The organism is Nocardioides sp. QY071, assembly GCF_029961765.1.
Classification (GTDB): Bacteria; Actinomycetota; Actinomycetes; order Propionibacteriales; family Nocardioidaceae; genus Nocardioides.
On the sequence record NZ_CP124681.1, the window covers coordinates 2,152,525 to 2,209,248 of the forward strand.

The window sequence follows — 56,724 nt, forward strand, 5'->3', positions numbered from 1 at the left end:
AAGGTGCCGGCGACGCCACCGGAGGCGCACAGCGTCATGTTGGCCACGGCCAGCTCGAGCAGGCCCTGCCCGCCGCCGCCGTACTCCTCGGGGACACACAGCCCGAACCAGCCGCCGTTGCCGAGGTCGTCGAAGACCTCCTGCGGGAAGCGGTGCTCCTCCTCGCAGCGCGACCAGTACGCGTGGTCGTAGCGCGCGGCGACGGCGGCGACGCCCTCGCGGACGGCGAGGGCGCTCTCGGGCAGGTCGAAGTCCATCGGTGCTCCCTGGGTGTGATCGGTCAGACGAGGGGGCGGTGGAACCGGCGGCGCAGTCGCATGTCGGCGAGCCACAGGTTGAACGGGAAGTTCCGCAGCACGCGAGGCATCCGGCGCTCGACGGTGCCCAGGGTGCGCAGCAGGCGGTCGAAGCGGCGCTGCTGGCGCGCGGTCCACGGCAGCCCCATCGCGTCGCGGAACAGCGGGGGCAGGAAGCCGGTCGTCACGAACAGCACGAACGGCGCGAGCAGGTGGAACGGCTTCGGGAAGTTCCGCAGCCGGGTCAGCGAGAGGAGGTACGCCGCCACGGCGGGGTCGATGTCGACCTCGGCCTCGGCCTCCTCCCAATAGCGCCGGAAGGCAGCGCGGTCGGCCGGCCAAGCGTCGGCCGGCATCTGCAGGGTGGTGCCGAACCGCGCGCAGTGGGCGTAGAGCGCGTCGGCCTCGGCGTCGGGGAGCGGACCGTGCATCTTCTCGATCATGTCGACGGTGCCGTAGTAGAGGCAGGCCGCGACCCAGGTCTGCAGCCGGGGGTCCATGGCGCGGTACTGCACCTTCTCGCCCGGCCGCGACACGACCTGCGCGTGCTGCCGGTTGACCTCCTTGCGGAAGGCGGTGCGGTCCTCGTCGTTGCCGAGCAGGGCGACGGCGAGGTAGGTGAAGGTGGTCCGGCCGCGCTTGAAGGGCCGCTTGGTGGCGGCGCCGTCGTGGACCCGGCTGTTCATCACGCCGTAGCCGACACCCGGCCAGCTCAACTGCATGATCACGTTGGCCGGCCCGGCGAGGTGCGCGCCGATGCCGGAGACGTGGTCACGCATGTCGAAGCCCATGGGCACGGGCAGGTCGCGGACCCTCGGGGACGGTGTGCTGGTCGCCATGGCGGCCACGCTAGCCTTTTATTGGCAGGCTGCCAATAGTAGGTTGGGTCCATGACCGAGACGGCCCGACGCCAGCGCCTCGCCCCGGACGAGCGACGCGAGCAGATCCTGGTGGCCGCCGAGCGGCTGTTCGCCGCGCAGTCCTATGCCGAGGTGTCGACCACGCGGATCGCCCACGAAGCGGGCGTCGCGAGGGGTCTGCTCAACCACTACTTCGGCGACAAGCGGACCCTCTACCTGGAGGTCGTACGACGCGCCTCGCTGCTCCCCACCCTCGAGGACGTCCCGCTCCCGTCGGGCTCACTGGCCGCTCGCGTCGACGCCGCCGTGCGCTGGTTCCTCGGCTCGATCACGCCCGAGCGGGCGACGTACCTCACCGTCCGGGCGGCCGAGGGCGTGGGGGAGGACGCCGAGGTGCGCGCGATCCTCGACGAGGCGCACGACCTCGCGGCCGGCCGGGTGCTGGAGATGGTGGGCGGCGACCCGGCCGATCCGGCGGCGCGGGCGGTGGTGCGCTCGTTCGGCGAGCTCGCCCGGGGTGCGATCCGGGAGTGGTCGCGCGAGGAGACGCTCAGCCGCGAGCAGGCGCACCTGCTGCTGCGCGAGGCCCTCCTGGCCATCGTGCGGCGCGTGCTCCCCGGTCTCTGAAGGCGCGGTTCACCCCGCGCGCAGGGCGTACGGCGCGGCCGCGGTCCGGTTGCGACCGGCGCGCTTGGCCTCGTACATGGCGCGATCCGCGGCCGCCAGCAGCGAGCGGGGCGTGCTCAACCGGTCCGAGACGGCGGTGCCGACACTCGCGGTGATGCGGTCGAAAGGGGCGTCGGCCGCGACGCCGTAGGGTCGGGCCACTGCCTCGCGGATCCGCTCGGCGCACTGGTGCAGCTCGTCGTGGTGTGCCAGGCCGGGGCACAGGACGACGAACTCGTCCCCGCCCAGCCGGACCACGGTGTCTCGCCGTCGCACGGCAGCACGCAGTCGCGTCGCCATCTCGACCAGCAGGAGATCTCCCTCGCTGTGGCCCCAGGCGTCGTTGACGGCCTTGAATCCGTCGAGGTCGAGCACGATCACCCCGACCGCGCCCGGCTGTTGCTCGTCGAGCTCGCGCTCCAGGCGGGTCATGAGGAGGGACCGGTTCGCCAGCCCGGTGAGCGGGTCGTGCAGTGCCAGCTGGCGCAGCTCCTCGATCAGCTCGTTGCGGGAGTCGCGGAACAGGGCCAGGCTGAGCACGACGATCGTCAGCGTGCCGACCAGGCCTTGGGCCAGGAGCGCCTGCTGCGGCGGGTCCACCTCGCTGAGCGCCCCTCGGCCGAGGAGGGTCGCCCAGACGATCGAGACACCGGACGCCGCGAGGAACACGGTGCTCGTCGTCGTGGCGTAGCGCAACGAGACCCACATGGCGGGCAACATGACGCCGAACGCGTTCGGGTGTCCGGGGTTGAGCCAGAAGACCCGGATGAAGACGATCGACGTGACGACGAGAAGGGCCGCGGTCTCGGCCATCCGGGCAGGTGAGGGCCGATGGCGCCGCCACTGCGCCTCACCGAGTCGCAGCGCCACGGCCACCCCGGTGAGAGCCGTGACCCCGTTGCGGATGGCGAAGAGGGCGAAGGTGCGGACCAGGTCGTCCTGGCCCTCGTGCGCGAACCACGCCACGGCCAGCGTGGCCGAGACCAGTGTGCCCGCGACGATCGCCCCGACCAGCCGGCCGAGGTCGGCCGGCTCCCGCAGGCGGGCCGGACGGTCGCCGTACCGCAGGACGATGGTGGTGACCGCCGCAAGTGACACGTTGACCAGCACGAACCAGGCCGACAGGCCGACGGGGGCGTCGGTGGCCAGGTTGATGGCGAAGGTCAGCACCGCGAGGCCGGTCCAGTGGAGGGCTGCCTGCACGCGCGGGAGGTCGTGTGCATGCAGCCCCCACAGGACGGCGACCGCGGCCGCGGGCCACACGAGCGACACCTCACTGCCCTCGACCCGGGTCGCCCTGCCGAGCAGGATGGCCAGCGCGTACGCCACCGCGAACCCGGCCCCGGGCAGCACAGCTCGACAGACGCGTCGTGCCACGGCTCGCGCTCCCCTCTCCTCGACGGCCTCACAGGGCACATCGGCAGCGGGTACGCCGACCGAAGCAGTCAGCACTCGATCACGTTGACGGCCAGGCCGCCCCGTGAGGTCTCCTTGTACTTGGTCTTCATGTCGCGACCGGTCTCCCGCATCGTCTTGAGCGCCTTGTCGAGGCTGACCTTGTGCGACCCGGTGCCGTGGATGGCGAGCCGGGCGGCGTTGATCGCCTTCACCGAGGCGATCGCGTTGCGCTCGATGCAGGGGATCTGGACCAGTCCGCCCACCGGGTCGCAGGTCAGGCCGAGGTTGTGCTCGATGCCGATCTCGGCGGCGTTCTCGACCTGCTCCGGGGAGCCGCCGAGGACCTCGCACAGGGCGCCGGCCGCCATCGCGCAGGCCGAGCCGACCTCGCCCTGGCAGCCGACCTCCGCTCCCGAGATGGAGGCGTTCATCTTGGCCAGGATGCCGATCGCCGCGCCGGTGAGCAGGAACCGGACGATGCCGTCGTCGACCTGCTCCTGGGGCTGGTCCTTGGCCTGGAAGCGCACCCAGTAGTGCAGCACCGCCGGCACGATGCCGGCCGCGCCGTTGGTGGGCGCGGTGACGATCCGGCCGCCGGACGCGTTCTGCTCGTTGACGGCCAGGGCGAACAGGTTGACCCAGTCGATGACGTCGAGCGGGTCGTCGCTCCCGGCCGCCCGCAGCGTGGCGTAGAGCTCGGGCGCGCGCCGCGGCACCTTGAGCCCGCCGGGCAGGACGCCCTCGCGGTGGCAGCCCTCCTCGACGCACGCGGCCATCACGCGCCAGATCTCGAGCAGGCCGGCCCGGACCTCGGCCTCGGTGCGCCAGGTCAGCTCGTTGGCCAGCATCACGTCGGAGACGCTCATCCCGGCGTCGTGGCACGCGGCGAGCAGCTCGCCGCCGGTGGAGAACGGGTGCGGCAGCACCGTGTCGTCCACCACCACCCGGTCGGCGCCGACCTGGGTCTCGTCGACCACGAAGCCGCCGCCCACCGAGTAGTAGGTGCGTGCCCGCAGCTCGGCGCCCTCGGTGTCGTAGGCCGTGAACACCATGCCGTTGGGGTGGGCCGGCAGCGACTGGCGCCGGTGCATGACCACGTCGTCGGCCTCGAAGTGGATGACCTGTTCGCCGGCCAGCCGGAGCTGCTGGTGCTCGAGGATCCCCGCCACGCGGGCGTCGTAGGTCGCCGTGTCGGTCGTCGCCGGGTCGTCGCCCTCGAGCCCGAGGATGACGGCCTTGACCGAGCCGTGGCCGTGCCCGGTGGCACCGAGCGAGCCGAACAGCTCGGCGCGCACCCGCGCGACACGCGGCAGCTCGCCGTCGGCCGCGAGGCCGGCAGCGAAGGTGTGCGCCGCCCGCATCGGGCCGACCGTGTGCGAGGACGACGGCCCGATGCCGATGGAGTAGAGGTCGAAGACGCTCAGCGCCATCACTGGCTCCTGAGTTCCATGGCTCGACGGTACAACCGTCCTGCCCGGTACGACGACCGCACGAGCGGTCCCGAGAGCACTCCGCTGAAGCCGATCTCCTCGGCTTCGGTGGCGAGCTCGACGAACTCCTCGGGCTTGACCCAGCGCTCGACGGGGTGGTGCCGGAGGCTGGGGCGCAGGTACTGGGTGATGGTGACCAGCTCGCAACCGGCGTCGTGCAGGTCCTGGAGCGCGTCCGAGACCTCGTCGCGGGTCTCGCCCATGCCGAGGATCAGGTTGGACTTGGTGACGAGCCCGAACGCGCGGGCCTGGGTGAGCACGTCGAGGGAGCGTTCGTAGCGGAAGCCGGGGCGGATCCGCTTGAAGATCCGGGGGACGGTCTCGACGTTGTGGGCGAGGACCTCGGGGCGGGACTCGAAGACCTCGGCGAGCAGTGTGGGGTCGCCGTTGAAGTCGGGGATGAGGTTCTCCACGCCTGTGGCGCCCTGCTCGTTGGTGGCGGTGAGGTCGTGGATGGCGCGGACGGTCTCGGCGTAGAGCCAGGCGCCGCCGTCGGGCAGGTCGTCGCGGGCGACGCCGGTGATGGTGGCGTACTTGAGGCCCATGGTCTGGACCGATTCGGCGACGCGGCGGGGTTCGTCGCGGTCGAGGGGTTGGGGTTTGCCGGTGTCGATCTGGCAGAAGTCGCAGCGTCGGGTGCACTGGTCGCCGCCGATGAGGAAGGTGGCTTCCTTGTCCTCCCAGCATTCGAAGATGTTGGGGCAGCCGGCTTCCTCGCACACGGTGTGGAGGCCTTCGGACTTCACCAGGCTCTTCAGGGACCGGTATTCGGGGCCCATCGTGGCCTTGGTGCGGATCCAGGACGGCTTGCGCTCGATCGGGGTCTCCGCGTTGCGGACCTCCAGCCGGAGGAGCTTGCGCCCCTCCGGCACGACGGCGGTCATGCCCCGGCGATCAGCGCGTCGTACGCCGCGGCGTCCAGCACCTCGCCGGTCGCCGTCACCTTGACGACGAACAGCCAGCCCGTGCCGAACGGATCGCTGTTGACCAGGCTCGGGTCGGCGTCGACGGCGTCGTTGACCTCGACCACCTCACCGGTCACCGGCGCGTAGAGGTCGCTGACCGACTTGGTCGACTCGAGCTCGCCGCAGGGCTCGCCCGCGGTGACGGTGTCGCCGACGGTGGGCAGGTCGACGTAGACGACGTCGCCGAGGGCGTCGGCGGCGTACGCCGTGACGCCGACCCTGGCGTTGTCGCCGTCGACGGCGATCCACTCGTGCTCGGCGGTGTACTGGAGGTTCGTGGGGTTGCTCATGGTGGTCTCCTGAGGTCTCAGCGGTTGCGGTTGTAGAAGGGGAGCTCGACGACGTCGGCGTCCTCGAGGGTGCCGCGCAGCGACACCTGGAGCCGGGTGCCCGGGGCGGCGAGCGCCGGCGGGACGTAGGCCATCGCGATCGGCTTCTCCAGCGTGGGGGAGGGCGAGCCGCTCGTGACGACGCCGACCTCGGCGCCCGTGGCCGGGTCGAGGACCGGGTAGCCCGCGCGCGGCGAGCGGCGACCGGTGGAGACCAGGCCGACGAGGACCCGCTGCGGGCCCTCCTCCTTGCGCCGGGCGAGCGCCGCCTGGCCGACGAAGCCCTCGGGCTTGTCGAGTACGACGACCCGGCCGAGGTTGGCCTCGAAGGGCGTGGTGGCGCGGTCCAGCTCGTGGCCGTAGAGCGGCATCCCGGCCTCCAGGCGCAGGGTGTCGCGGCAGGCGAGGCCCGCGGGGACCAGGCCGTGTGACTCACCGGCCCTGCTCAGCGCGTCCCAGACGGCAGCCGCGTCGGCGGGGCGGCAGTAGACCTCGAAGCCGTCCTCGCCGGTGTAGCCGGTGCGGGCGAGCAGCACGTCGACGCCGGCGACCGTGCCGGCATCGATGGCGTAGTACCTCAGCGACGGGACGTCGAGCTCGGTGAGGCCGGTGAGGATCTGCGCCGAAGCGGGGCCCTGGACCGCCAGCAGTGCCCAGTCGGCCGACGTGTCGGTGACGCTGACGTCGTACCCCTCGGCACGGGCGACCAGCTCGGGCGCCACGACGGCGACGTTGCTGGCGTTCGCGACGACGAGGTAGTGCTCCTCGGCGAGGCGGTAGACGACGAGGTCGTCGATGATCCCGCCGTCCTCGGCGCAGATCATCGAGTAGCGCGCGCGGCCGACGCCGATCGCGGACGGGCGGCCGACCAGGGCGTGGTCGAGCGCGGCGCCGGCACCGGGACCGACCAGCTCGATCTCGCCCATGTGGGTCAGGTCGAACAGCCCGGCCGTCGTCCGCACCGCGCGGTGCTCGGCGGTCTCCGAGCCGTAGCGCACCGGCATCTGCCAGCCGGCGAAGTCGGTGAACGACGCGCCGAGAGCGGCATGGACGTCGTGCAGCGGCGTGAGCCGCGGGGTCGCTGAAGGTGTGCTCATCGGGAGGCTTCCTCGTGAAGAGCGCAGCGGTGTGCCGCGCTCGTGGCTGGGTTGCCTCCCCGCTCTGTCATCGCTACCTGAGAGCTTCACCGCCCGGCCGGGCGGCTTGCACCGTGGGTGCGGACCGGTGGATCCGGTCCGTCTTTCCAGAGTTCGCCTCGTCCCGGCGGTCAGGGGGCCTGAGAGATTCTTGGGGAGATTTGCTCCTTCGGCGCCCGTCCTCGTGGGACCGGGGCTCTCCCGCCGGGGTTCGAACGGCGCGATGTTGAGTTGTGACGCGCATCATGGCGCAGGGCGAGCATACGGCATCCGGCAGCGGGTCCCCGTACCATCGGGCGGTGCCTCGCCCCGACTCCGACGAGCAGCTGACCCGGATCGACCCGGACGAGCTCGCGATCACCCTCAAGGTCCTCCGTCAGGTCCCGCTCCTCGACCCCGAGCACGACGACGTGCGCACGATGAAGCGCGCCGCGTCGTACATGTACAAGCTGATCAAGAAGCAGCGGCGGGCCGAGATCCGCATGGAGCGGCAGCGGCACGACCAGGACATCATCGAGAGGACCGCGACCGGCTCGCGGATGCGGATCGACGACGAGACCGCCGGCATCCCGCTGGTCTCCACCGCGCAGGGCGCCTTCGCCGGTGAGCTGCTCACCGCGCGCGGCTGCTACATCTGCAAGGAGGACTTCACCCTCGTCGACGCGTTCTACCACTGGCTGTGTCCGCGTTGCGCGGCGATGAGCCACGCCAAGCGGGACCAGCGCACCGATCTCACCGGCAAGCGCGCGCTGCTGACCGGCGGCCGCGCCAAGATCGGCATGTACATCGCGCTGCGCCTGCTCCGCGACGGTGCGCACACGACGATCACGACCCGGTTCCCGAAGGACGCCGTACGCCGGTTCGCCGCGATGGAGGACTCCGTCGACTGGCTGCACCGGCTCAAGGTCGTCGGCATCGACCTGCGCGACCCCACCCAGGTCATCGCGCTCACCGACGACGTCGCCGCCGACGGCCCGCTCGACATCATCATCAACAACGCCTGCCAGACCGTACGACGGCTGCCGGGCGCCTACACGCACCTCACCGAGGGCGAGCTGGCGCCGCTGCCGACGGCCGAGTCGCTCGGGATCGAGGAGCTGCCCGAGATGGTGGCGTTCGACCGGATCTCCGAGGCGCACCCGGCGGCGATCGCCGGTGCCCTCGCGGACCACGCGGTCGCCCACCACGAGGGGGAGTCCGCCGAGGCGGCGCTCGCCGCCCACAATGCCGCCTCGATGACCGCGCTCGCGCTCAAGGCGGGCGGTGCCTCGCTCGAGCAGCACCTGGCCGGCACCGCGATCGACGCCGGTGGCCTGATCCCCGACATCCAGGACAACAACTCCTGGACCCAGGTGCTCGACGAGGTCGACCCGCTGGAGCTGCTCGAGGTGCAGTTCTGCAACTCGATCGCGCCCTTCCTCATCAACTCCCGGCTGCGCCCGGCGCTGCGCGCCGCCGTGCAGAACGGTGCCCGTCGCGCGTACATCGTCAACGTCTCGGCGATGGAGGGACAGTTCTCCCGCCGCTACAAGGGCGCCGGTCACCCCCACACCAACATGGCCAAGGCCGCGCTCAACATGATGACCCGCACCTCGTCGGGCGAGATGTTCGAGACCGACAAGATCCTGATGACGGCCGTCGACACCGGCTGGATCACCGACGAGCGACCGCACCACGAGAAGCTGCGGATCGCCGCCGAGGGCTGGCACGCGCCGCTCGATCTCGTCGACGGCGCCGCGCGCGTCTACGACCCGATCGTGCGCGGCGAGGCGGGCGAGGACCTGTACGGATGCTTCGTGAAGGACTACGAGCCCTCACCCTGGTGAGTCATCGGAGCACGACCGATCGGTCATGTCATCACCTTTTTGGGGTACGAACGTGCATGTGGTGTCCCTTTGGCCGAAGGTGGAGACATGCGTCGCCTGCTGTCGTTGATGACCGTCCTCGCCGTCGCGCTCGGCGTGCTGTCCGCCCTGTCGCCGGCGAGCGCCGCGGCCCACCCCGGTGCCCCATGGGTGTCCGCCCAGGTGGTGACACGCGGCACCGTCACCGTGAGTCTCGACTGGGACTTCGCCGGTCCGGGCAGCTACGAGGTCCTGGTGTCCACCGCCGGGCCGGACGTGTACCCCGGTGATGCAGTCCAGATGAGGGTGCCGGCCAGCGCCACCCACGCCGACGTCCAGGGACTCGTGCCCGGGACCACCTACTGCTACGCGGTGACGCTCGACAAGAACGGCGGCGAGCGCAGCTGCAAGGTCACCCCGCCGGCCTCGAGGGCCGTCGTACCGACCGCGACGCCCACCACCGCCGCCACCTTCAACCTGCGCTGTGGCTCGAAGTCGAAGTGCAACAGCGGCTGGAAGTGGAAGAAGCGGCAGAGGCAGGTCGTCGCCGACATCGACCGGATGAACGCCGACATCATGGTGTTCGTCGAGGGCCACGTCGCCCACAAGTACGGCAAGAAGAAGCGCTGGATCGGAAAGGCCATGGCCAAGCGCGGCTACACGCTGGCCTGCCTGACCCAGAAGAGCAAGAAGCGCAGGCTCTACAGCCAGACCCTCTACGTGCGCACCAGCGTGTACGACGTGGTCGACGCCAAGCACAACAGCAAGGGCAGCCGCTTCAAGAGGTTCGGCGACCGCGACCACGGGTTCTGCCAGGCGCTCCTCTCGCACCGGGCGAGCGGCAAGCAGGTCGCGGTGGCCGCGATCCACCTGCGCGACGGGAAGGCCGACGGCGTCCGCCAGCAGGAGACGGCCTACGTCCTCAACCGGGTCACCTCGGCCTTCCCCGGCCGGCCCACGGTCGTGCTCGGCGACTTCAACTCCCACCGAGGGCTCGACCGACGCGGCCAGACCGACACGCCGCGCGTGGTCATGGAGGCCGCCGGCTTCGCCGACGCCAGCGACATCGCCGCCCACCTGACCTACCCGCACCTCAACTCCGCGCACGCCTTCAAGACCGACCCGCCGCGTTCGTCGACCTGGCCGACCCACGTCGACCGGATCTTCGTCTCACCCGGCATCACCGTGCCGAACTGGGACAACATCGCGGTGCTGTCGGGCGGGCGGTACGCCACCCCCATGGCCTCCGACCACAACCCGATCCGGGCGACCCTGTACATCCCCTGACCTGCCTTCCTAGGCTCGGGGGCATGGCCGAGGAGACCCCCGCGATCGCGACCGACGTCCCGCCGAGCGGACCGGGCTGTGCCGAGTGCACCGCTGCCGAGGGCTGGTGGGTCCACCTGCGGCGGTGCGCCGCCTGCGGGCACGTCGGGTGCTGCGACAGCTCGCCCGCCCAGCACGCCTCCGCGCACTTCCGCGACAGCGGGCACCCGATCGTGCAGTCGTACGAGCCGGGGGAGGACTGGTTCTGGGACTACGCCAGCGAGGACTACTACGCCGGCCCCGAGCTCGCCGCCCCCACCAGCCACCCCGAGGACCAGGCCGCCCCCGGGCCGCGGGGCCGGGTGCCGGTGAACTGGCGCGACCTCGTGCACTGACCGCGCCGCGCCCCGCTCACCCGGCCGCGGCCCTGAGCGTCGCCGCGACGACGGTGCGGGTCTCGGCGGGGTCGATCACGTCGTCGATCTCGAAGACCCGTGCGGCGTTGAGGGCGCTGGCGTGGGTGCGCAGCTCGGCGGTGTGCCGGGCGACCGTCGCCTCGCGCTCGTCCTCGGGCAGCGCGGCGAGCTCGCGCGCCATCGCCAGGCGTACGGCGCCCTCCAGCCCCATCGGCCCGAGGTGGGCGTCGGGCCAGGCCACGGTGAGCAGCGGCCGGTGGGTGCTGCCGCCGAGCATCGCCTGCGCGCCCAGGCCGTAGCCGCGGCGCAGCACCACGCCGACCAGCGGCACGGTGAGCCGGGCTCCGGCGGTGACCATCCGCGATGCGTGCCGCACCAGGCCGGTCCGCTCGGCCTCCGGGCCGACCATGAACCCGGGGGTGTCGACCAGCGAGACCACCGGCAGTCCCCAGCGCTCGCACAGGGCCAGGAAGTCGGCGGCCTTGGCCGACGCGTCGGCGGTCAGCGCGCCGGCGAGGTGGGTGGACTGGTTGGCGACGACGCCGAGCGGGATGCCCTCGACCCGCGCGAACGCGGTCACCAGCTCGGGTGCCCACGCCTCGCGCAGCCAGGTGACGCTGCCGACGTCGGCCAGGGCCTCCACGACCGGGCGCACGTCGAACGCCTCCCGGTCGTTGGCCGGCAGCATGGTGCGCAGCGCGGCCGGGTCGTCGGCCTCGCCGGAGCCGGACGGGCCGTCGAGGTAGGCCAGCAGTCGTCGTACGACGGCCACCGCGTCCTCCTCGTCGTCGACCACGACGTCGATCACCCCGTTGGCGGCCTGCTCCCCGACCGGTCCGATCTCCTCGGCGGCGTAGTGCCCCAGCCCGCCGCCCGCGATCATCGCCGGCCCGGCCATGCCGAGGTTCGCGTCCGGTGTCGCGACCCGCAGGTCGGCGCACCCGGCGAGGACCGCGTTGCCGGCGAAGCAACGCCCGGACACGACCGCGATCCGCGGCACGACGCCCTCCAGCTCGCCCCACAGCGCGAAGGAGCCGACGTCGAGCGCGGACACGATCGGCAGGTCGACGTCGCCGGGCCGGCCGCCGCCACCCTCGGTGAAGAAGACCGTCGGCAGGCCCATCCGGCCGATCAGCTCGATCAACCGGTCCGACTTGCGGTGACCGCGCATGCCCTGGGTGCCGGCCATGACCAGGTAGTCGTAGGACAGCACCGCGGCGGGCCGGCCGCCGATGGTCGCCGTACCGCCGATGATGCCGTCGGCGGGGGCCTCGACGACGAGCTCGGCCAGCGGCCGGCGCTGCTCCTGGGCCGCGGTGATGAAGCGGCCGTACTCCACGAACGAGCCGGCGTCGACGAGGTCGGCGATGTTCTCACGAGCGGTACGACGACCGCGGGCGTGCCAGCGGGCGACCTTCTCGGTCCGGGCCTCGTCGGTGGTGAGGAAGCGGCGGGCGAGCAGCTCGGTGAGGCCCTGCGCCGGAGCGTCGGCGGGCGCGTCCAGGGGTGCGTCGGTCACCGGGTCATCATGCCGGGTCCTTGGTCCCGTCACGGCGGGTGCATCGGCCCTGTGCGTGCGGGTGCGGGGGCGAGAGGCTCGTGGCGTCAACCGGACGACGTGGAGGGAGCAGGCGATGACCGACCGGTCGGTGCTCATGGAGATGGAGACCGCGGAGTGCGAGCGGCTGCTGCGGGCCGGGGTCTACGGTCGCCTGGTCCTGGTCGCGGAGGGCCGGATCGAGGTCATCCCGGTCAACTACACGACCCACGACGACGCCGTGTGGGTGCGGACCGCCCCGGGCTCGCTGCTCGACAGGTACGCCGACGGCGCGCCGCTGGTGCTCGAGGTCGACCACGTCGACCATCCGCGCTCCCACGGCTGGTCGGTCCTGGCCCGCGGCCACGGCGAGCGGGTGCTCGACGCGGCCCGCACCGCCGCCGAGCGCCGGCTGCACGGGCCGCCGCGCTGGGTGCGTCGCGACGACGAGGTGTGGGTCCAGCTGCGCTGGGAGGAGCTGACCGGGCGCCGTACCGGCGCCGGGTGGGATCCCGCCGCCGGGTTGCCCGTGTGGAGCATCAGGCCCGCGGGACCGACGCCGGGTCTCCGGTGAGGACCCGCAGCGCGAGCGTCGTGGTCGACTCCATGTCGAGGTGGCCGACCACCCGCTCGACGCGGGCGATGTCGAGGGGGAGCAGGCCGGGGGTGCCCGGGACGTCGGGTGTGAGGCCGAGGTCGAGGTCGGTGCGCCCGGCCATCATCCGCAGGTTGAACTCGTAGGTGTCCCGTGCGCCCGGTGCCGAGAGCCGCTTGAGCACGGTCGCGCCGGTACGACGCGCGCCCGTCTCCTCCGCCCACGCGTCCAGCGCCGCGACGACCGAGCGGCCCTCGTCGTGCTCGATGTCGGCCCAGATCTCGCGCATCGAGCCGATGTGGGACAGCAGGTAGGCGGCGGTCTTCTCGCCGATCCCGGCCACCCCGGGCAGGTTGTCGCTGGCATCGCCCCGCACGGCCGCGAACTCGAGGTAGCGCTCCGCCGGCACGCCGTACATCGAGCGCAGGTGGGCCGAGGTCAGCAGGGGAGAGCCGTTGATGCCGCCGTTGATCAGCCGCAGCACGCGGGTGTGCTCGCTGATGTGGGCGAACGAGTCGCGGTCGGAGGTGATGATCACGCAGTCCCACCCGTTCTCGCCGGCCCAGGTCGCCGCCGACGCGTTGACGTCGTCGGCCTCCAGCCCGGGCGGGGTGAGGGTGGCCATGCCGAGCGCGTCGAGCAGCGCGCCGGCCCGGTCCAGCTGGTCGACGAGGTCGGCGTCCTTCTCGGCCCGGCCCGCCTTGTAGTCGGGATAGGCGTCGCGGCGGTGCGACGCCACGCGGTCGTCGAGCCCGAAGATCACCGCGTCCGGTGCGAACTGGTCGATCGACTCGATGATCTGGCGCAGCATGCCATGCAGCGCCCATGCCGGCCGCCCGCCCCGGTCGCGGTGCCGGGTGTGGGCGCGCGCGTGGTGGTTGCGGTGCAGCAGCGACGGCGCGTCGACGGCGAGCAGCAGCCTGCGGGGACGGTCCGGAACGGGGTTCATGGCGATCGCGTCGATCCTAGGACGTACCAGGATCGGCCGCGGACCCGCTAGGCTTCGAACATGCGTTCGGTCCGAGGCGGAGTGGCGGCCCAGGAGTGCCTGCCGCTCGACCTGCCACCGCCCGAGCCCCCGGCCGTCCGCGCCAGGCCGGCGGCGGCCAAGGTCGTCACCGACGGCGAGGACGTGCGGATCCGGCTGCGCAACGACGCGCTCGCCTCCCACGGGTGGCCGGCCGGGACCGAGCTGCTGGTCTCGACCGACCGGCGCCCGCGCCGCGGGGAGGTGGCGCTGGTCCGCGAGGGCGGCCGGCTGAGGATCGGCGTGCTCGAGGTCCAGTTCGGGCGCTCGGCACTGCGCACCGACCACGGCGCGACGCTGCTCGGGGCGTCGGCGCGGATGGTGGGGGTGGTGACCGTGGCAGGTGCACCGCTCGCGGGGATGCCGGTCGTCGTACCTCCGGCGTGAGGCAGGCTGACCCCATGAGCCCCGACCTGCTGCTGGCCCGCCGCGACCTCGCGTTCCTGCTCCACGAGTGGCTCGACGTGGCGGCGCTGTGCGCGCGGGAGCGGTACGCCGAGCACAGCCGCGACACCTTCGACGCGGTGCTCGACCTGTCCGCCGAGCTGGCGGCGGCGCAGTTCGCCCCGCACAACGCGCTCAGCGACGCCCAGGAGCCGCAGTTCGACGGCGAGACGGTCACGATCGTGCCCGAGGTGGGCGCGGCGGTGCGGGCCTTCGCCGAGGCCGGGCTGGTGTCGGCCGCGATGGACGAGTCGGTCGGCGGCGGGCAGCTGCCGCACGTCGTACAGCAGGCGTGCTTCGCGTGGTTCCAGGCGGCCAACGTGTCGACGTCGGGCTACCCGATGCTGACCATGGCCAACGCCAACCTGTTGCTCGCGCACGCCTCACCCGAGCAGGTCGCGCGCCTCGTGCCCCCGATGCTCGACGGACGCTGGTTCGGCACCATGTGCCTCTCCGAGCCGCAGGCCGGCTCGTCGCTGGCCGACGTCGCGACCCGCGCCGTACGCCAGCCGGACGGGACCTTCCGACTGTTCGGCAACAAGATGTGGATCTCGGGCGGCGACCACGAGCTCGGCGAGAACATCGTCCACCTCGTCCTCGCCCGGGTCGAGGGCGCGCCGCCGGGCGTGAAGGGGCTCTCGCTGTTCGCGACGCCGAAGTACGTCGTGAGCGCGTCCGGCGATCGGGGCGAGCGCAACGACGTCTCCCTGGCCGGGCTCAACCACAAGATGGGCTTCCGCGGCACCGTCAACACGGTGCTCAACTTCGGCGAGGGCCGGCACCTCCCGGGCGGTGCGCCCGGCGCCGTCGGCGAGCTCGTCGGCGAGGAGGGCCGCGGCCTCGCGGTCATGTTCCACATGATGAACGAGGCCCGGATCGGGGTCGGCGCGGGCGCCGTCGCGCTCGGCTACACCGGCTACCTGCGCGCGCTCGCCTACGCGCGGGAGCGGGTCCAGGGCCGTCCGCTCGCAGGCAAGGACCCGGCCGCCCCGCCGGTCCCGATCGCCGAGCACGCCGACGTACGCCGGATGCTGCTCGCCTCGAAGTCGTACGTCGAGGGCGGGCTCGCGCTCGTACTGCGCGCCGCGCTCCTGCTCGACGAGCAGCACACCCACCCGTCCGCCGAGGCCCGCGAGCGCGCGGGCGCGCTGCTCGACGTACTGACCCCGATCGTGAAGAGCTGGCCCTCGCAGTGGTGCCTGGCGGCCAACGACCTGGCCATCCAGGTCCACGGCGGCTACGGCTACACGAGGGAGTACGGCGTCGAGCAGCTCTACCGCGACAACCGCCTCAACCCGATCCACGAGGGCACCCACGGCATCCAGGCCCTCGACCTGCTCGGCCGCAAGCTGGTCCAGGCCCGCGGGACCGGCCTGCAGCTCCTGCTCGAGGCGGTCCGGGAGACCGTCGACCGAGCCCGGGGGACGGGTGACGAGGTGCTCACGTCGTATGCCGAGCGGGTGTCGGCCGCCGCCGACCGGTTCGCCGCGGCCGTCGCCGCGGCGTGGGAGTCGGGTGACCCCCACGCCGCGCTGGTCAACGCGACGACGGGCCTCGAGGCGGCCGGCCACATCGTGGTGGCCTGGACCTGGCTCGACCAGCTGGTCGCGGTCGGCGACCGCGGAGGCGCGTTCTACGACGGCAAGCGCGCTGCCGGCCGCTACTTCCTCACCCACGAGCTCCCGAAGGTCGGGCCGATGCTCGACCTGCTCGCGGGCGGTGACCAGCTGTTCAACGAGGTCGACCCGGCCACCCTCTAGCCCACCAGCCGCTCGAGGTTGTCGAGCTCGTTGGTGCGACCGGCGACGATGCGCCCGGTCCACTCCTCGTCGTGCAGCCGCTCGCACTCCATGACGACGTCGGTCCCGGTCGGGGTGCGCTCGAGGGTGACGACGGTCAGGTGGTCGTAGGGGGCGACGCCGGGCACGAAGTCGACCAACGACACGTAGGCCAGCCGGGTCGGCTCGACGACCTCGGTGAACTCCTTGTGCGACGCCGTCGACAGCGGCATCCCGGCCTGCTCCATGAACGCGACCTGCTCCGGGCCGGTCGCCGTCATCGTGTAGTCGAGCGAGCCGCCCGGGCGCACCTCGATCCGGTCGACCGTGGTCTCGAACCCGTCGGGTGCCCACCACGCCGCGATGCCCGCGGCGGTGGTCCACAGCTCCCAGACGCGCTCGGGCGGGACGGGGAGGCTGCGGCGAAGGGTGACGGTGGTGTTGTCCTGCATGGTGGTTCTCCTCAGGGGCGTTGGTGCCATTCACTCCAGGGACGGACCCGGCGCCGGGTTCTCGACATCGACCGCGAAGAATTCCTGGAGGCGATCTGCCACCGTGCGTAGCCTCGAGTCATGACGGGCGATCCCTCCAACATGTTCGAGGCGATCTACGCCGGGGCCGAGGCCGGTCAGGCGCGCCCGCCCTGGGACCACGGCGCCGCCCGGCCCCAGCTGGTGGAGTGGGCTGAGGAGCAGGGGCTGGCGGGCGGTGGCCGCGAGGCGCTGGTGGTGGGGTGCGGCTACGGCGCCGACGCGGAGTACCTGGCCCAGCTCGGGTACCGGACCACGGGCTTCGACTTCGCGCCGACCGCGATCGCCGCCGCCCGGCGCAAGCACCCCGCCAGCACGGTGACCTACCTCGTCGCCGACGTCCTGGACCTTCCCTCCGACTGGCACGGCAGGTTCGACCTGGTGGTGGAGAGCCTGACCGTCCAGTCGATGCCGCCCGAGCAGCACTCGTCGGCCGCGCAGGCCATCGCAGCGCTGGTGGCTCCCGGTGGCACCCTGCTGGTCCTGGCGACCGCGCGCGACGACGGGGTCGAGGTCGCCGGACCGCCGTGGCCGCTGACGCGGGGCGAAGTCGAGGAGTTCGCTACCGGTGGCCTCGAGCTGCGTCGGGTCGAGCGGATCGAGGGCGGGGGCTGGTGGCGGGCGGAGTTGGCCCGAGGGGTGTGACTGGGCGCCTCGTCCTTCCCGGAGAGCTGGGCTGGCGTCCGCGGTTGCCAGCCCACTCGCGGCGAACTGACGCACCGCCGCAGCCAGCTCAGGCAGACGCGGGCGCGCTCCCGTCGTACCGCACGTCATACCGCGCCGGGTAGACCTCGCCGACCAGTGTGCCGGCGGTGGTGCGCAGCGGTTCGACCACGGTCGTGCCGTACCGGGTCACGACGCGGAGTAGGCCGTGTGGGGTCTGCCACCGGTAGGCGCCGAGGCCGAGCTGGCGGGTGCGGTAGGGGAGGTGGGTCTTGGCCCGGTGGTGTCGGCGGGTGAGTGGGGCGTCGTTGAGGTCGCCGGTCTGGCCGGGGGGTCCGTTCTTGTCGTACGGCGTGACGTGGTCGTGGTCCAGGCGGCGGGTGCGGGAGGCGGAGTGGGGGAAGACGTCGCCGCCGGTGCGGAGCTGGGTGCGCTCCTTGCAGGCCGTGGGGTGCTCGTAGGCGTCGACGGCGGTGCCGGAGTTGAGGTCGATGACGGGGTGCAGGTCGATGGAGCGGTGGCGTACCAGGGCGGCGACCTGCTCGAGGAGCATCGGGCCCAGGTCCTCCACGCGGGCGACACCGGTGGCGAGACCGGTGAGGACGGCGGCGTCGATATGGACGTAGACGGTGGCCTTGCGCGGTGCTCGAGTGGTCGTCGGCGCGGGAGGTGTCTCGGGCTCCCGGAGCCCCTCGAGGAAACGGACGGCGGCATGGGGGTCGGCGAGCAGCTCGACCGCGCGGGCACGGAACTGGTCCATGGTCGCGACGTCGTCCTCGTCGTCGGGGACGTGGTGGTCGGCCAGGGCCTGCGCGAGCTCCTCGACGCTCGTGGTGAACTCGAGGGCGCCCGCGTTGGGGAGCCTGAGGGTGATCGGCTGGACGCCTGCCTGGCCGTCGATCTCGGCGACCGCGTCGCCGGCGCGGCGACGGCGGGCGAACACGCCGATGCGGGCCTCCTCGGCGGCGATCCGTTCGCGGTGGGCCTGCGGGTCGGCCTCGATGATGCGCGCCTCGGCGAGCTCGACCAGCTTGCCCGGCGTCAGGTCGCAGGCCGCGGCAACGGAGATGTCGACGATCTCGACCGCGGTACGGGTGAGGTTGCGCGAGAGGTCGGCGATCCTGCGGGCGACCCACACCTCGACGTCGAGGCGCTGGACCCGCTCCCACAGGCGGGGGAGGCGGTGGCGCAGGTCGAGTGCCGCGGCTGCGCGGTGGGAGGTGGCGATCCACCCGGCGTTGCTGGCGACGGCGAACTCGGCCATGCACAGCTCAGAGGTCTGCGGCGTGCCCTCGCCGCCCAGACGCACGAGGCGGTCGCCGCCCAACCGCACTGGTACGGCGCCCGGTTGGGACTGCGGGTCGAGCGAGTGCAGGTCGCACCAGGCCAGGAGCCGCAGCAGCGCGTCGACCTCCAACTGCCTCCTGTGCCGCACGCCGGCCTCCTCGGCAGCGAGCAGCTCCGCTGCGCTGAGGTCCCGGACGCTTGTCAGGCGGTTTCAATCGGCTGTTGCAACTCCATGCGGGAAAGTGGAGGTTGCGCGGATGGCAGGAAAGCGTTTGACCGCTGAGAAGCGGTCGGTGATCGAGCGGGGTTATCGAGTTGGTCTGCCGCAGCGGACGATCGCAGCGTTGGTGGGGGTACATCCCTCGACGATCTCGCGTGAGCTGCGTCGACACCGGGCTACCGGGTACGGGTCAAGGTCGGTGCGAGGCCGGATCGCGCGCGGCGGCGGCAAGGGCTACCGGAATCGATATGACGCAGCCTCGGCCCAGGAGTTCGCCGATCGGCGGGCACGTCGGCGGTGCCGGCGCCGGCTTGACCATGGCCCGTTGCGGGAGAAGGTCTGGGAACTGCTGCGGGCCGACTGGTCCCCGCAGCAGATCGCGGCGATGCTGCCGGTGATGTTCCCCGATGACGAGGCGATGCGGGTGTCCCACGAGACGATCTACCAGGCGCTGTTCGTTCAGACCAAGGGCCAGCTCAAGCGGGAGCTCACACAGCACCTGCGTTCGAAGCGGATGCAACGAAAGCCGCAGGCCAGTGCCGCAAAACGCAGCAGCATCCGACTCAGTGATGATGTGCTGATCAGCGCACGTCCCGCCGAGGTAGAAGACCGCGCTGTACCTGGGCACTGGGAGGGTGACCTGCTGATGGGCGCCAAGGGCAAGGGGTCGATCATCACATTGGTGGAGCGCTCGAGCCGGTACGTGCTGCTGGCCCCGATCCCCGGCCGGCACACCGCCGAGACGACCCGGATGACGCTGGCACAGTTGATCGCCACGCTGCCCACCGACCTGGTGAAGTCGATCACCTGGGATCGCGGCACCGAGATGGCCGAACACGCCAGGTTCAAGGTCGAGACCGGTGTGAGCGTCTACTTCTGCGATCCCTACTCGCCTTGGCAGCGCGGCAGCAACGAGAACACCAACGGCCTGCTCCGCCAGTACTGGCCCAAGAGCTCTGACCTGACTGGAGTCACTCAGACCGAGTGCGACGACGTGGCGCTGCGGCTCAACACCCGGCCCCGCATGACGCTCAACTGGCAAACTCCCGGACAGGTGCTCAACGAGGCACTCGTTGCAACAGCGGGTTGAGTCCGCCTCATACCCGTATGGTATTCGAACAGCGGTTCGAGTTCAAGCGAGCCGGCGAGACAGTGGAGAACTCAGCTTCTCCCGCCCGTGCGGGGCGCGCCAGGGAGCCTCGTCCGGCCCCTTCGGCACGATCCCGGTCGGGTTGATGTCCTCGTGCACGACGTAGTAGTGCTGCTTGATCTGGTCGAAGTCGATCGTCTCGCCGAAGCCGGGCGTCTGGAACAGGTCGCGTGCGTAGGCCCACAGCACCGGCATCTCGCTCAGCTTGTTGCGGTTGCACTTGAAGTGGCCGTGGTAGACCGCGTCGAACCGCGCCAGTGTCGTGAACAGCCGCACGTCGGCCTCGGTGATCGCCTCGCCCATCAGGTAGCGCCGGTCGGTCAGCCGGTCCTCCAGCCAGTCCATCGCGGTCCAGAGGCGGTCGTACGCCGCGTCGTACGCCTCCTGGGTCCCGGCGAAGCCGCACCGGTACACGCCGTTGTTGACCTCGGTGAAGACCCGCTCCATGACCTGGTCCATCTCCTCGCGGCACTCCTCGGGCCACAGGTCGGGCGCGTCGGGCCGGTGGTGGTCGCGCCACTCGAAGAAGAGGTCGTGGGTGATCGCCGGGAAGTCGTTGGTCACCAGCGACCTCGTCGGTACGTCGACCATCGCCGGGACGGTGACGCCCCGGTCGTACGACGGGTCCCGCGCCAGGTAGGCCTGCTCGAGGCGCTCGTAGCGCAGCACCGGGTCGACGCCACCGGGGTCGAGGTCGAAGCGCCAGCTGCGCCGGTCGTGGGTCGGTCCGGCCAGGCCGAGCGAGATGACGTCCTCGAGGCCGAGCAGGATCCGCACGATGATCGACCGGTTGGCCCAGGGGCAGGCGCGGGCGGCGACCAGGCGGTAGCGCCCGGGCTCGACGGGCCAGGTCGGTACGTCGAGGCTGGCGACGTGGGGGTCCTGGCTGTGGCCCTCGTCGCGGGTGATGCGGTCCGGGACGTACCTCGTGTCCCGTTCGAAGGCCTTGCCCTTCGCCGCGTAGGCCACGCCCGGCTCAGTCCTTCTTCACCGCGTCGGCGATGTCGGCAGGAGTGGCGTCGACGTGGCCGGGGTCGGCCTGCGCGTCGATGCCCGTGACGGGCGGCGGGGCAGGCGTCTTGCGGGGACGGGGCTTCGCCACGGGCGCCGGGTCGAGGCCGAGCTCCTCGGTGACGTTGACGGGCTCGTCGGGGGAGATGGTCGGCGTCCGCTCGTCGTCCCCGCCGAGCACCTGCCGAGCGGCCGTCCGGGCCATCCCTACGACTGTTCCGGCAACCGCTGCAGGTGCCTTCGCGGCGGCGCCGGCGATGTGCTTGATCGTGCCGATCGGGGCGAGGTGGATCACGGGGAGCTCCTCCGCTGGTCGGGTTGCGAGACGTCCGGGCGGTACCCGTCGGCGAGACCGCCACTCGTGTCGAGTGGTTAGCGGTGAGCCTGCCTGAAGCGCCGTCGTACCCCTGTGTGATGCTTTTCGTTCGCATCTAGCAGGCCACGCCACGACGACGGACACCGGGGGACAGGGTTGAGCGACATCGCCGCCGAGCTGGCGCGCGTCAAGGGCGCCTTCGCGCAGCCGACGCTGACCCTGCTCCACCAGCGACAGGCGCCGGTCGTGATCACGATCTTCCGGGCCGCGTTCGGCCGCAACAACAAGCCGATCCCGACCGCGCGGCTGCACACCCAGGTCGAGGAGCACCTCGCCGAGATCCGCGGCGCGGGTGACACGGACCTCCCGACGGGCAGCGGGCGCGACATCTGCCAGCGGTGGATGCGGGGGCAGTGGTTGGTGCGCTCGCTCGACGAGCAGGGCAACGAGGTCTACTCGCTGACGTCCCACGCGCAGCAGGCCCTGGAGCTGGTCAAGAACCTCGCGCGCGACCGGGCCACGCTGAGCGAGCACCGGATCGCGACCATCCTGAGCACCGTACGACGGTTCAACTCCGAGGCGAACCCGGACCGCAGCGCGCGGGTGACCCTGCTCAACGACGAGATCGCGCGGCTCAAGGTGGAGCGCGACCGGCTGGTCGACGGGGCCGAGATGGTGAGCGCGACCGAGGACTACATGCTCGAGGGGTTCACCGAGCTGCTGTCGCTGATCAGCGCGCTGCCGAGTGACTTCGCGCGGGTCGAGGAGCGCTTCGCGACCATCCGGACCGAGATCCTGGCGGCCTTCCGGGCCGAGGACCGTCCGGCGGGCGAGGTGATCGACGACTACCTCGCGCGCGCCGACGCCCTGATGACCGCGACCCAGGAGGGCCGGGCGTTCGAGGGAGCGTTCGCGCTGCTGCGCGACGACGGGCTGGTGACCCAGCTGCGCGAGGACCTCAACGCGCTGCTCGAGCACCCGCTGTCGCCGGGCATCCTCGGCGAGGCCGACCGGGCCGAGCTGCGGGGGACCGTCAAGCTGGTGCGCGACGGCCTCGACCGCGTGCTGGCCCAGCGCAGCCGGGTGACCGCGACGCTCAAGGAGTACATCGTCTCCCACGACGCGGCCCGCGACCGTGAGCTGGAGCAGACGCTGCGCCAGGTCGAGTCCGAGCTGATGACCTGGATGTCGACGACCGGGCCGCGGGCCACCCACGAGGTGTCCTTGCTGCCGAGCCGGGTCAGCGTCGACCACCTGCGCGAGCGCTTCCACGACCCGGCCGACGACGTGCTGCCCGAGCCGATCACCGCGGCCGACCCGGCCGAGGCGCCGACCCTGTCGCTCGAGGAGCTGATGGCCCAGGGCGGCCCCCAGCTCGGCTCGCTGCGCCAGCGGCTGGACGACGCGCTGGGGGACCTGGTGCCCGCGGGCTCGCTCGGCGAGCTGTTCGACGCGCTGGAGCCCTCGCTGCGCCGCCCGGTCGAGATCTTCGGCCTGCTCCACCTGGCCGCCGACCGGGAGTGGACGACCGAGGACGCGCTGGAGGAGTTCGCCGCCGTCCGCCCCGACGGGTCGCGGCGCACCTTCGCCGTACCCCGCACCCCGCTTCCCGACCCCGACCTCGAGAACACCCGAGAGGAGTCCCGCCGGTGAGTGTCGAGCTGGACGAGCCGACCGCTGAGAGCGACGAGACCAACGACTTCGACGACCTCGACGAGGTCGCAGACGAGACCTCGGTCTCACTGTTCGAGGGCGACGAGGGCGGACTGGAGTACGCCCAGCGGCACGCGCTTGTCACCCTGCTCAAGCAGCGCTTCATCAGCGCCCGGACCCACCCGCGCGACTGGCAGGTGCTGGTCGAGAACGAGCGGGTGATCCGCTCGCGGCTCAACGACCTCTTCCTCGACCTCCAGGTCGACCCGACCCGCGAGGTCGCCTGGAAGCGGCAGGCCACGTCCGAGACCGCCAGCCGGTTCCCGACCCTGCTCCACGACACCGCGTGGTCGCGCGAGGAGACCCTGGTGCTCGTCCACCTGCGCGACCGGCTGCGGGCCGGTCTGGCCAGCGGCGACGCCCGGGTCTACATCGACCGCGAGGACATCGTCGAGTACGTCGCCAGCTTCCGCCCCGGCCACGCCACCGACGAGGCCGGCGACGAGAAGCGGGCCCGCAACGCGGTCTCCAGCATCATCAAGGCGGGCCTGCTCATCGGGTCCGCGTCCGAGGACCGCTACGAGATCAGCGAGGCCGTCGAGCCGCTGCTCCCGCTCGAGCTGCTGCAGGAGCTGCTCGAGGCGCTCCAGCGGGCCAACGGCTCCGAGGTGGAGGCCGTGGCGCAGGACGACGACCTGTTCGAGGAGGAGGACGCCTGATGTCCGTCGACGAGATGGAGCAGGTCGAGGGCACCGACGGCCTCTTCGACAAGGAGGTCGTCGCGACGCCCGCCGACGACACCGTCCAGTGGCGCGCCGCGCTCCTGCAGCTGGTCAACTGGGGCGGCTTCGGCGGCCTGACCACGGTCCCGCTACGTGGCGACGCGACGATGATCTCCGGTGCCTCGGGTGTCGGCAAGAGCACCATCCTCGACGCCTACACGGCGCTGATGATGCCGTCCGACACCAAGTTCAACGGCGCCTCCAACGACGCCGTCGCGGGCCGGGCCCGCAGCGCCGGCCAGCGCAACCTGCTGTCCTACCTGCGCGGCGCCGTCGACGTCGTCGACAACCCGAAGACCGGGCGGCCCGAGGAGAAGCTGCTGCGCGGCAAGGGCTCCGACACCTGGGGCGCGGTCGCGATGACCTTCGTCAACGACCAGGGCGGTCGGTTCACCGCGGTGCGCACCTACTACGTCCCGCGCCGCGCCGCGCGCTCGGGCGAGGTGCAGATGCAGCTCGCCACCCACGAGGGCGCCCTGTCGCTGGAGACGCTGGAGGTCGCCGTACCCGAGCGCTTCCACGCCAACACCCTCAAGAAGCTGTTCCCCGGCATCCGCGTGCACCGCACGTACGCCGAGTTCGCGGCCGTGCTGCACGCGCGCCTCGGCATCGGAGCCAACGGCGACGGCTCCAAGGCGCTGCGCCTGCTGGCCCGGATCCAGGCCGGCAACCAGGTCCGCAGCGTCGACGAGCTCTACAAGGACATGGTCCTCGAACGGCCCACGACGTACGCCGCCGCGGACCGTGCGATCGAGCACTTCGACGACCTCGACGCTTCCTACACCGCGATGCGCACCGAGGAGCAGAAGCTCGAGCTGCTCGAGCCGATCACCGACCTCCACGAGCGCCAGGTCGCCGCGACCAAGCGGCTCGCCGAGCTCGACTCGTACGGCGTCACGCTCTCCGGCGACACCCCGCTGCGGCTGTGGCTGCTGCGCACCCACCTGCGCCTGATCGAGGCCGCCGTCGCCGGCAACCGCGACTCGCGGCAGGGCACGGTCGAGGCGCTGACCGCCACGCGCTCCGCCGAGACGACGCTCGCCGGCGACCTCGAGGCCGCGAAGGAGGCGCACCGCGCCGCCGGCGGCGGCGACCTGCAGGCGCTGGCCGCCCAGGCCGAGCACGAGCGGGTGATCCGCCAGGAGCGCGGCAACCGGCTCGCCGAGCTCGAGGAGCGGGTCTACCCGCTGGTCGGGCTCACCGACGCCGACGCCCCCGACCTCGAGTCCGCCCTCGACTCGGCGACCGCGTTCGCCGAGCTGCAGCTGCTGGCCCGCAAGCGGCTCACCGCCGGCGAGGCCGAGCAGGCCACGCTGCGCGCCGAGCGCGACCGGGTCCGCGACGCGCTGGTGCCGCTGAAGAACGAGCAAGCGGTGCTCAAGCGCGAGCGGGCCTCGATGGAGAACCGCAACGGCCGGGTGCCGTCGTACCTCCACGACCTGCGGGCCGCCGTCGCCGACGCGAGCGGGCTGTCGGTCGAGGAGCTGCCCTTCGTCGCCGAGCTGATCGACCTCGCGCCCGAGGAGGCGCGCTGGCGTACGGCGATCGAGACCGTCCTCGGCGGCACGGCCCGGATGATGCTGGTCCCGATCGGCCGGCTGGCGGAGTTCTCCAGCGCCATCGACGGCCTACGGCTGCCCGGCAGGCTGACCTTCCAGGGCGTCGAGCTCGAACTGCCCGAGACCGGTCCCGCCGACCCCGAGCGGGTCGCCGGCAAGCTGCTGTTCAAGGACTCGCCGTTCTCCGGCTGGGTCCAGCAGCACGTCGAGGAGCCGTCGCGCAACGCGTTCTGCGTCGAGAGCGCCGCCGATCTCGACGGTCCCGGGTTCCGGGTCACGGCCGCCGGCCAGACCCGCAACGGCGACCGCGGCACCCACGGGCGCAGCGACCACCGCAACATCATCGGCTTCTCCAACGAGGACGCGATCGCCGAGATCGACGCACAGCTCGAGGAGCTCGAGCGCAGGATGGAGCAGGTCGACGCCCAGCTCGCCGACCTCGACCGGCGCGGCCGGCTGCTGGAGCAGCAGCGCAAGGCGTACGACGCCATCGCCATGGTCCGCTTCGACGACGTCGACGTCGCGGGCAGCGACCGGCGCATCGCCGAGCTGGAGCAGCGCCGTACCGACATCCTCACCTCCGACGACCAGCTCAAGGTGCTCCAGGCGCAGATCGACGAGCTGGTCCACCGGCTCGACGACGCGCGCCAGGAGCGGTTCGCGCTCGAGCAGAAGCAGCGCGAGCTCAACTCCGGGCACAGCGAGCTCGTCGACTCCGAGGACCTGGTCAAGGACCGGCTCGAGGCGATGGAGAAGGGCGGCGCCGTCGAGCTGAGCGAGGAGCAGGAGGCCGCGCTGGCCGCCGACTTCGCCGCGGCCGCCGCCCCGGCCGACCCCGAGGACCTCGACCGGTTCGCCGACAACTCCCACCGGCTGGGGGAGCGGCTGCGCACTGCCGTCGCCGACGCCGAGGCCGAGATGAGGCGCTGCGACGACGACCTGGCGCTGATCTTCAAGCACTACAAGTTCCAGTGGGACTCGCCCAACCTCGGCGCGACCGCCGACTCGTACGCCGACTACGCCCGCATCCTCGACGAGATCCGCGGGACGGGCCTCGCCGAGCGCCGCGCGGAGTGGCGCCGCCGGCTCACCGAGTGGAGCGGCCAGGACCTGGTGCCGCTGCTCGGAGCCATGTCCTCCTCGGTCGAGGAGATCGAGGACCGGCTCGAGCCGATCAACGCGATCCTGCGCCGTCTCGAGTTCGGTGGTGCCTCCGGCGACCGGCTCCGGATCCGGCTGCGCCGCCTCGCGCCCGCCCACGTGCAGGTCTTCCTCAAGGACCTGCGGGCCCTGTCGTCCGGGGTGAGCGGCGAGCTCGACGAGGCCGCTCTGGAGAAGAGGTTCACCGACCTCAGCCGGTTCATGCAGCAGCTGCGCAAGCCGGCCCAGTCCGGCGACGGCCCGACCGTCACGACCGACCGCGACCGGCTGCTCGACGTACGCCGGCACGTGGAGATCAGCGCCGAGCGCTATGACCACCTCACCGGCGAGCTGCGCGCGACGTACCGCACGCTGGGGGAGAAGTCCGGTGGCGAGAGCCAGGAGCTGGTGGCGTTCATCGTCGGCTCCGCACTGCGCTTCCGGCTCGGCGACGAGATGCGCTCGCGACCGCGGTTCGCGCCGGTGTTCCTCGACGAGGGCTTCGTCAAGGCAGACTCCGAGTTCGCGGGCCGCGCGGTGCAGGCCTGGAAGGGCCTCGGCTTCCAGCTGATCATCGGCGTCCCGCTCGACAAGGTGACCGGCCTCGAGCCCCACATGGACGAGCTGCTGGCGATCACCAAGAACACCACGACCCACCAGTCGTGGATCACGCCGATCACCAACGCGGAGCCGGCCGAGGGCTGATCGTCGCGGCTACCTGCCCTGCAGGTCCGTGAAGTGGACTCTGCTGGGGGAGGCGATGGTCATCCACGCGCCGTTGTCGCCCGGCCGTGGTCGGCCGATGACCGCGGTGCACCGCAGCGGCTGCTTGCCGCACAGGTCACGGACCACGGCGCCGTCGAGGTCGCCGAGGTCGAACGCCGACGGGCGGGTCGAGGCGACCTCGCCGGCGTCGGTCAGCGACGTGCCGTCCCACAGCATGCTGCGCGCTCCGCCGCCGTCCGGGACGGTGAGCACCGCGTGGGCCTGGAAGAGGACGACCTCGAGCACCTTCGGCGAGCCGGTCTCCTTCACCAGCGCCTCGGCCATGGCCCTGGTCGCGGCCGTGGAGTACAAGTCGACGTCGCCGCTGCCGGAGCTGTGGATCTCGGTGCGGGTGGTGGTCGTGGTGGTCGTCGACGTCGTCGTGCTGTCGTCGTCGAGGGCGCTCACGACGAGCGCGGTGATCCCCGCCCCGGCGCCGCCGAGCACCACGAGGGCACCGACGACGAGCATGCCGACCCGGCGGCGCAGGCGCCGGCGCTCGCCGGCCGCGTCGTACGCCGGGTAGGTGCCGCCTGCGTAGGGCGCGGGTGTCGGCGGCGGGGCGCTGTCGTTCCCGGGTGCGTCGTACGGGCGCCACTGGTCGGCCATGACGAGATCCTAGAGAGCCAGGACCCAGGGGCGTGCTGACGCCGGGTCAGGCTCCCGTGTAGGACATGACGTGCTTGACCCGGGTGTAGTCCTCGAGCCCGTACATCGACAGGTCCTTGCCGTAGCCGGAGTGCTTGAACCCGCCGTGCGGCATCTCGGAGACGAACGGGATGTGGGCGTTGATCCACACCACACCGAAGTCGAGGGCCTTCGACATCCGCATCGCCCGGCCGTGGTCCCTGGTCCACACCGAGGAGGACAGGCCGTACTGCACGTCGTTGGCGAAGCGCACCGCCTCGGCCTCGTCGGCGAAGCGCTGGACGGTGATGACCGGGCCGAAGATCTCGTTCTGGATCACCTCGTCGTCCTGGCGCAGTCCGGAGACGACGGTGGCGTCGTAGAAGTAGCCGCCCTCACCGCCGGCGACGGTGGGCCGGCTGCCGCCGGCCTCGATCCGCGCGTGGTCGGGAAGCCGCTCGACCATGCCCGCCACCCGGGCGAGCTGGTCGGGGTTGTTGAGGGCGCCGTACGCCGCCGCGGGGTCGTCGGGCAGGCCGGTGCGGGTCCCGCGGGCCTGCTCGGCCAGGGCCGCGACGAGCTCGTCGTGGATGCCTGCGCCCGCGAGCACGCGGGTGGCGGCCGTGCAGTCCTGGCCGGCGTTGAAGTAGCCGGCCCCGGCGATCGCCGCGGCGGCCGACTCGACGTCGGCGTCGTCGAAGACCACGACCGGGGCCTTGCCGCCGAGCTCGAGGTGGACCCGCTTGAGGCCGGCGGCGGCCGAGGTGGCGACCTCCATGCCGGCCCGCACCGAGCCGGTGATCGCCACCAGCTGAGGGGTCCTGTGCTCGACCAGCGCGCGGCCCGCCGTACGGTCGCCGCAGACGACGTTGAGCACGCCCGCCGGCAGGAACTCGGCGGCGACCTCGGCGAGCAGCACCGTGCTGGCCGGGGTCGTGTCGCTCGGCTTGAGCACGATCGTGTTGCCGGCGGCCAGTGCCGGCGCGATCTTCCAGATCGCCATCATCAGCGGGTAGTTCCACGGCGTCACCTGGCCGACGACGCCGATCGGCTCGCGGCGGATCCACGAGGTGTGGTCCTTGAGGTACTCGCCGGCGCTCTTGCCCTCGAGGACCCGGGCGGCGCCGGCGAAGAAGCGGAACTCGTCGACGCTGGGCGGCAGCTCCTCGTCGGCGGTGATGCCGATCGGCTTGCCGGTGTTCTCGCACTCGGCCCGCACGAACTCGTCGGCGCGGTCCTCGATCGCCTGCGCGATGCGCAGCAGCGCCTCCTGCCGCTCCTTCGGGGTGGTCTCGCCCCAGGTCGCGAAGGCCCGCTCGGCGGCGCGCATCGCGCGGTCGACGTCCTCGGCGTCGCTGGCCGGTGCGGTCGTGTAGGCCCGGCCGGTCGCCGGGTTCACGATGTCGTAGGTGGCTCCGGAGGCGGCGTCGACGGATGCGCCGTCGATGAAGTTGCGCAGGGCGGTCATGGCTGGGGAGCGTAGCCAGCATCTCCGCCGCGCGAAAGCCCGGGGGCAACGAAATCCGTTGCAAATCAGGCGAGAGGCCACGGATTCACTTGCTGTTTCCGCGCGTGGGCGTCAAGATGGTCGAGTGGTAGACGCAACGGCGCACGACGCCCTCCAGAAGTCCGCGCGGGATCACCTGTGGATGCACTTCACCCGCATGTCGTCGTACGACACGGCCGACGTGCCGATCATCGTCCGCGGTGACGGTGCCTACGTGTGGGACGCCCAGGGACGCAAGTACCTCGACGCCCTCGGTGGCCTGTTCGTCAGCCAGCTCGGCCACGGGCGCACCGACCTCGCCGAGGTGGCGGCCAAGCAGGCCTCCGAGCTCGCCTTCTTCCCGCTGTGGTCCTACGCCCACCCGACCGCGATCGAGCTCGCCGAGAAGATCGCGGGCTACGCGCCCGGCGACCTCAACCGGGTGTTCTTCACCTCGGGGGGCGGCGAGGCCGTCGAGTCGGCCTGGAAGCTGGCCAAGAACTACTTCAAGCTCGTCGGCAAGCCCGGCAAGCACAAGGTGATCAGCCGCGCGATCGCCTACCACGGCACCACCCAGGGCGCGCTGTCGATCACCGGGCTGCCCGGCCTCAAGGCTCCGTTCGAGCCGCTGGTGCCCTCGACCTTCCGGGTGCCCAACACCAACGCCTACCGGGCCTCCGAGATCACCGGCGGCTTCCTCGACGGCTCCGACGCTGCGTCATTGGAGGCCTTCGGCCGCTGGGCCGCCGACCAGATCGCGGTCGCCATCGAGAACGAGGGGGCCGACACCGTCGCCGCCGTCTTCCTCGAGCCCGTCCAGAACGCCGGCGGCTGCTTCCCGCCGCCCCCGGGATACTTCCAGCGGGTGCGCGAGATCTGCGACCAGTACGACGTCCTCCTGGTCTCCGACGAGGTCATCTGCGCCTACGGCCGGCTGGGCCACATGTTCGGCGCCGAGCGCTACGGCTACCAGCCCGACATCATCACCTCGGCCAAGGGCCTCACCTCCGGCTACTCTCCGCTCGGCGCGATGATCGCCAGCGACCGGATCTACGAGCCGTTCGCGCACGGCACCGAGACCTTCCTGCACGGCTACACCTTCGGCGGCCACCCCGTCTCCACGGCCGTCGCGCTGAAGAACATGGAGATCTTCGAGGACGAGAAGATCAACGAGGGCGTCCGCGAGCGCGAGGGCGCCTTCCGCGGCACCCTCGAGAAGCTGCTCGACCTGCCCATCGTCGGCGACGTCCGTGGCGACGGCTTCTTCTACGGCATCGAGCTGGTCAAGGACAAGGCGACCAAGGAGACCTTCGACGAGGACGAGTCCGAGCGCCTGCTGCGCGGCTTCCTCTCCAAGGCGCTGTACGACGCCGGCCTCTACTGCCGCGCCGACGACCGTGGCGACCCGGTCATCCAGCTCTCGCCGCCGCTGATCTGCGGCCAGGAGCACTTCGACGAGATGGAGCAGAAGCTCCGCGCCGTCCTCACCGAGGCGGCGGGGCTGCTGTAGCCGCGGGGACGCGCAGCAGCGCTGCCACCACGCAGCGGCGGTCGGGGACGGTGGGGGTCCCGGGCCGCCGCTTCGTCGTTGACTTGCCCCATCCTCACCGTTGACTTGCCGCATCCTCCGCGTTGAGTTGCCGCATCCTTACCTGCGAGTTGCCCGTCCCACGACGAGACGGGCAACTCGACGAGGAGAAAGCGGCAAGTCAACGACGAGGAATCGGCAACTCAACGAGGAGAAGGCGGCAACTCAACGTCAGGCAGCAGCCCGCTTGCGGGTCACCAGCATGTTGGTGAGCACCAGGAACAGCGAGATCAGGAACATGACCGTGCCGACGACGTTGACCTGCATCGGGATGCCGCGCTGGGCGACACCCCACACGAACATCGGGAAGGTCACGGTCTGGCCGGCGTTGAGGTTCGTGATGATGAAGTCGTCGAAGGACAGCGAGAAGCTCAGCAACGCGGCGGCCGCGATGCCGGGGAAGACCAGTGGGAAGGTCACCCGCCAGAAGGTCGTCCACTCGCTGGCATAGAGGTCCATCGCGGCCTGCTCGAGGTTCTCGTCGAGGCCGGAGAGTCGTGCCTTCACGGTCACGATCACGAAGGACAGGCAGAACATCACATGGGCGATGAAGATCGTCACGAAGCCCAGCCGTCCGCCGAAGCCGCCCGCGACGAACAGCGCGAGCAGCGAGGAGCCCATCACGATCTCGGGGGAGGCCATCGGCAGGAAGATCACGGTGTTGGCGACCGAGCGCCCGATGAAGTCGTGGCGGACCAGTGCGAACGCGGCGAGGGTGCCCAGCAGGGTCGCCACGAGGGTCGCGAGCAGGCCGATCTCGATGCTGCGTACGACGGCCGAGCACATGCCGTCCGGACGGCACGGGTTGGCCCAGTTGCTCCAGGTGAAGTCGCGGAACGCGTAGACGTTGCGGGACTTGCTGTTGTCGTTGAAGCTCATCAGCATCACGACGGCGATCGGCACGAACATGTAGACCAGCACGAGCAGACCGGCCGCGAGCACCAGGTGCTCGCCGATCCACCGCCCGGCGCGCTGCACGCCGTTCATACGAGCTCCTCCGTCCCCGCCGTGCGGATGTAGACCATGACCATGGCGACGATGATCGCCATCAGGATCACCGAGAGCGCGCCCGCCGTGGCGTAGTCACCGGTGCTGGTGAACAGGTTCTGGATGACGTTGCCGACCATGCGCTGGTTGGGACTGCCCAGCAGCGCCGCGTTGATGTAGTCGCCCGCGGCCGGGATGAAGGTCAGCAGGGTCCCGGCCACGACCCCCGGCTTCGACAGCGGCAGGGTCACCTTCAGGAAGCCGCGCGCGGGGGAGGCGTACAGGTCGCCCGCCGCCTCGATCAACCGGCCGTCGATCTTCTCGAGGCTGGCGTAGAGCGGCAGCACCATGAACGGCAGGAAGTTGTAGACCAGGCCGGCGATCACCGCGACCGGGGTGGCCAGGAGCCGGCCGTCGTCGCCGAGCACGTGCAAGAACTGCAGCGTGTCCACGACGAACCCGTCGTCGGCGAGGATCAGCTTCCACGACAGGGTGCGCACCAGGAAGCTGGTGAAGAACGGCGCGATCACCAGCACCAGCAGGAGGTTGCGCCACCGGCCGGCCTTGAACGCGATCGCGTAGGCCAGCACGTAGCCGAGCACCAAGCAGATCGCGGTCGCGACGCCGGCGTACCACAACGAGCGGAAGAGCGGCTCCCAGAACTGGTCGAGTGCGTCGACGAAGTTCGCGAAGCGGTAGTCGACGTCGTACCCGGTCAGCACGGAGCCCTTCGGGTCGAAGAGGCTGGTCGCGAGCAGCGAGTAGAACGGGATGACGAAGAACAGCGCGAGCCACAGGCCCGCGGGCAGCATCAGCCAGTAGCCGGTGAAGCGTCCGCGCCGCATCGCCCTACGCCTCCTCGATCACGCCGGCGTTCACGTCCTGGCTGGCGGGCAGCAGGAATGCGAACTCGGGGCGCCATGACACGTCGACCTTGGTTCCCTTGTCGAGCACGGCGCGGCGGCCGGTGTTCTGCTCGAAGGACATCAGCTCCTGGCCCCAAGGCATCATCACGAGGTACTGGGTGCTGACGCCCACGAAGCTGACGTCGGTGATGATGCCGCCGGTCATGTGGTTGCCCGGGGCGTCGATCGGCTCGCCGGCCGGGGCGATGAGCACCTTCTCGGGCCGGATGCCGACCCAGCCGTCGCCGCTGCGGGTGTGCGCCCGCTCGGCGGGGATGGAGACCTGGATGCCGTGCATGTCGACGCGTACGACGTCGCCCTCTGCGCTCGAGACGGTGCCGGGAACCAGGTTGGACTGGCCGAGGAAGTTGGCGACGAAGGTGGTGCGCGGGTTCTCGTAGAGCTCGGCGGGGGAGCCCATCTGCTCGATCACGCCGCCGTTCATGACGGCGATGGTGTCGGCCATGGTCATCGCCTCCTCCTGGTCGTGCGTGACGTGCACGAAGGTGAGGCCGACCTCGGTCTGGATCCGCTTGAGCTCGATCTGCATCGCGCGGCGCAGCTTGAGGTCGAGCGCGCCGAGCGGCTCGTCGAGCAGCAGCACCTCGGGCCGGTTGATCAGCGCGCGGGCCAGCGCGACACGCTGCTGCTGGCCACCCGACATCTGCGGCGGCTTCTTGCTCGCCTGCGACTCGAGCTCCACCAGTGCGAGCATCTCCTTGACCTGCGCGTCGACGTCCTTGACCTTGCGCCGGCGCAGGCCGAAGGCGACGTTCTCGTGGATGTCGAGGTGCGGGAAGAGCGCGTAGTTCTGGAAGACCGTGTTGACCGGGCGGCGGTACGGCTTCTCGTAGGTGATCTCGTCCTCGCCGAGGTGGATCGTGCCCGAGGTCGGCACCTCGAGCCCGGCGACCATCCGCAGCGTCGTGGTCTTGCCGCAGCCGGAGGGGCCCAACAGCGCGAAGAAGCTGCCGGCGGGGACCTCGAGGTCGAGGGAGCGCACGGCCGTGAAGGTCGCGAACTCCTTGGTGAGCGCGGTGAGCCGGAGACTCCGGCCGCTGTCAGCCGCCAATGACATCGGCGAAATCTCCTTCGTAGGCGCGGATCTGGAACTCCTCGAGGGCCATGAACGAGTGCATCGTCTTCAGCGACTCGGCGGACGGGAAGATCAGCTGGTTGTCGACGAGGCTCGGATCGACCTTCTCCATCGCCTCCTGGGCGCCCTTGACCGGGCAGATGTACCAGACGTACGCCGCGAGCTTCGCGGCCACCTCGGGCTCGTAGTAGTAGTTGACCCACTCCTCGGCGTTGCCCTGGTGGGTCGCGAGGTTCGGGACCAGCATGTTGTCGGACCAGATCATCTGGCCCTCCTCGGGGGAGACGAAGACGAGGTTCTCGTCCTCGGCAGCCGCGACGTCACCGGACCACGCCTCGCAGGCCAGGATGTTCCCGGCGGACAGGTCCTGGATGTAGTCGTTGCCCGTGAACGCCCGGATCTGGCCGTCGTTGCGGGCCTTGCGCAGCCGGTCGATGGCGTTGTCCCAGTCGTCCTGGTCGAAGTCCGCCGGGTCGGCGCCCTCGGTCAGCATGATCAGGCCCATCGTGTCGCGCATCTCGGTGAGCAGCGAGATGCGGCCGCGCAGGTCCGAGCGGGTGAGCAGCTCCTCGAAGGAGCGCACCTCCTTGACCTTCGACTTGTTGTAGGCGATGCCGGTCAGGCCGCTCTGCCACGGGGCCGAGTAGGTGCGGTCCGGGTCCCAGCCGACGTGCTGCAACGAGTCGATCAGGTTGGCGTGGACGTTGGGCACCTTCGCCTTGTCGAGAGGCTGGATCCAGCCGACCTGGATCATCCGGGCCGCCATCCAGTCGGTGAGCACGAACATGTCGCGCTTCGAGGACTGGCACGAGCCGAGCTGGTTGACGACCTTGGCGAAGAACTCGAGGTTGTCGTTGACGTCGGCGGTGTAGCTGACCTTGATCCCGGTGCGCTTCTCGAACTCGGTGAGCGTCGAGGTGTAGTCCCCGTCGTCCTCGTCGATGTAGCCGGGCCAGTTCGACACGACCAGTCGCTTGTCGGACGACGACAGGTCGCGGACCCGGCACGACGCCGGGTCCTGCTTGCGGTCAGGGGTGCCGAACAGCGGCAGCACGCCGAGACTGGCGCCACCGAGCAGGACGCCGGCACCTCCTCGAAGGGCCGCCCTGCGGCTCAGACGGGCATGGACCACTGATTGCACCTCCCCAGAACAGAACGTGCCGATCGTGGCATGACCTAGGTCACGTGACAAGCGATTCCGAAGGGGATTTACGTGATTGCAACGAAATCCGCACTTCCCTAGGATCGGGGCGTGTCCAAGCCGAAGTCGCCGCCCCTCGATGACGTCTCGAAAGCGATCATCGCCGAGCTCCAGGAGGACGGACGACGCTCGTACGCCGCGATCGGCAAGGCCGTCGGCCTGTCCGAGGCGGCGGTGCGCCAGCGGGTCCAGCGGCTCGTCGACAGCGGGGTGATGCAGGTCGTCGCGGTCACCGATCCCACCGAGATCGGCTTCGCCCGCCAGGCGATGATCGGGATCCGCGCCACCGGCGAGCTCGAGCCGATCGCCGAGGCTCTCGCGGAGCTGAAGGAGGTCGACTACGTCGTGATCACGGCCGGCTCCTTCGACCTGCTCGCGGAGGTGGTCGCGGAGAGCGACGAGCACCTGCTCGAGATCATCTCCCGGCGGATCCGACCGCTTCCCGGCGTGCTGAGCACCGAGACCCTGCTCTATCTCAAGCTGGTCAAGCAGACCTACTCGTGGGGCGTGCGCTGAGCCGCGACAGCAGATGCTTGACGAGAGACGTGCCACCGGCGCATGGTGGTTGCGCTATCTGAAGTGAGTTGCGAATAGCGCAACGCGGGTTGCCTCCCGGGAGGACGCGGACATGGCCGAGGTGACGCTGGAGAAGTCGACGGGGCCCGGGGACGAGCAGCCGGGCCAGCCGGGCCACGCGGGTGGGGCGCCGGTCCCGCTGGACCGGGTCACCTTCGGTGTGGCCGCGGCCCTCGTCCTCGCCTTCCTGCTGTGGGGTGCCGTCGACTCGGACTCGATGACCACCAGCACGAGCAAGACGCTGGCCTGGGTCACCGGGAACTTCGGCTGGATGTTCGTGCTCGTCAGCGCCGGGTTCCTCATCCTGTCCTGCTATCTCGCGGTGACGCGCTACGGCAACATCAGGCTCGGTCCCGACGACTCGACCCCCGAGTTCTCGACCTTCTCCTGGGTGTCGATGATGTTCGCCACCGGGATGGGGATCGGCCTGATGTTCTGGGGCGTCGCCGAGCCGCTGACCTACCTCACGTCGACCGACCCCGGCAGCACCCCGCCGGGCCGGGCCGAGGCGGGCACCCCCGAGGCGGCCCGTACGTCGATGGAGTACGCGTTCTTCCACTGGGGCCTGCACCCGTGGTCGATGTACGCCGTCATCGGGCTCGCGATCGGCTACTTCGCCTACCGCAAGGGCGCCGGCAACCTGGTGTCCGGGGCGTTCGGCCCGCTGCTGGGACGCCGGGCGACCGAGGGACCGGGCAAGGCGATCGACGTGATCGCCATCTTCGCGACCCTCTTCGGCTCGGCGACCTCGCTCGGCCTCGGCGCCCTGCAGATCACCGGCGGCCTCGACGACGTGTTCGGCTCGGGGGAGTCCAAGTGGCTCACCGTCGGCGTCATCGCCGTGCTCACGGCGTGCTTCGTGCTGTCCGCGGTGAGCGGTGTCGACAAGGGCGTGCAGATCCTCTCCAACGCCAACGCGGTCGCCGCCGTGCTGCTGGTGTTCTTCCTCTTCGTCGTCGGCCCGACGGTGTTCATCCTGAGCACGTTCACCGAGTCGCTCGGCGGCTACCTCACCCACCTGCCGGCGATGTCCTTCCGCACCGGCGCCTTCGGCGGCGACGCGTTCATCAGCGGCTGGACGATCTTCTACTGGGCCTGGTGGGTGTCCTGGACGCCCTTCGTCGGCATGTTCATCGCCCGGATCTCCAAGGGCCGCACGATCCGCGAGTTCGTGATCTACGTGATCGCGGTCCCGAGCCTGGTCTCGTTCGTGTGGTTCTCGATCATGGCCGGGTCCGCCTTCGACGTACAGCTGAGCGGTGCCGACGACCTGGGGGCGGTGCTCGCGAAGGAGGGCAGCGAGAGCGCGCTGTTCACGACCCTGCGCGAGTATCCGATCGCGTCGGTGACCGTGGTCCTGGCCGTGTTCCTCATCGCGATCTTCTTCATCACCGGCGCGGACTCCGCCTCGATCGTGATGGGCATGCTGAGCCAGCACGGCAAGGAGGAGCCGATGCGATGGCTGGTCGTCTTCTGGGGCGTCGCCCAGGGGGCTGTGGCCTCGATCCTGCTGTGGTCCGGCGGACTGAGCGCCCTGCAGACGCTCGTGATCATCGTCGCCGGGCCGTTCATGCTGATCATCGTCGCGATGTGCGTGTCGCTGGTGAAGTCGTTGCGGGCCGAGCCCTACGAGTCCACGCTGCCTCCGCGCGTACGCCGCGCCGTCCTGCACGCGCAGAAGTACGACCTCATCGACCACCAGAACGTCGCCCTCGCCAGCCTGGGCGCCGACATCGCGCCCGAGGCCGCCCGCGAGGACGACGAGGTCCCGTGATGCGCACCCACGACCGGGCCACGGTCCGCCGGCTGCTCGCAAGTGCGCGCTACGAGATCCTCCCGACCGCGACGATCGAGGCCAAGGTCCTCGAGGCCGTCCCGACCGAGGTCCCGTTGACGGTCACCGCCTCGCCGTCGATGGGGCTCGAGCGCACCGTCGGCACCGCGGAGCGCTTGGCCGCCGCCGGCTACACCGTCGTCCCGCACCTGGCGGCGCGGATGGTGAGCGGTCGCGCCGAGCTGGTGGAGCTCGCCGCGCGGCTGGCCGAGGCCGGGATCACCAACGTCTTCGTGCCCGGCGGCGACGCCGACCCGGTCGGCGACTACCACGACGCGGTCTCACTGTTGGAGGACCTGACCGCGATCGGCAGCCCGTTCGCGCAGATCGGCGTGACCGGCTATCCCGAGAGCCACCCGAAGATCCACGACGACCTGACCGTGCAGTCGATGTGGGACAAGCGCAAGCATGCGACGTACATCGTCAGCAACCTCACCTTCGACCCGGCGGTGATCAAGGACTGGCTGCAACGCATACGGCGCCGCGGCATCGACCTGCCTCTCCTGCTCGGTGTCCCGGGCCCGGTCGAGCGGACCAAGCTGCTGGGCATGGCGACCAAGATCGGCGTCGGCGACTCGACCCGGTTCCTGGCCAAGCAGAAGGGCCTGATGACCCGCCTGGTCGCCCCCGGCGGGTTCACCGGGGAGTCGTTCGTGGAGCGCTGTGCGCCGACCCTGGGCGACCCGCTGATGCGCGTTGCCGGGCTGCACGTCTACACCTTCAACCAGGTTGCCGAGACCGAGGCGTGGCGCCGGGACTGGCTGGCGCGGCTCGACGGCTGAGTCCTCGGGTAGAGCTCGGCGAGACGGCGCTCGACCTCCTCGTGGTCGAGCCGACGCTGGCGCGCGGGGTGGTCCGGCGGCACGGGGCGACCGTGAGCGACCAGTGCGCCCGCGTCGATGCCGTGGGCGATCTCGCGCACGACCCGCCATGCGGATCGAAGGGCGGTGGTGGTGAGGTTCCGGTAGGTGGTCATGCCTCAACCCTCCGCCTGCCGAGCGTTCGCGAGTAGTGGCAAGATCGACAACAAATGCTAGTTTCTTGCCATGCCATCGCAGCCGTCGATCGCGGTCCCGATCGTGGAGGGCATGACGCTCTTCGAGATCGGCATGCCGCTCGAGGCGCTGGGCTACGACTGGGACCGTGAGGCGAGCCCGCTCTACGACGTCACGCTGTACGGCGACCTGAGGGGCGTGCGGGTCCACGGCGGCTCCCGGCTGGTGCCGCACCGGCCGCTCGCCGCGCTCGACGAGGCCGACACCGTCCTGGTCCCGGCGATCCGCCCGGACGAGCCGGCGAACCCGGCGCTGGTGGGTGCGCTGCGCCGGGCCGCGGCCGCCGACGTACGCATGGTCTCGCTGTGCACCGGCGCCTTCGCGCTGGCGGAGGCGGGCATCCTCGACGGCCGCCGGGCCACGACGCACTGGCGCTGGGCCGACCTCCTCCAGCGCCGCTACCCGGCGATCGACGTGGACGCCCGCGCGATCTACGTCGACGACGGAGTGCTCACCAGCGCCGGCTCGGCGGCCGGGCTCGACCTCTGCCTCCACCTGATCCGCACCGACCACGGCCAGCAGGCCGCGAACACGATCGCGCGCAACCTCGTGATCGCCGCGCACCGTGACGGCGACCAGGCGCAGTACGTCGCCGCGGACCCGCTGACCGAGCAGGCGCACTGGCTCGACGACCTCCGGGCCTGGCTGCACGCCCACCTGCACGACGACATCACCCTCGAGCGGCTCGCCGGCGCGGCCGCGGCATCACCTCGTACCCTCGCCCGGCGCTTCCAGCGCGACATCGGGACCACGCCCATGCGCTGGGTGGCCGCCGAGCGGATCGCGATCGCCAAGCGCCTGCTCGAGACGACCGACCTACCGCTCGACCGGATCGGCCACGACGCCGGCTACTACTCCCCGGCGACCTTCCGGGCGAGCTTCATCTCCGACGTCGGGATCACGCCCGGTCGCTACCGGCGCCGCTTCGCAGCACGAGGCGGGCCAGGGCAGTCTCCAGGCCGGCCTGACCGGCCTCGACGACGGTGAGCGGCAGGCCGATGGTCGCCGCAGCGTCCTCGGCCAGCCGCCTGAGCTCGTCGTCCGGCTGTTCGGCGAGCCACACGACCCGGGTGTAGGCGCCGAAGTAGTCGCCGCGCAGCTCGGGGTAGCGGTCCAGGCCGAGCTCGCGCACGACGGTGCGGGCGAAGGAGCGGACCAGGAAGTCGGTCAGGACGTAGGTGCCGGGCTGGTCCTCGAAGAGCCGCGCCAGCCGATCCGGTCCCGCGATCACGTCGTAGCAGTGCAGACCGGGCAGCCGCTCGATGCCGAGCTCGGCGCACACGGCGTCGAGCGCGCCGTAGGTGCCGCAGTCGGCGTACCCGATCGCCACCCGGTGCCCGGCTGCGCGCAGCCGCTCGGCCAGCGGCCGGACCTCGCCGGCGATCAGGTGCGGCTGGTTGTGCAGCAGCGGGGGGAGCGGGTGCACCGTCACCGGCCAGCCGCGGCGCGCGGCGATCTCGGCCGCGGGCTGGGCGAGCGCCCCGCAGGCGATCAGGTCCAGGCCGGCAGGCTCAGAAGGCGAGCTGGTCGACGAACCGGTCGTTGAAGTCGGGGCGGTCCGAGAGCTCGACATAGGTCACCTCCTGCAGCAGTGCCGCCGCACCGGCCCGTTCGCGCACGGACAGCAGTGCCATCTTCGCGCCCTCGCCGGCCACGTTGCCGGCCGAGACGATGCGCAGCACGGGCAGCTTCGGGACCAGCCCGATCCGGACCGCGGAGGCGGGGGAGATGTAGCTGCCGAACGAGCCCGCCATCAGCACCTGCTGGACGTCGCGGTGCTCCAGCCCGAGCTCCTCGAGCAGCAGCGTCCAGCCGGTGGAGATCGCCGCCTTCGCGAACTGGAGCTCGCGCACGTCGCGCTGCGAGAGCACCACGCACTCCTCGGGTACGGCGTCCGCGTGGGGACGGTGCAGCACGAAGACCCGCTCCTCGCCGATCCTGGTCAGCCGGTCGGCCAGCGCCGGCGCGACCTCCGGCGCCTGCTCGTCCGGCACGAACCGGCCCGAGACGTCGAGCAGCCCGACCCGCACCAGCTCGGCCACGGCGTCGACGAGCCCCGAGCCGCACAGGCCCTTCGGCTCGACGTCGCCGATCACGCCCAGCTGGACGGCGTCCTCGGGCGTGGCGCCGAGCTTGATCACCTCGATCGCGCCGTCGGCGGCGCGCATGCCACACCTGATCGCGCCGCCCTCGAACGCCGGGCCCGCCGGTGCCGCGGTCGACAGGATCCGGTCCCCGTCGCTCACGACCAGCTCGCAGTTGGTGCCGACGTCGATGAACAGCCGGGTCCGCTTGTCGCGGTCCATGCCGGTCGCGAGCATCCCGGCCACGATGTCGCCGCCGACATAGGCGCCCAGAGCCGGGAAGAAGACCGCCCGAGCCCGGGGGTGGACGTCGAGCCCGACGTCGCTGGCCAGCACGGTCGGGGGCTGGGCGGTGGCCATCACGAACGGCGCGACGCCGAGCGGCTCGGGGTCGATGCCGAGCACGAGCGCGGTCATGGTGGCGTTGCCGGCGATCGCGACCTCGTAGACCTGCTGCGGGTCGACGCCGCCCTCGCGGCAGACCTGCGCGGCCAGCTCCGCGAGCGTCGTGGCCGCCGCCTGCTGCAGTCGGGGCAGGGTCTGCGGATCCAGCATCGTGGCGCTGATCCGGGTGATCACGTCGCCGCCGTACGGCTGCTGCTTGTTGAGCATGGACGCCACGCCGACCGGCGTGCCGAGGGCGACGTCGAGCAGTGTCGCCACCACGGTGGTCGTGCCGAGGTCGAACGCGATCGCGTAGCGCTGCCCCGTCGTGTCGCCGGGCTCGACGTCGACGAGGACCTCGTCGACGACGACCGCGGTGACCTTCCAGTCCGCCGCGCGGAGCACGTGGGGGAGTCGGCGCAGGGCGTGCAGGTCGGGCTGAGGGGCGAGGTCGTCGATCGCCGCCAGCAGCCGGTCGAGGTCGGTGCGCTGGTCGGACAGGTCCGGCTCGGCCAGCTCGACGTACCGCTTCTGCACCGCCGGGCGCAGGATCACCTGGCGCCCGACGCCCACGGTCGCGGCCTTCGGACGCGTGGTGAGCGGCGGTACGTCGACCTTCAGGTCGCGCGTTGCCTGCACCAGGCAGGCCAGCCGCCACCCCGCGTCCAGCTGGTCGCGGGTGAACGTGCGCACGTCGTGGCGCGAGACGGGCGTGGGGTTTCGAGACGGTCGCTGCGCGACCTCCTCAACCACCGAGGTGACGCGCACCTTGCACTTGTGGCAGGTGCCGTGGCCACCGCAGGTGGAGTCGATGGCGATGCCGTTCCAGGACGCGGAGTCGAAGACCGTGACGCCGGGCGGCACCCGCACGCTGCGCTGCGTGGGCGGGGCGCCGCCGGCGTCCTCGACGTTGAACGACAGCTCGACCCGGCCGGTGCCGTCATGGGTCACCAGCTCCGTGCCGGGGCTGGCCATCAACCCCTCGCGGCGGACGTGGTCGAGCGAGAAGTCCGGATCGGGGGCGTCCGGGTCGGAGGTCATCCCGGCCTCATGCCGTCGCCGCCTGCCGGGCCCGGTGCGCCGCGATCCAGGCGCCGCCCCACTCGTCGTGGCCGAGCAGCAGGTCGGCGGCCTTGACCGCCTCGACGATCTGCGGGGTGCGGGTGTCCATGATGGCGGAGGTCAGGCCGGCCTGCATGGCCATCGGGAGGAACCCCGCCCCGAGGGCGTGCCGCGAGGGCATGCCGAAGGAGACGTTCGAGGCGCCGCAGGTCATGTTGACGCCGAACTCGTCGCGGATGCGCCGAACGGTCTCGAAGAAGGTCAGCGCGACCGTCCCGTCGGCTCCGATCGGCATGGCGAGCGGGTCGATCACGATGTCGGCCTGGGCGATGCCGTACTCCGTGGTCGCGACCTGGACGATCTTGCGGGTCAGCTCGACCCGCTTGTCGACCTCCATCGGGATCTCGTCCTCGTCGTTGGGCAGGGCGATGATCGCGGCGTCGTACTTCTTGACCAGGGGCAGGATCTGCGCCATCCGCTCGTCCTCGGCGGTGATCGAGTTGACCAGCGCGCGGCCCTGGTAGACCGCCAGCCCGGCCTCGAGCGCCTCGACGACCGAGGAGTCGATGCAGATCGGCTTGTCGGTGAGCCTCTGCACCATCGTGATCGCCTTGGCCAGCAGGTCGGCCTCGTCGGTCAGCGGCACGCCCATGTTGACGTCGAGGACGTCGGCACCGCCCTCGACCTGCGCCTGGACGTCGCGCTCGATCGCCGAGAGGTCGCCGGCGCGCAGCTGCTCCTGGAAGATCCGGCGCCCGGTCGGGTTGATCCGCTCACCGATCAGGCAGAACCGAGTGTCGTGCCCGATCACGACCTCCTGGGTCGCCGACCGCAGCCGGGTCTCGAGGCGGGGGGCGCTCATGCGGGGACCGTCGCGCGCTTCTCGTGGAGCAGTGCCTTGGCGCGCTTCACGGTCTGCGAGGCGTCGGCGGCGTACCCGTCGGCGCCGACCGCGTCGGCGTACTCCTGGGTGACGGGGGCGCCGCCGACCATCACGATGACCTCGTTGCGCAGCCCGGCCTTCTCGAGGGCGTTCATGTTGGCCTTGAACATCGGCATCGTGGTGGTGAGGAATGCCGAGAACCCGACGATGTCGGGCTGGTGCTCCTCGATCGCTGCGACGAACTTCTCCGGCGCCACCTGCACCCCGAGGTCGATCACCTCGAACCCGGCGCCCTCCAGCATGATGTTGACCAGGTTCTTGCCGATGTCGTGGACGTCGCCCTTGACCGTGCCCATCAAGAACTTGCCGATCGTCTCGACCCCGGTCTCGGCGAGCAGCGGCCGCAGCCGCTCCATGGCGCCGGCCATCGCCCGGCCGGCGATGAGCATCTCCGGGACGAAGAAGTCGCCGCGCTCGAAGCGGGCGCCGACCTCCTCGAGCGAGGGGATGAGCGCGTCGAAGAGCAGCGTCTGCGGCTCCATGTCGAGCGCGAGCCCGTCGTTGGTCAGCTCGAGCACCCGCGGGGCGTTGCCGACCAGCGTCTCGTCGTACAGGCCCTGCAGGATCTCTTCTGGGGTCATGCCACGCCCTCCTTGCGCGTGCGCCGACGCAGCAGCCCGGATAGCTGCTCCGCTCGGTTGCTCAACTGTCGTCCGATCTCGTCGCGCCGCTCGGCCAGGCGCGGCGTGGGCCCCGAGATGCCGAGTGCCGCGACCACCTCGCCGCTGCTGCCCCGCACCGGCGCGGCGACGCCGGAGAGGCCGATCTCGAGCTCGTCGACGGTGCCGGCCCAGCCGCGGCGGACGACCTGGGCGAGCTCGCGGCGCAGCACCTCGCGGTCGGTGACCGTGTGCGGCGTCGCCTGGTCGAGCTCGCCGGCGGGCAGGTCGACGAGGCCGTGCGCCAGCAGCACCTTGCCGAGTGCCGAGGTGTGGGCGGGCACGTCGACGGTGGTCCAGTCGCGGGTGCCGAGAAGGTACGTCGAGTCGACCTGCGCCACCTGCACGACCCGGTCGCCGCGGCACACCGAGAGGTGGACGGTCTCGCCGGTGTCGGCGCCGACCCGGTCCATCGTGGACCTGGCCAGCCGCACCAGCTCCTCCCACGGGTCGTGGCGCGCGGCGTAGAGCCAGAACAGCGGACCGGCGACGTAGGACCCGGCGGCGTTGCGCTCGAGGAGCTCGGTGCGCTCGAGGGCGGCCAGCATCCGTGAGGTCGTCGACTTCGGCAGTCCGCAGGAGTCCTGCAGGTCCGCGAAGCTCAGCGGCTCGTCCGCCCGCACGACCGTGGCGACGAGCAGGGCGGCGCGGTCGACCGCCTGCGTGCCGGTGTTCGGGGGCGTGCTCATCGGGTGCTCACCGTGGTTCCGTTCGTTCGCGAAGAGTTCCATGATGTGGAACTCAGATCCCATATCATGAGGCTAGGATGCCGAAGGATTCCCGGTCAAGGACCCAAGGAGGCTCGATGTTCCAGAACCGGATGCCGCGCTACGAGGTGCTCTCCGCCGATGCGATGGCCACGCTCGACAAGGGCTGGCGCAGGCTGATGACCGAGATCGGCGTCGAGTTCATGGACGAACGGGCGCTCGAGCTCTTCCGCAAGGCGGGCCAGCGCGTCGAGGGCAACACGGTCTTCCTCGACCCCGACTTCGTGCTCGCGCAGGTGGCGAAGGCGCCCGCGGAGTTCGACGTCCAGGCCCGCAACCCGGCCAACAGCATCCACATCGGCGGCGACTCGATGGCCTTCGGCGCGGTGTACGGGCCCCCGTTCGTGCGCCAGGGCGAGGTCCGCCGTGACGCGACCATGGACGACTTCCGCAGCTTCACGAAGCTCGCCCAGTCGTTCCCCGTCCTCGACTCCGCCGGCGGCGTCATCTGCGAGCCCAACGACACCCCGCTCGACAGCCGGCACCTCGACATGACGCTCGCGCTGCAGACGCTGACCGACAAGGTCTACATGGGCAATGTCGTCTCGGGCGTCAACGCCGCCGACACCCTGGCGATGACCTCGATCCTGTTCGGCTCGCGCGAGGCGATCGAGGAGACGCCCGCGACCATCTCGCTGATCAACTGCAACTCACCGCTGCGCTGGGACGACCGCATGCTCGAGGCGCAGTTCGAGTACTCCGGCGCCGGGCAGCCCGTCGTACTGACCCCGTTCATCCTGATGGGCGCCATGTCGCCGGTGACCATCCCGGCCGCCCTGGTCCAGCAGATCGTCGAGGCGCTGTCCGGCATCGCGCTGTCCCAGCTGATCCGGCCAGGTACCCCGGTCATCTTCGGATCGTTCCTGTCGAACATCGACATGCAGTCCGGCTCGCCCACCTTCGGGACGCCGGAGTCGGGCCTCGGCCTGCTGTGCACCGGCCAGATCGCCCGGCACTTCGGGCTGCCGTTCCGCACCGGTGGCGGCCTGACCTCCTCGCAGGTGGCCGACGCGCAGGCCGGCTACGAGGCGCTGATGACGATGCTGCCGACCTTCCTGGCCGGCGCGAACTGGGTGATGCACTCCGCCGGGTGGCTCGAGGGCGGCCTGGTCGCCGGCTACGAGAAGTTCATCGTCGACATCGAGCTGCTGCAGATGATGCAGGCCGAGTTCACGCCGTTGGAGATCGACGAGGACTCGATGGCGTTCGGCGCCCACGAGGAGGTCGGGCACGGCGGCCACTTCCTCGGCGCCATGCACACCATGGAGCGCTTCCGCACCTGCTTCTACCGCCCGTTGCTGTCGTCCTCGGAGAACTACGAGCGGTGGATGCGGGGCGGCGGCAAGGACGCCAACACCCGGGCCGAGGAGATCTACCGCAAGAAGCTCGAGGAGTACGAGGCGCCGCCGCTGGACGCGGCGATCGAGGAGGAGCTGCGGGAGTACGTCGTCCGCCGCCGGGCCGAGCTCGGTGACTGAGCGGGTGACTGAGCGGGTGATCGAGCGGGTGGGCGGCGTGGCCAGCGCCCCGTCCGGAGACTTCGTCCTGGTCCTCACCTGTCCCGACCGGCCGGGCGTGGTGCACGCCGTGTCCGGGTTCCTGGTGGCCCACGGCGGCAACATCATCGAGAGCCAGCAGTTCGGCGACCAGATCACGGGCACCTTCTTCATGCGGCTCGACTTCGTCGTCGACGGGGAGGAGGTGAGCGCCGAGGGGCTGCGCGCCGACTTCGCCGAGGTCGCCGAACGGTTCGCGATGACCTTCGAGCTGTGGGACGCGAAGGCGCCGTACCGCACCCTGATCATGGTCTCCAAGCACCTGCACTGCCTCAACGACCTGCTCTTCCGCCACAGCACCGGGTCGCTGCAGATCGAGATCCCCGTGGTGGTGTCCAACCACCGCGACGCCGAGCCGCTGGCCCGGGCCCACGGCCTGGAGTTCGTGCACGTCCCGGTCACCCCCGACACCAAGGAGCAGGCCGAGGACCGGCTGCGGGAGCTGATCGCCGAGCACGACGTCGACCTGGTCGTGCTGGCCCGCTACATGCAGGTGCTCTCGGACCGGATGTGCGCCGAGCTCAGCGGACGGGCCATCAACATCCACCACTCGTTCCTGCCGAGCTTCAAGGGCGCCAAGCCGTACCACCAGGCCTTCGACCGCGGGGTGAAGCTGGTCGGCGCGACCGCGCACTACGTCACCGCCGACCTCGACGAGGGCCCGATCATCGAGCAGGACGTCGTCCGCGTCGACCACGGCTTCAACCAGGACCAGCTGGTGACCGCGGGACGCGACGTCGAGGCGCAGGTGCTCTCTCGTGCCGTGCGCTGGCACGCCGAGTCCCGGGTCCTGCTCAACGGGCACCGCACGGTGGTCTTCCGCTGACGCACATCGGGCATATCGTTGCGCCATGAGCAACAGTGAGGCGGCCACGGTCCAGTCCGTCGACCGGGCGCTGACCATCCTGGAGGTACTGGCCCGGTTGGGCACGGCGGGCGTCACCGAGATCGCGGCCGAGCTCGAGGTCCACAAGTCGACGGCCTTCCGGCTGGTCTCCACGTTGGAGGCGCACCGGCTGGTCGAGCAGGCGGGCGATCGGGGCCGCTACTCGCTCGGCGTGGGACTGCTCCGGCTCGCGGGTGCCACGACCGCCCGGCTGGACCTGGTGCAGGAGGCACGCCCGATCACCCGGCAGCTGGCGGCCGACACGGGGGAGACGGTCAACCTGACGGTGCGCGCCGAGCACGCGGCGCTCTACCTCGACCAGGTCGCGGGCTCCTCCGCACTGCAGTCCCACAACTGGGTGGGCCAGCACATCCCGCTGCACGCGACGAGCAACGGCAAGGTGCTGCTCAGCGAGCTCACGCCCGAGCAGCTGGCCGAGGCGCTCGGCTCCCTGGCCCGGTTCACACCGGCGACCATCACCAACAAGGCGCAGCTGCGCAAGGAGCTGGCGACGATCCGCGAGCAGGGCTACTCCTTGGCGATCGACGAGCTCGAGGTCGGGCTCACCGCGGTGGCCGCGCCGATCCGCAACGCCCACGGTGACGTCATCGCCTCGATCAGCGTCTCCGGTCCCACGTTCCGGCTCTCCTCGGAGCGGCTCGAGGCGGTGATCCCGCAGTGCCTGGCCGCGGCAGGGGAGATCTCCCACCGGCTGGGCTGGAGCTGGCGCGAGTGAGCCCGCGCCGCTGAGCCCGGGCCGCGGGGGTCCTTGACGCGGGCGCGGGATCGCAGCATTCTCAGAGCGTTGCGCAACGAGAAGTGTTGTGCGTCATACGCAACACCTGTCCTGGAAGGAGGTGGCGCGGTGCCGGATCTCTTCGTCGACGGGGAGTGGCGCGCTCCCGCCGCCGGTGGCCGCCGGGCCATCCACTGTCCCGCGGACGGCACCCTGGTGGCCGAGGTCGACGAGGCGAGCGCCGAGGACACCCGCGACGCCATCGGCGCGGCCCACCGGGCATTCCACGCCGGTCCGTGGCCCGGTACGCCGGCCCGCGAGCGGGGCGACCTGCTGCTGCGGGTCGCCGACCTGCTCGTCCGCGACAAGGCCGAGCTGGCGCGGATGGAGTCGCTCGACACCGGCAAGCGCCTGGTCGAGTCGGAGTACGACATCGACGACATCGTCGGCGTCTTCCGCCACTACGGGCGGATCGCCGCCGAGGACGCCGGTCGCGTCGTCGACACCGGGAACCCGGACGTCGTCAGCCGGATCGTCCACGAGCCCGTCGGCGTGTGCGGCCTGATCGCGCCCTGGAACTACCCGCTGCTGCAGGTCGCCTGGAAGGTCGCGCCCTGCCTCGCCGCCGGCAACACCTTCGTGCTCAAGCCCAGCGAGCTGACCCCGCACACCGCGATCCACCTGATGCGACTGCTCACCGAGGCCGGACTGCCGGCCGGCGTCGGCAACCTGGTCCTCGGCGCCGGCCCCGACGCCGGGGCCCCGCTGGCCGAGGACCCGCGCGTCGACCTCGTGTCCTTCACCGGCGGTCTGGCCACCGGCCGGCGGCTGATGGCGGCCGCGGCCGGCACCGTGAAGAAGGTCGCGCTCGAGCTGGGCGGCAAGAACCCCAACATCGTCTTCGCCGACGCCGATCTCGCGGTCGCCCTCGACTTCGCGCTCACCGCGGTCTTCCTGCACTCCGGACAGGTGTGCTCGGCCGGTGCCCGGCTGCTCGTCGAGGCGTCCGTCCACGACTCCTTCGTCGACGCCCTGGTCGAGCGGGCCGGCCGGATCCGGCTGGGCGGCCCCTTCGACGACAAGGCCGAGACCGGGCCGCTGACCAGTGCCGCCCACCGCGACAAGGTCGAGGCGTACGTCGCCGCCGGGCTCGCCGAGGGAGCGGTACTGCGCTGTGGTGGCCAGCGACCCGACGACCCCGAGCTGGCCGATGGGTACTACTACCTGCCCACCGTGCTCGACGGCTGCCGCAGCGACATGTCCGTCACCCAGGACGAGTCCTTCGGCCCGGTGCTGACGGTCGAGACGTTCACCGACGAGGACGAGGCCGTCCGGATCGCCAACGACAGCATCTACGGCCTGGCCGGCGCGGTGTGGACCCAGGACGCGGGCAAGGGCCAGCGCGTCGCGGGCCGGCTGCGGATGGGCACGGTGTGGATCAACGACTACCACCCGTACGTCCCGCAGGCCGAGTGGGGCGGCTTCAAGCAGTCCGGCACCGGGCGCGAGCTCGGGCTGGCCGGACTCGAGGAGTACCGCGAGACCAAGCACGTGTGGCACAACATCCGACCGGCCGAGCAGCGCTGGTTCGCCGGATAGACGGGACGGGACCGAGATGGGTGCGGAGCGGTACGACTACGTGATCGTGGGCGGAGGCTCTGCGGGGTGCGCCCTGGCCAACCGGCTCTCCGCCGACCCCGGTACCAGCGTGCTGGTGCTGGAGGCCGGACGCTCCGACTACCGGATCGACCCGTTCATCCACATGCCGGCCGCGCTGCCGATCCCGATCGGCAACCGGCTCTACGACTGGCGCTACGAGACCGACCCCGAGCCGTACATGGGCGGGCGTCGGGTCTTCCACGCCCGTGGCAAGGTCCTCGGTGGTTCGAGCAGCATCAACGGGATGATCTTCCAGCGGGGCAACCCGATGGACTACGAGCGCTGGGCGCGCGACCCGGGCATGGAGAGCTGGGACTACCTGCACTGCCTGCCCTACTTCAAGCGGATGGAGACGCGCTACCTCGTCGACGGCAGTGTGGGGGCCGACGACTGGCGCGGGGGCGACGGCCCGCTCCGGCTGGAGCAGGGCCCGGCCCGCAACCCGCTCTTCGCCGCGTTCTTCGAGGCCGCGCAGCAGGCGGGCTACCCGCTGACCGACGACGTCAACGGCTACCGCCAGGAGGGCTTCGCCCGCTTCGACCGCAACGTCTACCGCGGCCGCCGCTGGTCGGCGGCCCGCGCCTACCTGCACCCCGTCAAGGGCCGCGCGAACCTCACGGTCAAGACCTACGCCTTCGCCACCAAGGTCAACTTCGAAGGCAGGCGGGCGGTCGGCGTGGACTACTCGCAGGCCCGGCGCGCCCACACCGTGCGCGCCGGCGAGGTCATCCTGTGCGGCGGCGCGATCAACACCCCGCAGCTGCTCCAGCTCTCGGGGGTCGGCGACGAGAGCCTGCTGCGCCGGCACGGCATCCCCGTCGTGCACCACCTGCCCGGGGTGGGGGAGAACCTCCAGGACCATCTCGAGGTCTACATCCAGTACGCCTCGAAGCAGCCGGTGTCGATCGCGCCCGGGCTGCGACTGCGCGAGCGCCCCCGGATCGGCTACCAGTGGCTCTTCCACCGCAGCGGGCTCGGCGCGACCAACCACTTCGAGGGCGGCGGCTTCTGCCGCAGCAACGACGAGGTGGACTACCCGAACCTGATGTTCCACTTCCTGCCCATCGCGATCCGGTACGACGGCTCGGCACCCGAGAACCTCGAGAAGGGCGCGCACGGCTATCAGGTCCACATCGGCCCGATGTACGCCGACACCCGCGGCTGGGTCCGGATCCGGAGCAAGGACCCACGGGTGCACCCGAGCCTGCAGTTCAACTACCTCTCGACGCCGACCGACCGCAAGGAGTGGGTGGAGGCGGTGCGGGTGGCCCGCGACATCCTCAACCAGCCGGCCTTCGCGCCGTACAACGACGGCGAGCTGTCGCCCGGCCCGTCGGTGGAGACCGACGACGAGATCCTGGACTGGGTCCGGGCCGACGCCGAGACGGCCCTGCACCCCTCGTGCACGGCGAAGATGGGCGTCGACGAGACCTCCGTGGTCGCCCCGACCTCGATGCGGGTGCACGGCACCGAGGGCCTGCGGGTCGTCGACGCATCGGTCTTCCCGTACGTCACCAACGGCAACATCTACGCGCCGGTGATGATGGTCGCCGAGAAGGCCGCCGACCTGATCGCGGGCAACACGCCGCTGCCGGCCCTCGACGTGCCGTACTACCGCTACCGCGACGACATGCCTCTCCATCCACCCGGCGACAGCCGCAACCGTGAGGAGCACAGATGAGCGTGGCGACCGAGAAGGACGTCGTACCGGTGACGTCCGCCGAGAGCGCGCTGGCGGTGCGCAACCTGTGGAAGATCTTCGGCCCCCGCGCCGACCGGATCATCGGTACGCCGGACGCGGAGCTCTCGCGCGCCGAGCTGAAGGCCAAGACGGGCTGCGTCGCCGGCGTGAAGGACGTGTCGTTCGAGGTGGCGCCCGGCGAGGTCTTCGTCGTGATGGGGCTCTCGGGATCGGGGAAGTCGACCCTGGTCCGCTGCCTGACCCGGTTGATCGAGCCGACCGCGGGCTCGGTGGTGATCGACGGGATCGACGTCACGACCGCCTCCGACGCCCAGCTGCGCGACCTGCGCCGCAACCGGGTCTCGATGGTCTTCCAGCACTTCGGGCTGCTGCCGCACCGCCAGGTCATCGACAACATCGCCTACGGGCTCGAGATCCGCGGCATGAAGAAGAAGGAGCGCCGGGCCAAGGCCGAGGAGGTCGTCTCGCTCGTCGGGCTCGACGGGTTCTCGCACTCCTATCCCGACCAGCTCTCCGGCGGCATGCAGCAGCGCGTCGGTCTGGCCCGCGCGCTCGCGGGCGACCCGAGCATCCTGCTGTTCGACGAGCCGTTCTCGGCGCTCGACCCGCTGATCCGCCGCGACATGCAGAACGAGGTGATCCGTCTCCACCGCGACCTGCGCAAGACGATGGTCTTCATCACCCACGACCTGCAGGAGGCGCTCAAGCTCGGCGACCGGATCCTGATCATGCGCGACGGCGAGATCGTGCAGGTCGGCGCACCCGACGAGGTCGTGGGCGCGCCGGTCGACGACTACGTGCGCGACTTCGTCTCCGAGGTGCCCCGCTCCCACGTGCTCACCCTGAAGTGGGTGATGCGCGAGCCGCGGCCCGAGGACTCGATGGACGGACCGGTGATGTCCTGCGACACCATCGTGCGGCAGGCCGCCAAGGCAGCGCTGGCCTCCGAGCACCCGGTCCGCGTGGTCGACGGTGACCGCGTGATCGGGATCGTGGACGACGACGCGATCCTGCGGGTCGTGGTCGCGGAGGAACAGGCCGAGTCGTGACCGCCACCCTGACCCCGCCCGCCTCCGCGCCGCCGACACCCGGCCCGCGCGGCGCTCGCCGCGCGTTCGACGGCATCCCACGGTGGGCCTGGGCGCTCGGCGTCGTGGTGCTCTGGGTGCTGGTGTGGGCGCTGACCAAGGGCACTCACACCCTCGCCCTGGCCGGCCGCGAGCACACCGACGTGCAGACCTCGCTCGGCGGCTTCCGCGACGACGTCCTCGCCGGTCGCGACGACAACCCGGTCATCCAGCTCACCTACGACCTCGGCGCCTGGTTCACCTCGGTGGTCGACTGGTTCCAGCGGATGCTGTCCATCCCGGACTTCCCGCGCCCGGTGCCGCAGGTCGGCTGGCTGGGGGTCACGGCCGTCGCGGCCTGGGTGGGCCTCGCGATCGCGGGCTGGCGGATCGCCGTACTGGTGGCGCTCTCGTTCGTCTCCTTCGGCGCGTTCGGCTACTGGTCCGACGCCGTCGACCTGCTGATCGTCACCTTCGTCGCGGTCGGGGTCTCGGTACTGATCGGAATGCCGCTCGCGGTCCTGGTCGGCACGGGCAACCGCGCCGTCAACGCGGTGACCAACACGGTGCTGGACGTCTTCCAGACGATGCCGACCTTCGTCTACCTGCTGCCGATCGTGCTCTTCTTCGGCATCGGCGCCGCGGGTGCGGTCGTGTGCACCCTGGTGTACGCGCTGCCGCCGATCATCCGGATCGCCGGCCACGGCATCCGCAACGTGTCGACGACGACGATCGAGGCGACCGACTCCGCCGGCCAGACCTGGTGGCAGCGGCTGACCAAGGTGCAGCTGCCGATGGCCCGCAAGACCATCGTCGTGGGCCTCAACCAGACGATCATGGCCGCACTGTCGATGGCCACCATCGCGTCGTACGTCGACGGCCCGGGTCTGGGCCGCCCGGTGCTGGACGCACTGGTCAAGAACGACGTCGGCGGCGCCTTCGTCCCCGGCGCCCTGATCGTGGTCATGGCGGTGATGCTCGACCGCTCGACGACCGCGGCCAGCGAGTACTCCGAGACCGCGGCCCGCGGCGGAGTGGACCTGCGGCGGCGCCGGCTGCTCCTGGCCGGGGCGGCGGTCCCGGTGGTGGTCGCGCTCTACCTCTCGCGCACCTACCCGTGGGCGGCCCAGTTCCAGGACCCCGGGTGGACGCCGAAGGTCGCCGACGGCGTCGACAGCTTCTTCACCTGGTTCACCGACACCTTCCGGGGCTTTACGCAGGGCTTCAAGGACCTGGTGAGCGCCGCGCTCCTCGACCCGCTCCAGTCGCTGCTCGCCGAGTCGCCGTGGTGGCTGGCGGCGGGCGCGCTCCTGGCGCTCGCCGTGGTCGTCGGCGGCGTCCGGGCCCTCGTGCCGACCGTGGTCTGCATCGGCGGCCTGCTCTACTTCGGCCTCTGGCACGACGCGATGGTGACCCTCAACATGACCCTGGTCGGCACCGTCCTGGTGATGCTGCTGGCCGTGGTCCTCGGCGTCGCGATGGCGCGCAGCCGGGCCGTCGACCTGGTGCTCCGCCCGACCCTCGACGCCGGCCAGACCATCCCGCCGTTCGTCTACCTGATCCCGGTGCTGGCCCTGTTCGGCTCGACCCGGTTCACCGCCATCGTCGCGGGCGTCGTCTATGCGGCGCCGGTCGCGATCAAGCTCGTCGCCGACGGGGTGCGCGCGGTGTCGCCGTCGACGATCGAGGCGGGCCGGTCCACCGGCTCGACCCGCTGGCAGGAGATCGTCAAGGTCCAGCTCCCGATGGCGCGCCCGTCGCTGGTGCTCGCCGCCAACCAGGGCCTGCTCTACGTGCTGGCCATGGCCGTCATCGGCGGCCTGGTCGGCGCCGGCGCGCTGGGGTACGACGTCGTGCTCGGGTTCGCGAGGTCGGAGGAGTGGGGCAAGGGAGCGGCAGCCGGCATCAGCATCGTCCTGCTCGGGATCATGGTCGACCGGATCGCCCGGTCGGCCGCGCACCGCTCCGGCGCCCCGGCCGCCCGGTAGCGCCACAGCCTGCAACACGACCGACACGACAACCAAGGAGAAAGAGTGCGACACATCAGTTGGAGGGCGACCGGCCTCACCTCGGTTGCGGCGTCCGTGGCGATGCTGCTCGCCGCCTGCGGCGGCGGCACGATCGACGAGCAGACCAAGGCCAACGAGTCCAAGGCCGGCAGTGCCGGCGACTGCGGCGATCTCAACATCGCGGTCAACCCGTGGGTCGGCGACGAGGCCAGCAGCTACGTGGTGGGCCGGGTGGCGAGCCAGCAGCTCGGCTGCAAGGTCAACTACAAGGAGCTCAAGGAGGACGTGTCCTGGCAGGGCTTCGGCACCGGCGACGTCGACGTCGTGATCGAGGACTGGGGCCACCCCGACCTGGAGAAGAAGTTCTTCGCCGAACAGGGCGACGGCAGTGCCATGGACCTCGGCCCGAACGGCAACGTCGGCATCATCGGCTGGTACGTCCCGCCGTGGCTCGCCAAGGAGCACCCCGACATCCTGGACTGGAAGAACCTCAACAAGTACGCCAAGCAGTTCGCCACATCCGAGTCGGGAGGAAAGGGCCAGTTCCTAGGGGCCGACCCGTCCTATGTCCAGTTCGACGAGGCGATCATCAGCAACCTCAACCTGGACTTCAAGGTGGTCTTCTCCGGCAGCGAGGCGGCCAGCATCACCGCCTTCCAGCAGGCCGAGAAGAACAAGGAGTTCCTGATCGGCTACTTCTACGAGCCCCAGTGGCTCTTCGCCGACGTCCCGCTCGAGAAGGTGACGCTGCCGCCGTACGAGGACGGCTGCCAGGCCGACCCGGCCAAGGTCGCCTGCGACTACCCGGAGACCGAGCTGAAGAAGATCGTCTCCACCTCCTGGCAGAAGGAGGGCGGCCCGGGCGTCGGGCTGGTCACCAACTTCACGTGGACCAACGACGACCAGAACCAGGTCGCCAAGTACATCGCCGAGGACGACATGAAGCCCGAGGAGGCCGCGGACAAGTGGATCGCGGACAACCAGGACAAGGTCGACGCCTGGCTCCAGTGACCCGCTAGACGTCGAGCAACACCTGCGCCCGGCTGGGCATTGACACCCGGCCGGGCGCGGGTGATTCTAGATCTGTCTCGCATAGCGCATTGCGTTGCACAATACGCAACACTCGGCTTACTCTCCTAGGAGTCCCCATGGCCACCGTTCCCACCTCGGCCGGCGTCGTCGTGATCGGCGCGGGCATCGTCGGCAACAGCCTGGTGCACCACCTCGCGCGCCTGGGTTGGCGCGACATCGTGCAGATCGACAAGGGGGCGCTGCCCAACCCGGGCGGCTCCACCGGGCACGCGTCGAACTTCATCTTCCCCGTCGACCACTCCCGCGAGATCACCGACCTGACCCTCGACTCGGTGCGGCAGTACCAGGAGATGGGCGTCTTCACGCAGTCCGGCGGCTTCGAGATCGCCCGCACCGAAGAGCGGATGGAGGAGCTGCGAAGGCGCATGTCGAGCGCGAAGGCCTGGGGGATCGAGGCGGAGCTGGTGAGCCCTGCGTTCGTGAAGGAGAAGGTGCCCTTCATCGAGACCGACCAGTTCATCGGCGCCTTCTGGACGCCGAGCGTCGGCGTGGTCGACTCGCTGCGCGCCGGCACCATCATGCGCGAGGCCGCCCTCGCGACCGGTGAGCTGACCGTCGTGCCCACCGTCGAGGTCATCGGCATGGACACCGAGGAGGGCCCCGACGGTCACCGCCGGATCACCCGGGTGCGCACCGACGGCGGGGACATCGAGACCACCCACGTGGTCATCGCCGCCGGCGTGTGGAGCCCCAAGCTGGGCGACATGGCCGGCATCAGCATCCCGCTCACCCCGGCCGTGCACCAGATGATCAGCGTCGGCCCCTGCCCGCAGCTGGCCGAGCGCGAGGGGGAGATCTCCTTCCCGATCATCCGCGACATGGACACCTTCTGCTACGAGCGCCAGCACGGCGCCGACATGGAGGTCGGCTCGTACGCCCACCGCGCGATCCTGCACGAGCCCGAGGACATCCCCTCGATCGAGCAGGCCAAGCTGTCGCCGACCGAGCTGCCCTTCACCTCCGAGGACTTCGACCCGCAGCTCGAGCAGGCCTACGAGCTGATGCCCGAGCTGCTCGGCGCCGAGGGTGCCGAGATGCGCTACGCGATCAACGGCCTGCTGTCGCTGACCTGCGACGGTGCGCCGATCCTGGGGGAGAGCCAGGTCAAGGGCCTGTGGACCGCTGCCGCGGTCTGGATCAAGGAGGGCCCCGGGGTCGGACGTGCGGTCGCCGAGTGGATGACCCGGGGCTGGTCCGAGATCGACGTCCACCACAGCGACATCGCCCGCTTCCACGCCCACCAGATGCGCCGCGAGCACACCCGGCTGCGCACGACCGAGTCGTTCATCAAGACCTACGGCATCGTGCACCCGGCCGAGCAGTACGAGTCGGACCGCGAGCAGCGGCTCGCTCCGATGCACGACGCCCAGGTGAAGCTCGGCGCCTTCTTCTTCGAGACCGCCGGCTGGGAGCGCCCGCACTGGTACGAGTCGAACGCCCCGCTCCTGGAGGTGTACGGCGACGCGGTGATGCCGCGCGAGCACGAGTGGGACGCGCGCTGGTGGAGCCCGATCATCAATGCCGAGCACCTGCGCATGCGCGAGGCTGCCGGTGTGGTGGACCTGTCCGCGTTCGCGGTCTTCGACATCACCGGGCCCGGTGCGCTCGACACCGTGCAGCGCACCTGTGTCGCCCAGTGC

The 56,724-nt window shown here is 71.0% G+C and carries 51 protein-coding genes and 1 riboswitch (2 of these 52 cut by a window edge); of the genes, 26 read left to right on the plus strand and 25 right to left on the minus strand.

Translation table 11 applies throughout. The features are described 5' to 3' along the window. Positions 1-257, minus strand: partial view of an acyl-CoA dehydrogenase family protein gene (locus QI633_RS10320; RefSeq protein WP_282428895.1) — the beginning only. The gene continues 934 nt to the left of window position 1, outside the view; 257 of the gene's 1,191 nt are visible here — the first part of the coding sequence; its start codon is at positions 255-257; its stop codon lies off the left edge, out of view. A 23-nt stretch (positions 258-280) separates the two neighbouring features. Then, the gene (locus QI633_RS10325) at positions 281-1,135 is read right to left on the minus strand and encodes an oxygenase MpaB family protein (protein ID WP_282428896.1); all 855 of its coding nucleotides are present in this window, start codon (positions 1,133-1,135) and stop codon (positions 281-283) included. 51 nt (positions 1,136-1,186) lie between these two features. Here QI633_RS10325 and QI633_RS10330 point away from each other — a divergent pair, with 51 nt between their 5' ends. Then, complete coding sequence (locus QI633_RS10330; RefSeq protein WP_141799266.1) at positions 1,187-1,783, plus strand: TetR/AcrR family transcriptional regulator; 597 nt, start codon at positions 1,187-1,189, stop codon at positions 1,781-1,783. Between the two features lie 9 nt (positions 1,784-1,792). On the opposite strand, the gene QI633_RS10335 is transcribed toward QI633_RS10330, so the two are convergent. The 5 genes from QI633_RS10335 to gcvT form a co-directional block, all read right to left on the minus strand. After that, positions 1,793-3,199, minus strand: coding sequence for a sensor domain-containing diguanylate cyclase (locus tag QI633_RS10335; protein WP_282428897.1), 1,407 nt, complete (start codon positions 3,197-3,199; stop codon positions 1,793-1,795). 68 nt (positions 3,200-3,267) lie between these two features. Then, positions 3,268-4,650, minus strand: coding sequence for an L-serine ammonia-lyase (locus tag QI633_RS10340; protein ID WP_141799265.1), 1,383 nt, complete (start codon positions 4,648-4,650; stop codon positions 3,268-3,270). Further along, a complete protein-coding gene (lipA, locus tag QI633_RS10345; protein WP_282428898.1) occupies positions 4,650-5,594 on the minus strand; it encodes a lipoyl synthase in 945 nt (314 codons plus the stop codon). Before lipA ends, QI633_RS10340 begins: the two co-directional genes overlap by 1 nt. Beyond that, positions 5,591-5,965 (minus strand): glycine cleavage system protein GcvH, encoded by a 375-nt coding sequence (gene gcvH, locus QI633_RS10350; RefSeq protein ID WP_141799263.1) that lies wholly within the window; start codon positions 5,963-5,965, stop codon positions 5,591-5,593. The genes lipA and gcvH overlap by 4 nt, the downstream gene beginning before the upstream one ends. A gap of 17 nt (positions 5,966-5,982) precedes the next feature. Further along, on the minus strand, positions 5,983-7,101 hold the full coding sequence (gcvT, locus tag QI633_RS10355) for a glycine cleavage system aminomethyltransferase GcvT (RefSeq protein ID WP_282428899.1): 1,119 nt from the start codon (positions 7,099-7,101) through the stop codon (positions 5,983-5,985). A 157-nt stretch (positions 7,102-7,258) separates the two neighbouring features. Continuing rightward, a riboswitch (glycine riboswitch) is annotated at positions 7,259-7,354 on the minus strand. Positions 7,355-7,439: 85 nt separating this feature from the next. Between gcvT and QI633_RS10360 the strand changes: the two genes are divergently transcribed. The 3 genes from QI633_RS10360 (at position 7,440) to QI633_RS10370 (ending at position 10,645) form a co-directional block, all read left to right on the plus strand. Beyond that, positions 7,440-8,966, plus strand: coding sequence for an SDR family NAD(P)-dependent oxidoreductase (locus QI633_RS10360; protein ID WP_282428900.1), 1,527 nt, complete (start codon positions 7,440-7,442; stop codon positions 8,964-8,966). A gap of 87 nt (positions 8,967-9,053) precedes the next feature. Then, positions 9,054-10,271: an endonuclease/exonuclease/phosphatase family protein gene (locus QI633_RS10365; RefSeq protein WP_141799261.1), complete on the plus strand. Its 1,218-nt coding sequence runs from the start codon at positions 9,054-9,056 to the stop codon at positions 10,269-10,271. Between the two features lie 23 nt (positions 10,272-10,294). Next, a complete protein-coding gene (locus QI633_RS10370) occupies positions 10,295-10,645 on the plus strand; it encodes a UBP-type zinc finger domain-containing protein (RefSeq protein ID WP_282428901.1) in 351 nt (116 codons plus the stop codon). Positions 10,646-10,661: 16 nt separating this feature from the next. Here the strand turns inward: QI633_RS10370 and QI633_RS10375 are convergent, their stop codons facing one another. Beyond that, a complete protein-coding gene (locus tag QI633_RS10375; protein WP_282428902.1) occupies positions 10,662-12,185 on the minus strand; it encodes a carboxyl transferase domain-containing protein in 1,524 nt (507 codons plus the stop codon). A gap of 115 nt (positions 12,186-12,300) precedes the next feature. On the opposite strand from QI633_RS10375, the gene QI633_RS10380 reads away from it, so the two are divergent. Then, the gene (locus tag QI633_RS10380) at positions 12,301-12,777 is read left to right on the plus strand and encodes a pyridoxamine 5'-phosphate oxidase family protein (RefSeq protein ID WP_282428903.1); all 477 of its coding nucleotides are present in this window, start codon (positions 12,301-12,303) and stop codon (positions 12,775-12,777) included. Here QI633_RS10380 and QI633_RS10385 read toward each other — a convergent pair. After that, positions 12,743-13,747 carry a 5'-3' exonuclease H3TH domain-containing protein gene (locus QI633_RS10385; RefSeq protein ID WP_141799257.1) on the minus strand — a complete coding sequence of 335 codons (1,005 nt, stop codon included), beginning with the start codon at positions 13,745-13,747 and terminating at the stop codon, positions 12,743-12,745. The two genes, QI633_RS10380 and QI633_RS10385, sit on opposite strands and share 35 nt — an antisense overlap. A 60-nt stretch (positions 13,748-13,807) precedes the next feature. Between QI633_RS10385 and QI633_RS10390 the strand changes: the two genes are divergently transcribed. Next, positions 13,808-14,212 (plus strand): hypothetical protein, encoded by a 405-nt coding sequence (locus tag QI633_RS10390; protein WP_282428904.1) that lies wholly within the window; start codon positions 13,808-13,810, stop codon positions 14,210-14,212. 14 nt (positions 14,213-14,226) lie between these two features. Continuing rightward, on the plus strand, positions 14,227-16,029 hold the full coding sequence (locus QI633_RS10395) for an acyl-CoA dehydrogenase (RefSeq protein WP_282428905.1): 1,803 nt from the start codon (positions 14,227-14,229) through the stop codon (positions 16,027-16,029). Here QI633_RS10395 and QI633_RS10400 read toward each other — a convergent pair. Next, on the minus strand, positions 16,026-16,499 hold the full coding sequence (locus QI633_RS10400; protein ID WP_282428906.1) for an SRPBCC domain-containing protein: 474 nt from the start codon (positions 16,497-16,499) through the stop codon (positions 16,026-16,028). The two genes, QI633_RS10395 and QI633_RS10400, sit on opposite strands and share 4 nt — an antisense overlap. Before the next feature lie 120 nt (positions 16,500-16,619). On the opposite strand from QI633_RS10400, the gene QI633_RS10405 reads away from it, so the two are divergent. Then, on the plus strand, positions 16,620-17,222 hold the full coding sequence (locus QI633_RS10405; RefSeq protein WP_282428907.1) for a class I SAM-dependent methyltransferase: 603 nt from the start codon (positions 16,620-16,622) through the stop codon (positions 17,220-17,222). An 88-nt stretch (positions 17,223-17,310) separates the two neighbouring features. Here QI633_RS10405 and QI633_RS10410 read toward each other — a convergent pair whose 3' ends face one another. Continuing rightward, positions 17,311-18,675 (minus strand): hypothetical protein, encoded by a 1,365-nt coding sequence (locus tag QI633_RS10410; RefSeq protein ID WP_282428908.1) that lies wholly within the window; start codon positions 18,673-18,675, stop codon positions 17,311-17,313. 109 nt (positions 18,676-18,784) lie between these two features. Here QI633_RS10410 and QI633_RS10415 point away from each other — a divergent pair, with 109 nt between their 5' ends. Then, positions 18,785-19,837, plus strand: coding sequence for an IS30 family transposase (locus QI633_RS10415; RefSeq protein WP_282426139.1), 1,053 nt, complete (start codon positions 18,785-18,787; stop codon positions 19,835-19,837). A 42-nt stretch (positions 19,838-19,879) separates the two neighbouring features. On the opposite strand, the gene QI633_RS10420 is transcribed toward QI633_RS10415, so the two are convergent. After that, positions 19,880-20,866 carry a glutathione S-transferase C-terminal domain-containing protein gene (locus tag QI633_RS10420; RefSeq protein ID WP_282428909.1) on the minus strand — a complete coding sequence of 329 codons (987 nt, stop codon included), beginning with the start codon at positions 20,864-20,866 and terminating at the stop codon, positions 19,880-19,882. Between the two features lie 7 nt (positions 20,867-20,873). Beyond that, positions 20,874-21,203, minus strand: coding sequence for a hypothetical protein (locus tag QI633_RS10425; RefSeq protein WP_282428910.1), 330 nt, complete (start codon positions 21,201-21,203; stop codon positions 20,874-20,876). Between the two features lie 177 nt (positions 21,204-21,380). Here QI633_RS10425 and QI633_RS10430 point away from each other — a divergent pair, with 177 nt between their 5' ends. Genes QI633_RS10430 through QI633_RS10440 form a run of 3 tightly spaced genes read left to right on the plus strand, consistent with a single transcriptional unit; the run spans position 21,381 to position 27,063 of the window. Further along, entirely contained in the window at positions 21,381-22,877 is a 1,497-nt protein-coding gene (locus QI633_RS10430) for a DUF3375 domain-containing protein (RefSeq protein ID WP_282428911.1), read from the plus strand. Beyond that, positions 22,874-23,596: a DUF4194 domain-containing protein gene (locus QI633_RS10435; protein ID WP_282428912.1), complete on the plus strand. Its 723-nt coding sequence runs from the start codon at positions 22,874-22,876 to the stop codon at positions 23,594-23,596. The genes QI633_RS10430 and QI633_RS10435 overlap by 4 nt, the downstream gene beginning before the upstream one ends. Beyond that, positions 23,596-27,063 (plus strand): SbcC/MukB-like Walker B domain-containing protein, encoded by a 3,468-nt coding sequence (locus QI633_RS10440; RefSeq protein WP_282428913.1) that lies wholly within the window; start codon positions 23,596-23,598, stop codon positions 27,061-27,063. The genes QI633_RS10435 and QI633_RS10440 overlap by 1 nt, the downstream gene beginning before the upstream one ends. 9 nt (positions 27,064-27,072) lie before the next feature. On the opposite strand, the gene QI633_RS10445 is transcribed toward QI633_RS10440, so the two are convergent. Further along, on the minus strand, positions 27,073-27,732 hold the full coding sequence (locus QI633_RS10445; protein ID WP_282428914.1) for a hypothetical protein: 660 nt from the start codon (positions 27,730-27,732) through the stop codon (positions 27,073-27,075). Positions 27,733-27,778: 46 nt separating this feature from the next. Then, positions 27,779-29,218: a gamma-aminobutyraldehyde dehydrogenase gene (locus QI633_RS10450; protein WP_282428915.1), complete on the minus strand. Its 1,440-nt coding sequence runs from the start codon at positions 29,216-29,218 to the stop codon at positions 27,779-27,781. Between the two features lie 124 nt (positions 29,219-29,342). Between QI633_RS10450 and QI633_RS10455 the strand changes: the two genes are divergently transcribed. Beyond that, positions 29,343-30,746 carry an aspartate aminotransferase family protein gene (locus tag QI633_RS10455; protein WP_260806063.1) on the plus strand — a complete coding sequence of 468 codons (1,404 nt, stop codon included), beginning with the start codon at positions 29,343-29,345 and terminating at the stop codon, positions 30,744-30,746. A gap of 249 nt (positions 30,747-30,995) precedes the next feature. On the opposite strand, the gene QI633_RS10460 is transcribed toward QI633_RS10455, so the two are convergent. The 4 genes from QI633_RS10460 to QI633_RS10475 are packed head-to-tail and all read right to left on the minus strand — an operon-like array spanning position 30,996 to position 34,944. Beyond that, positions 30,996-31,811, minus strand: coding sequence for an ABC transporter permease (locus QI633_RS10460; protein WP_141799238.1), 816 nt, complete (start codon positions 31,809-31,811; stop codon positions 30,996-30,998). Continuing rightward, positions 31,808-32,656: an ABC transporter permease gene (locus QI633_RS10465; protein WP_282428916.1), complete on the minus strand. Its 849-nt coding sequence runs from the start codon at positions 32,654-32,656 to the stop codon at positions 31,808-31,810. The genes QI633_RS10460 and QI633_RS10465 overlap by 4 nt, the downstream gene beginning before the upstream one ends. Positions 32,657-32,660: 4 nt before the next feature. Further along, positions 32,661-33,794 (minus strand): ABC transporter ATP-binding protein, encoded by a 1,134-nt coding sequence (locus tag QI633_RS10470; protein ID WP_141799236.1) that lies wholly within the window; start codon positions 33,792-33,794, stop codon positions 32,661-32,663. Next, a complete protein-coding gene (locus QI633_RS10475) occupies positions 33,778-34,944 on the minus strand; it encodes a spermidine/putrescine ABC transporter substrate-binding protein (protein ID WP_282428917.1) in 1,167 nt (388 codons plus the stop codon). The genes QI633_RS10470 and QI633_RS10475 overlap by 17 nt, the downstream gene beginning before the upstream one ends. Positions 34,945-35,064: 120 nt before the next feature. On the opposite strand from QI633_RS10475, the gene QI633_RS10480 reads away from it, so the two are divergent. From QI633_RS10480 to QI633_RS10490, 3 genes are all read left to right on the plus strand, one after another. Beyond that, entirely contained in the window at positions 35,065-35,529 is a 465-nt protein-coding gene (locus QI633_RS10480) for an Lrp/AsnC family transcriptional regulator (RefSeq protein ID WP_282428918.1), read from the plus strand. A gap of 112 nt (positions 35,530-35,641) precedes the next feature. Next, on the plus strand, positions 35,642-37,363 hold the full coding sequence (locus QI633_RS10485; RefSeq protein ID WP_141799233.1) for a BCCT family transporter: 1,722 nt from the start codon (positions 35,642-35,644) through the stop codon (positions 37,361-37,363). Beyond that, entirely contained in the window at positions 37,363-38,205 is an 843-nt protein-coding gene (locus QI633_RS10490) for a methylenetetrahydrofolate reductase (protein ID WP_282429297.1), read from the plus strand. The genes QI633_RS10485 and QI633_RS10490 overlap by 1 nt, the downstream gene beginning before the upstream one ends. Here the strand turns inward: QI633_RS10490 and QI633_RS10495 are convergent. Further along, positions 38,136-38,399: a hypothetical protein gene (locus QI633_RS10495; RefSeq protein WP_141799231.1), complete on the minus strand. Its 264-nt coding sequence runs from the start codon at positions 38,397-38,399 to the stop codon at positions 38,136-38,138. The two genes, QI633_RS10490 and QI633_RS10495, sit on opposite strands and share 70 nt — an antisense overlap. A 70-nt stretch (positions 38,400-38,469) precedes the next feature. Between QI633_RS10495 and QI633_RS10500 the strand changes: the two genes are divergently transcribed. After that, positions 38,470-39,465: a helix-turn-helix domain-containing protein gene (locus QI633_RS10500; protein WP_141799230.1), complete on the plus strand. Its 996-nt coding sequence runs from the start codon at positions 38,470-38,472 to the stop codon at positions 39,463-39,465. On the opposite strand, the gene QI633_RS10505 is transcribed toward QI633_RS10500, so the two are convergent. The 5 genes from QI633_RS10505 to QI633_RS10525 are packed head-to-tail and all read right to left on the minus strand — an operon-like array spanning position 39,377 to position 44,299. Beyond that, a complete protein-coding gene (locus QI633_RS10505; protein WP_282428919.1) occupies positions 39,377-40,051 on the minus strand; it encodes a DUF1638 domain-containing protein in 675 nt (224 codons plus the stop codon). The genes QI633_RS10500 and QI633_RS10505 overlap by 89 nt on opposite strands. After that, on the minus strand, positions 39,990-41,987 hold the full coding sequence (locus QI633_RS10510) for an ASKHA domain-containing protein (protein ID WP_282428920.1): 1,998 nt from the start codon (positions 41,985-41,987) through the stop codon (positions 39,990-39,992). Before QI633_RS10510 ends, QI633_RS10505 begins: the two co-directional genes overlap by 62 nt. Before the next feature lie 7 nt (positions 41,988-41,994). After that, positions 41,995-42,870, minus strand: a complete 876-nt coding sequence (locus tag QI633_RS10515; RefSeq protein WP_141799227.1) for a dihydropteroate synthase — start codon at positions 42,868-42,870, stop codon at positions 41,995-41,997. Continuing rightward, positions 42,867-43,532, minus strand: coding sequence for a corrinoid protein (locus QI633_RS10520; RefSeq protein WP_141799226.1), 666 nt, complete (start codon positions 43,530-43,532; stop codon positions 42,867-42,869). The genes QI633_RS10515 and QI633_RS10520 overlap by 4 nt, the downstream gene beginning before the upstream one ends. Next, positions 43,529-44,299 (minus strand): IclR family transcriptional regulator, encoded by a 771-nt coding sequence (locus tag QI633_RS10525; RefSeq protein WP_282428921.1) that lies wholly within the window; start codon positions 44,297-44,299, stop codon positions 43,529-43,531. The genes QI633_RS10520 and QI633_RS10525 overlap by 4 nt, the downstream gene beginning before the upstream one ends. A gap of 77 nt (positions 44,300-44,376) precedes the next feature. On the opposite strand from QI633_RS10525, the gene QI633_RS10530 reads away from it, so the two are divergent. The 9 genes from QI633_RS10530 to QI633_RS10570 all read left to right on the plus strand — a co-directional run. Beyond that, positions 44,377-45,855: a trimethylamine methyltransferase family protein gene (locus QI633_RS10530; RefSeq protein WP_160158273.1), complete on the plus strand. Its 1,479-nt coding sequence runs from the start codon at positions 44,377-44,379 to the stop codon at positions 45,853-45,855. 4 nt (positions 45,856-45,859) lie between these two features. Beyond that, complete coding sequence (gene purU, locus QI633_RS10535) at positions 45,860-46,759, plus strand: formyltetrahydrofolate deformylase (protein WP_260806062.1); 900 nt, start codon at positions 45,860-45,862, stop codon at positions 46,757-46,759. Positions 46,760-46,784: 25 nt separating this feature from the next. Beyond that, on the plus strand, positions 46,785-47,555 hold the full coding sequence (locus tag QI633_RS10540; RefSeq protein ID WP_141799223.1) for an IclR family transcriptional regulator: 771 nt from the start codon (positions 46,785-46,787) through the stop codon (positions 47,553-47,555). A gap of 129 nt (positions 47,556-47,684) precedes the next feature. Then, positions 47,685-49,154, plus strand: coding sequence for an aldehyde dehydrogenase family protein (locus tag QI633_RS10545; RefSeq protein WP_282428922.1), 1,470 nt, complete (start codon positions 47,685-47,687; stop codon positions 49,152-49,154). Positions 49,155-49,170: 16 nt separating this feature from the next. Beyond that, positions 49,171-50,895 carry a choline dehydrogenase gene (betA, locus tag QI633_RS10550; RefSeq protein WP_282428923.1) on the plus strand — a complete coding sequence of 575 codons (1,725 nt, stop codon included), beginning with the start codon at positions 49,171-49,173 and terminating at the stop codon, positions 50,893-50,895. Next, entirely contained in the window at positions 50,892-51,965 is a 1,074-nt protein-coding gene (locus tag QI633_RS10555; protein ID WP_141799220.1) for a glycine betaine/L-proline ABC transporter ATP-binding protein, read from the plus strand. Before betA ends, QI633_RS10555 begins: the two co-directional genes overlap by 4 nt. After that, positions 51,962-53,971, plus strand: coding sequence for an ABC transporter permease subunit (locus tag QI633_RS10560; RefSeq protein WP_282428924.1), 2,010 nt, complete (start codon positions 51,962-51,964; stop codon positions 53,969-53,971). The genes QI633_RS10555 and QI633_RS10560 overlap by 4 nt, the downstream gene beginning before the upstream one ends. A 45-nt stretch (positions 53,972-54,016) precedes the next feature. Then, positions 54,017-55,003, plus strand: a complete 987-nt coding sequence (locus tag QI633_RS10565) for an ABC transporter substrate-binding protein (RefSeq protein ID WP_260806060.1) — start codon at positions 54,017-54,019, stop codon at positions 55,001-55,003. Positions 55,004-55,140: 137 nt separating this feature from the next. Next, on the plus strand, positions 55,141-56,724 hold the 5' portion of the coding sequence (locus tag QI633_RS10570) for an FAD-dependent oxidoreductase (RefSeq protein ID WP_282428925.1). It continues 951 nt past the right edge of the window; 1,584 of the gene's 2,535 nt are visible here — the first part of the coding sequence; the start codon lies at positions 55,141-55,143; its stop codon lies beyond the right edge, outside the window.

Coding starts and splice junctions, on each gene's coding strand:
- lipA (WP_282428898.1), bottom strand. CDS start 5,594: ATGACCGCCGTCGTGCCGGAGGGGCGCAAGCTCCTCCGGCTGGAGGTC.
- QI633_RS10390 (WP_282428904.1), top strand. CDS start 13,808: ATGCGTTCGGTCCGAGGCGGAGTGGCGGCCCAGGAGTGCCTGCCGCTC.
- QI633_RS10520 (WP_141799226.1), bottom strand. CDS start 43,532: ATGACCCCAGAAGAGATCCTGCAGGGCCTGTACGACGAGACGCTGGTC.
- QI633_RS10450 (WP_282428915.1), bottom strand. CDS start 29,218: ATGACCGCCCTGCGCAACTTCATCGACGGCGCATCCGTCGACGCCGCC.
- QI633_RS10495 (WP_141799231.1), bottom strand. CDS start 38,399: ATGACCACCTACCGGAACCTCACCACCACCGCCCTTCGATCCGCATGG.
- QI633_RS10540 (WP_141799223.1), top strand. CDS start 46,785: ATGAGCAACAGTGAGGCGGCCACGGTCCAGTCCGTCGACCGGGCGCTG.
- QI633_RS10395 (WP_282428905.1), top strand. CDS start 14,227: ATGAGCCCCGACCTGCTGCTGGCCCGCCGCGACCTCGCGTTCCTGCTC.
- QI633_RS10505 (WP_282428919.1), bottom strand. CDS start 40,051: ATGTCGAGCTCTCGGACCGCCCCGACTTCAACGACCGGTTCGTCGACC.
- QI633_RS10555 (WP_141799220.1), top strand. CDS start 50,892: ATGAGCGTGGCGACCGAGAAGGACGTCGTACCGGTGACGTCCGCCGAG.
- QI633_RS10340 (WP_141799265.1), bottom strand. CDS start 4,650: ATGGCGCTGAGCGTCTTCGACCTCTACTCCATCGGCATCGGGCCGTCG.
- QI633_RS10510 (WP_282428920.1), bottom strand. CDS start 41,987: ATGACCTCCGACCCGGACGCCCCCGATCCGGACTTCTCGCTCGACCAC.
- QI633_RS10460 (WP_141799238.1), bottom strand. CDS start 31,811: ATGAACGGCGTGCAGCGCGCCGGGCGGTGGATCGGCGAGCACCTGGTG.
- betA (WP_282428923.1), top strand. CDS start 49,171: ATGGGTGCGGAGCGGTACGACTACGTGATCGTGGGCGGAGGCTCTGCG.
- gcvT (WP_282428899.1), bottom strand. CDS start 7,101: ATGAGCACACCTTCAGCGACCCCGCGGCTCACGCCGCTGCACGACGTC.
- QI633_RS10365 (WP_141799261.1), top strand. CDS start 9,054: ATGCGTCGCCTGCTGTCGTTGATGACCGTCCTCGCCGTCGCGCTCGGC.
- QI633_RS10370 (WP_282428901.1), top strand. CDS start 10,295: ATGGCCGAGGAGACCCCCGCGATCGCGACCGACGTCCCGCCGAGCGGA.
- QI633_RS10500 (WP_141799230.1), top strand. CDS start 38,470: ATGCCATCGCAGCCGTCGATCGCGGTCCCGATCGTGGAGGGCATGACG.
- QI633_RS10415 (WP_282426139.1), top strand. CDS start 18,785: ATGGCAGGAAAGCGTTTGACCGCTGAGAAGCGGTCGGTGATCGAGCGG.
- QI633_RS10515 (WP_141799227.1), bottom strand. CDS start 42,870: ATGAGCGCCCCCCGCCTCGAGACCCGGCTGCGGTCGGCGACCCAGGAG.
- QI633_RS10400 (WP_282428906.1), bottom strand. CDS start 16,499: ATGCAGGACAACACCACCGTCACCCTTCGCCGCAGCCTCCCCGTCCCG.
- QI633_RS10380 (WP_282428903.1), top strand. CDS start 12,301: ATGACCGACCGGTCGGTGCTCATGGAGATGGAGACCGCGGAGTGCGAG.
- QI633_RS10530 (WP_160158273.1), top strand. CDS start 44,377: ATGCCGAAGGATTCCCGGTCAAGGACCCAAGGAGGCTCGATGTTCCAG.
- QI633_RS10485 (WP_141799233.1), top strand. CDS start 35,642: ATGGCCGAGGTGACGCTGGAGAAGTCGACGGGGCCCGGGGACGAGCAG.
- QI633_RS10445 (WP_282428914.1), bottom strand. CDS start 27,732: ATGGCCGACCAGTGGCGCCCGTACGACGCACCCGGGAACGACAGCGCC.
- QI633_RS10385 (WP_141799257.1), bottom strand. CDS start 13,747: ATGAACCCCGTTCCGGACCGTCCCCGCAGGCTGCTGCTCGCCGTCGAC.
- QI633_RS10325 (WP_282428896.1), bottom strand. CDS start 1,135: ATGGCGACCAGCACACCGTCCCCGAGGGTCCGCGACCTGCCCGTGCCC.
- QI633_RS10470 (WP_141799236.1), bottom strand. CDS start 33,794: ATGTCATTGGCGGCTGACAGCGGCCGGAGTCTCCGGCTCACCGCGCTC.
- QI633_RS10490 (WP_282429297.1), top strand. CDS start 37,363: ATGCGCACCCACGACCGGGCCACGGTCCGCCGGCTGCTCGCAAGTGCG.
- QI633_RS10465 (WP_282428916.1), bottom strand. CDS start 32,656: ATGCGGCGCGGACGCTTCACCGGCTACTGGCTGATGCTGCCCGCGGGC.
- QI633_RS10330 (WP_141799266.1), top strand. CDS start 1,187: ATGACCGAGACGGCCCGACGCCAGCGCCTCGCCCCGGACGAGCGACGC.
- QI633_RS10525 (WP_282428921.1), bottom strand. CDS start 44,299: ATGAGCACGCCCCCGAACACCGGCACGCAGGCGGTCGACCGCGCCGCC.
- QI633_RS10405 (WP_282428907.1), top strand. CDS start 16,620: ATGACGGGCGATCCCTCCAACATGTTCGAGGCGATCTACGCCGGGGCC.
- QI633_RS10440 (WP_282428913.1), top strand. CDS start 23,596: ATGTCCGTCGACGAGATGGAGCAGGTCGAGGGCACCGACGGCCTCTTC.
- gcvH (WP_141799263.1), bottom strand. CDS start 5,965: ATGAGCAACCCCACGAACCTCCAGTACACCGCCGAGCACGAGTGGATC.